Source organism: Pseudomonas sp. NBRC 111132 (assembly GCF_001320565.1).
Lineage (GTDB): Bacteria > Pseudomonadota > Gammaproteobacteria > Pseudomonadales > Pseudomonadaceae > Aquipseudomonas > Aquipseudomonas putida_P.
Genome location: NZ_BCBI01000010.1, coordinates 56,983 through 113,926, shown reverse-complemented (window position 1 = coordinate 113,926; position 56,944 = coordinate 56,983). Strand labels below are relative to the sequence as shown.

The 56,944-nt window shown below is 62.3% G+C and carries 51 protein-coding genes (2 of these 51 running past the window's edge); 35 read left to right on the top strand and 16 right to left on the bottom strand.

Annotation, left to right across the window (positions count from 1 at the left end; translation table 11 throughout):
- From APH35_RS07305 to APH35_RS07295, 3 genes are all read left to right on the top strand, one after another.
- Nucleotides 1-103 carry the 3' portion of a response regulator gene (locus tag APH35_RS07305; protein ID WP_012273381.1) on the top strand. 581 nt of this gene lie to the left of the window's left edge, so the window shows 103 of its 684 coding nt (coding positions 582-684); its start codon lies off the left edge, out of view; its stop codon occupies nucleotides 101-103.
- Nucleotides 100-1,422 (top strand): ATP-binding protein, encoded by a 1,323-nt coding sequence (locus APH35_RS07300; RefSeq protein WP_060514488.1) that lies wholly within the window; start codon nucleotides 100-102, stop codon nucleotides 1,420-1,422. Before APH35_RS07305 ends, APH35_RS07300 begins: the two co-directional genes overlap by 4 nt.
- A 214-nt stretch (nucleotides 1,423-1,636) precedes the next feature.
- Nucleotides 1,637-3,028, top strand: coding sequence for an aspartate aminotransferase family protein (locus APH35_RS07295; protein ID WP_012273379.1), 1,392 nt, complete (start codon nucleotides 1,637-1,639; stop codon nucleotides 3,026-3,028).
- Between the two features lie 40 nt (nucleotides 3,029-3,068).
- On the opposite strand, the gene APH35_RS07290 is transcribed toward APH35_RS07295, so the two are convergent.
- Both APH35_RS07290 and APH35_RS07285 read right to left on the bottom strand, forming a co-directional pair.
- Nucleotides 3,069-4,037, bottom strand: coding sequence for a siderophore-interacting protein (locus APH35_RS07290; protein ID WP_060514487.1), 969 nt, complete (start codon nucleotides 4,035-4,037; stop codon nucleotides 3,069-3,071).
- Between the two features lie 73 nt (nucleotides 4,038-4,110).
- Nucleotides 4,111-5,232 (bottom strand): cupin-like domain-containing protein, encoded by a 1,122-nt coding sequence (locus APH35_RS07285; protein WP_012273377.1) that lies wholly within the window; start codon nucleotides 5,230-5,232, stop codon nucleotides 4,111-4,113.
- 141 nt (nucleotides 5,233-5,373) lie between these two features.
- Here APH35_RS07285 and APH35_RS07280 point away from each other — a divergent pair, with 141 nt between their 5' ends.
- Nucleotides 5,374-6,342 carry an alpha/beta hydrolase gene (locus APH35_RS07280; protein ID WP_060514486.1) on the top strand — a complete coding sequence of 323 codons (969 nt, stop codon included), beginning with the start codon at nucleotides 5,374-5,376 and terminating at the stop codon, nucleotides 6,340-6,342.
- Nucleotides 6,343-6,381: 39 nt separating this feature from the next.
- Here the strand turns inward: APH35_RS07280 and pvdN are convergent, their stop codons facing one another.
- Both pvdN and pvdM read right to left on the bottom strand, forming a co-directional pair.
- The gene (gene pvdN / locus APH35_RS07275; protein WP_012273375.1) at nucleotides 6,382-7,674 is read right to left on the bottom strand and encodes a pyoverdine-tailoring periplasmic protein PvdN; all 1,293 of its coding nucleotides are present in this window, start codon (nucleotides 7,672-7,674) and stop codon (nucleotides 6,382-6,384) included.
- Nucleotides 7,675-7,691: 17 nt separating this feature from the next.
- A complete protein-coding gene (gene pvdM / locus APH35_RS07270; protein WP_060514485.1) occupies nucleotides 7,692-9,038 on the bottom strand; it encodes a pyoverdine-tailoring dipeptidase-like protein PvdM in 1,347 nt (448 codons plus the stop codon).
- A gap of 187 nt (nucleotides 9,039-9,225) precedes the next feature.
- Between pvdM and pvdP the strand changes: the two genes are divergently transcribed.
- Nucleotides 9,226-10,848: a pyoverdine maturation tyrosinase PvdP gene (pvdP, locus tag APH35_RS07265; protein ID WP_060514484.1), complete on the top strand. Its 1,623-nt coding sequence runs from the start codon at nucleotides 9,226-9,228 to the stop codon at nucleotides 10,846-10,848.
- Between the two features lie 83 nt (nucleotides 10,849-10,931).
- Here the strand turns inward: pvdP and APH35_RS07260 are convergent, their stop codons facing one another.
- The 3 genes from APH35_RS07260 to APH35_RS07250 are packed head-to-tail and all read right to left on the bottom strand — an operon-like array spanning nucleotide 10,932 to nucleotide 15,488.
- Entirely contained in the window at nucleotides 10,932-12,347 is a 1,416-nt protein-coding gene (locus APH35_RS07260) for an efflux transporter outer membrane subunit (RefSeq protein ID WP_060514483.1), read from the bottom strand.
- A 3-nt stretch (nucleotides 12,348-12,350) separates the two neighbouring features.
- Nucleotides 12,351-14,315, bottom strand: coding sequence for a MacB family efflux pump subunit (locus tag APH35_RS07255; protein WP_060514482.1), 1,965 nt, complete (start codon nucleotides 14,313-14,315; stop codon nucleotides 12,351-12,353).
- Nucleotides 14,316-15,488, bottom strand: coding sequence for an efflux RND transporter periplasmic adaptor subunit (locus tag APH35_RS07250; protein ID WP_041166759.1), 1,173 nt, complete (start codon nucleotides 15,486-15,488; stop codon nucleotides 14,316-14,318).
- 237 nt (nucleotides 15,489-15,725) lie between these two features.
- Between APH35_RS07250 and APH35_RS07245 the strand changes: the two genes are divergently transcribed.
- The 5 genes from APH35_RS07245 (at nucleotide 15,726) to APH35_RS07225 (ending at nucleotide 19,044) form a co-directional block, all read left to right on the top strand.
- Complete coding sequence (locus APH35_RS07245; RefSeq protein WP_012273369.1) at nucleotides 15,726-16,202, top strand: sigma-70 family RNA polymerase sigma factor; 477 nt, start codon at nucleotides 15,726-15,728, stop codon at nucleotides 16,200-16,202.
- A 169-nt stretch (nucleotides 16,203-16,371) separates the two neighbouring features.
- Nucleotides 16,372-16,851, top strand: a complete 480-nt coding sequence (locus APH35_RS07240; RefSeq protein ID WP_012273368.1) for a response regulator — start codon at nucleotides 16,372-16,374, stop codon at nucleotides 16,849-16,851.
- A 72-nt stretch (nucleotides 16,852-16,923) separates the two neighbouring features.
- Nucleotides 16,924-18,249 carry an MFS transporter gene (locus APH35_RS07235; protein WP_060514481.1) on the top strand — a complete coding sequence of 442 codons (1,326 nt, stop codon included), beginning with the start codon at nucleotides 16,924-16,926 and terminating at the stop codon, nucleotides 18,247-18,249.
- Between the two features lie 94 nt (nucleotides 18,250-18,343).
- Nucleotides 18,344-18,640, top strand: coding sequence for a type II toxin-antitoxin system MqsR family toxin (locus APH35_RS07230; RefSeq protein ID WP_012273366.1), 297 nt, complete (start codon nucleotides 18,344-18,346; stop codon nucleotides 18,638-18,640).
- A gap of 2 nt (nucleotides 18,641-18,642) precedes the next feature.
- Nucleotides 18,643-19,044: a type II TA system antitoxin MqsA family protein gene (locus APH35_RS07225; RefSeq protein WP_060514480.1), complete on the top strand. Its 402-nt coding sequence runs from the start codon at nucleotides 18,643-18,645 to the stop codon at nucleotides 19,042-19,044.
- Between the two features lie 70 nt (nucleotides 19,045-19,114).
- Here APH35_RS07225 and APH35_RS07220 read toward each other — a convergent pair whose 3' ends face one another.
- Nucleotides 19,115-20,797, bottom strand: coding sequence for an electron transfer flavoprotein-ubiquinone oxidoreductase (locus tag APH35_RS07220; protein ID WP_071984592.1), 1,683 nt, complete (start codon nucleotides 20,795-20,797; stop codon nucleotides 19,115-19,117).
- Between the two features lie 532 nt (nucleotides 20,798-21,329).
- Between APH35_RS07220 and APH35_RS07215 the strand changes: the two genes are divergently transcribed.
- From APH35_RS07215 to APH35_RS07175, 9 genes are all read left to right on the top strand, one after another.
- A complete protein-coding gene (locus tag APH35_RS07215; RefSeq protein WP_012273363.1) occupies nucleotides 21,330-22,079 on the top strand; it encodes an electron transfer flavoprotein subunit beta/FixA family protein in 750 nt (249 codons plus the stop codon).
- A complete protein-coding gene (locus APH35_RS07210; protein WP_060493838.1) occupies nucleotides 22,080-23,009 on the top strand; it encodes an electron transfer flavoprotein subunit alpha/FixB family protein in 930 nt (309 codons plus the stop codon).
- 76 nt (nucleotides 23,010-23,085) lie between these two features.
- Nucleotides 23,086-23,907 (top strand): substrate-binding periplasmic protein, encoded by an 822-nt coding sequence (locus APH35_RS07205; protein ID WP_060514479.1) that lies wholly within the window; start codon nucleotides 23,086-23,088, stop codon nucleotides 23,905-23,907.
- A 9-nt stretch (nucleotides 23,908-23,916) separates the two neighbouring features.
- Entirely contained in the window at nucleotides 23,917-24,270 is a 354-nt protein-coding gene (locus tag APH35_RS07200; protein WP_012273360.1) for a DUF4398 domain-containing protein, read from the top strand.
- The gene (locus APH35_RS07195; protein WP_012273359.1) at nucleotides 24,267-25,079 is read left to right on the top strand and encodes an OmpA family protein; all 813 of its coding nucleotides are present in this window, start codon (nucleotides 24,267-24,269) and stop codon (nucleotides 25,077-25,079) included. Before APH35_RS07200 ends, APH35_RS07195 begins: the two co-directional genes overlap by 4 nt.
- A gap of 173 nt (nucleotides 25,080-25,252) precedes the next feature.
- The gene (locus APH35_RS07190; protein WP_012273358.1) at nucleotides 25,253-26,695 is read left to right on the top strand and encodes an aminotransferase-like domain-containing protein; all 1,443 of its coding nucleotides are present in this window, start codon (nucleotides 25,253-25,255) and stop codon (nucleotides 26,693-26,695) included.
- Between the two features lie 64 nt (nucleotides 26,696-26,759).
- A complete protein-coding gene (locus APH35_RS07185) occupies nucleotides 26,760-27,242 on the top strand; it encodes a hypothetical protein (RefSeq protein ID WP_012273357.1) in 483 nt (160 codons plus the stop codon).
- A 128-nt stretch (nucleotides 27,243-27,370) separates the two neighbouring features.
- Complete coding sequence (locus tag APH35_RS07180; RefSeq protein ID WP_012273356.1) at nucleotides 27,371-27,625, top strand: YkgJ family cysteine cluster protein; 255 nt, start codon at nucleotides 27,371-27,373, stop codon at nucleotides 27,623-27,625.
- 33 nt (nucleotides 27,626-27,658) lie between these two features.
- Nucleotides 27,659-28,264 carry an START domain-containing protein gene (locus APH35_RS07175; RefSeq protein ID WP_041166550.1) on the top strand — a complete coding sequence of 202 codons (606 nt, stop codon included), beginning with the start codon at nucleotides 27,659-27,661 and terminating at the stop codon, nucleotides 28,262-28,264.
- 75 nt (nucleotides 28,265-28,339) lie between these two features.
- Here the strand turns inward: APH35_RS07175 and gltA are convergent, their stop codons facing one another.
- Nucleotides 28,340-29,629, bottom strand: coding sequence for a citrate synthase (gene gltA, locus APH35_RS07170; protein WP_003254218.1), 1,290 nt, complete (start codon nucleotides 29,627-29,629; stop codon nucleotides 28,340-28,342).
- Nucleotides 29,630-29,981: 352 nt separating this feature from the next.
- On the opposite strand from gltA, the gene sdhC reads away from it, so the two are divergent.
- The 11 genes from sdhC (at nucleotide 29,982) to APH35_RS07115 (ending at nucleotide 43,968) form a co-directional block, all read left to right on the top strand.
- On the top strand, nucleotides 29,982-30,368 hold the full coding sequence (gene sdhC, locus APH35_RS07165) for a succinate dehydrogenase, cytochrome b556 subunit (RefSeq protein WP_008091902.1): 387 nt from the start codon (nucleotides 29,982-29,984) through the stop codon (nucleotides 30,366-30,368).
- A complete protein-coding gene (gene sdhD / locus APH35_RS07160; protein ID WP_003254214.1) occupies nucleotides 30,362-30,730 on the top strand; it encodes a succinate dehydrogenase, hydrophobic membrane anchor protein in 369 nt (122 codons plus the stop codon). The genes sdhC and sdhD overlap by 7 nt, the downstream gene beginning before the upstream one ends.
- A gap of 3 nt (nucleotides 30,731-30,733) precedes the next feature.
- Nucleotides 30,734-32,506, top strand: a complete 1,773-nt coding sequence (sdhA, locus tag APH35_RS07155) for a succinate dehydrogenase flavoprotein subunit (RefSeq protein ID WP_012273354.1) — start codon at nucleotides 30,734-30,736, stop codon at nucleotides 32,504-32,506.
- A gap of 11 nt (nucleotides 32,507-32,517) precedes the next feature.
- Nucleotides 32,518-33,222: a succinate dehydrogenase iron-sulfur subunit gene (locus APH35_RS07150; RefSeq protein WP_003254212.1), complete on the top strand. Its 705-nt coding sequence runs from the start codon at nucleotides 32,518-32,520 to the stop codon at nucleotides 33,220-33,222.
- 246 nt (nucleotides 33,223-33,468) lie between these two features.
- Nucleotides 33,469-36,300, top strand: a complete 2,832-nt coding sequence (locus tag APH35_RS07145) for a 2-oxoglutarate dehydrogenase E1 component (protein ID WP_012273353.1) — start codon at nucleotides 33,469-33,471, stop codon at nucleotides 36,298-36,300.
- 42 nt (nucleotides 36,301-36,342) lie between these two features.
- Complete coding sequence (odhB, locus tag APH35_RS07140; protein WP_012273352.1) at nucleotides 36,343-37,563, top strand: 2-oxoglutarate dehydrogenase complex dihydrolipoyllysine-residue succinyltransferase; 1,221 nt, start codon at nucleotides 36,343-36,345, stop codon at nucleotides 37,561-37,563.
- Between the two features lie 93 nt (nucleotides 37,564-37,656).
- Nucleotides 37,657-39,093, top strand: a complete 1,437-nt coding sequence (gene lpdA, locus APH35_RS07135; protein ID WP_012273351.1) for a dihydrolipoyl dehydrogenase — start codon at nucleotides 37,657-37,659, stop codon at nucleotides 39,091-39,093.
- A 172-nt stretch (nucleotides 39,094-39,265) separates the two neighbouring features.
- Nucleotides 39,266-40,432 carry an ADP-forming succinate--CoA ligase subunit beta gene (gene sucC, locus APH35_RS07130; protein WP_008091914.1) on the top strand — a complete coding sequence of 389 codons (1,167 nt, stop codon included), beginning with the start codon at nucleotides 39,266-39,268 and terminating at the stop codon, nucleotides 40,430-40,432.
- Entirely contained in the window at nucleotides 40,432-41,316 is an 885-nt protein-coding gene (sucD, locus tag APH35_RS07125; RefSeq protein ID WP_003254203.1) for a succinate--CoA ligase subunit alpha, read from the top strand. Before sucC ends, sucD begins: the two co-directional genes overlap by 1 nt.
- Before the next feature lie 372 nt (nucleotides 41,317-41,688).
- Complete coding sequence (gene brnQ, locus APH35_RS07120; protein ID WP_012273350.1) at nucleotides 41,689-43,002, top strand: branched-chain amino acid transport system II carrier protein; 1,314 nt, start codon at nucleotides 41,689-41,691, stop codon at nucleotides 43,000-43,002.
- A gap of 216 nt (nucleotides 43,003-43,218) precedes the next feature.
- Nucleotides 43,219-43,968, top strand: coding sequence for a DUF599 domain-containing protein (locus APH35_RS07115; protein ID WP_012273349.1), 750 nt, complete (start codon nucleotides 43,219-43,221; stop codon nucleotides 43,966-43,968).
- Between the two features lie 67 nt (nucleotides 43,969-44,035).
- Here the strand turns inward: APH35_RS07115 and APH35_RS07110 are convergent, their stop codons facing one another.
- On the bottom strand, nucleotides 44,036-44,338 hold the full coding sequence (locus tag APH35_RS07110; RefSeq protein WP_012273348.1) for a hypothetical protein: 303 nt from the start codon (nucleotides 44,336-44,338) through the stop codon (nucleotides 44,036-44,038).
- Between the two features lie 154 nt (nucleotides 44,339-44,492).
- On the opposite strand from APH35_RS07110, the gene APH35_RS07105 reads away from it, so the two are divergent.
- The 4 genes from APH35_RS07105 to APH35_RS07090 all read left to right on the top strand — a co-directional run bounded on the left by APH35_RS07105 (nucleotide 44,493) and on the right by APH35_RS07090 (nucleotide 48,210).
- Nucleotides 44,493-44,969, top strand: a complete 477-nt coding sequence (locus tag APH35_RS07105) for a PaaI family thioesterase (RefSeq protein ID WP_012273347.1) — start codon at nucleotides 44,493-44,495, stop codon at nucleotides 44,967-44,969.
- Nucleotides 44,966-45,448, top strand: a complete 483-nt coding sequence (locus APH35_RS07100) for a PaaI family thioesterase (RefSeq protein WP_060514478.1) — start codon at nucleotides 44,966-44,968, stop codon at nucleotides 45,446-45,448. Before APH35_RS07105 ends, APH35_RS07100 begins: the two co-directional genes overlap by 4 nt.
- Nucleotides 45,449-45,518: 70 nt before the next feature.
- A complete protein-coding gene (htpG, locus tag APH35_RS07095; protein ID WP_012273345.1) occupies nucleotides 45,519-47,423 on the top strand; it encodes a molecular chaperone HtpG in 1,905 nt (634 codons plus the stop codon).
- Between the two features lie 61 nt (nucleotides 47,424-47,484).
- Nucleotides 47,485-48,210 (top strand): dienelactone hydrolase family protein, encoded by a 726-nt coding sequence (locus tag APH35_RS07090; protein WP_012273344.1) that lies wholly within the window; start codon nucleotides 47,485-47,487, stop codon nucleotides 48,208-48,210.
- A gap of 32 nt (nucleotides 48,211-48,242) precedes the next feature.
- Here APH35_RS07090 and APH35_RS07085 read toward each other — a convergent pair whose 3' ends face one another.
- On the bottom strand, nucleotides 48,243-49,106 hold the full coding sequence (locus APH35_RS07085) for a pirin family protein (RefSeq protein WP_060493835.1): 864 nt from the start codon (nucleotides 49,104-49,106) through the stop codon (nucleotides 48,243-48,245).
- 117 nt (nucleotides 49,107-49,223) lie between these two features.
- Here APH35_RS07085 and APH35_RS07080 point away from each other — a divergent pair, with 117 nt between their 5' ends.
- Nucleotides 49,224-50,228, top strand: coding sequence for an amidohydrolase family protein (locus APH35_RS07080; protein ID WP_060514477.1), 1,005 nt, complete (start codon nucleotides 49,224-49,226; stop codon nucleotides 50,226-50,228).
- Between the two features lie 67 nt (nucleotides 50,229-50,295).
- On the opposite strand, the gene fabB is transcribed toward APH35_RS07080, so the two are convergent.
- The 5 genes from fabB to APH35_RS07055 all read right to left on the bottom strand — a co-directional run.
- Nucleotides 50,296-51,516, bottom strand: coding sequence for a beta-ketoacyl-ACP synthase I (fabB, locus tag APH35_RS07075; RefSeq protein WP_060514476.1), 1,221 nt, complete (start codon nucleotides 51,514-51,516; stop codon nucleotides 50,296-50,298).
- 11 nt (nucleotides 51,517-51,527) lie between these two features.
- The gene (fabA, locus tag APH35_RS07070) at nucleotides 51,528-52,043 is read right to left on the bottom strand and encodes a 3-hydroxyacyl-[acyl-carrier-protein] dehydratase FabA (RefSeq protein WP_012273340.1); all 516 of its coding nucleotides are present in this window, start codon (nucleotides 52,041-52,043) and stop codon (nucleotides 51,528-51,530) included.
- Between the two features lie 207 nt (nucleotides 52,044-52,250).
- On the bottom strand, nucleotides 52,251-54,182 hold the full coding sequence (locus APH35_RS07065; protein ID WP_060514475.1) for an ATP-binding protein: 1,932 nt from the start codon (nucleotides 54,180-54,182) through the stop codon (nucleotides 52,251-52,253).
- Nucleotides 54,179-55,069, bottom strand: coding sequence for a hypothetical protein (locus APH35_RS07060; RefSeq protein WP_060514474.1), 891 nt, complete (start codon nucleotides 55,067-55,069; stop codon nucleotides 54,179-54,181). Before APH35_RS07060 ends, APH35_RS07065 begins: the two co-directional genes overlap by 4 nt.
- Nucleotides 55,069-56,944, bottom strand: the 3' portion of a protein-coding gene (locus APH35_RS07055) for a TonB-dependent receptor plug domain-containing protein (protein WP_012273337.1). 272 nt of this gene lie beyond the right edge of the window; only the last 1,876 of its 2,148 coding nucleotides appear in the window; its start codon lies beyond the right edge, outside the window; the stop codon is at nucleotides 55,069-55,071. The genes APH35_RS07060 and APH35_RS07055 overlap by 1 nt, the downstream gene beginning before the upstream one ends.

Below are 56,944 nucleotides of genomic sequence, written 5' to 3'. Positions count from 1 at the left end.
CCACCACCTGCGACGCAAGCTGGGTAACGGCATCGTCGAGACCGTGCGCGGCCTGGGCTACCGCCTGGGCCCGGCGCAGGCACCGCACGAGGCTGCATCATGAGCCTGCGGGTACGCCTGAGCCTGATCCTCGGCAGTGCCTTCGTGATCATCTGGGTGCTGGCCGCCGCGTGGATGCTGCGGGACTTGCGCCAGCAAATGATGTTTTCCCTCGACCAGCGCCTGGTGGCCTCGGCGCGCATGGTCGCCGGGCTGATCGACCAGCTGCCGCAGCCGCTGACCGCCAAGGGCGGGGAGGCGCACTTTTCCGCCGACCAGTTCAGCGTACCGGACGGCATGGCTTGCCAGGTCAGCTCGCTGCGCGGCGAGATCCTCGCCAGCAATCACAAGCACGATGGCGCCATGGACGACGAGCGCAGTGGTTTCCGTGACCAGACCATCGACGATGCGCTGTGGCGCACCTTCACCTACAACCATGGCGATGTGCGCATCACTACCGCCGACCGGCACATGGAGCGCGAAGCGCTGAACCAGTCGATTCTGCTGGCCGCTTCGGCGCCGGTGCTGATGGCCCTGCTCGGCAGCCTGGGGCTGCTGTGGATTGGCCTGGGCAAGGGCCTGGAGCCGCTCAACCGCATGCGCGATGCGTTGCGCCGAAGGCGCGCGGACAGTGTCGAGCCGCTGCAGGTGGCGGGCATGCCCAGCGAGTTGCAGCCATTGTTGGAAACCCAGAACCAGTTGTTCCTGCGTATTGCCCAGACCATCGAGCGCGAGCGGCGCCTGACCGACGATGCCGCGCATGAGCTGCGCAGCCCGCTGACCGCGATCAAGACCCATCTGCAGGTGGCCCGCATGACCGACGGTGCCGTACGCGAACAGGCGCTGGAGCATGCCGAGCAGGGCACCGACCGCATGCATCGCACGCTGGAGCAGTTGCTGATGCTGGCGCGCGTGGAAGGCAGCCTGTCGTTCGAGGATGGCGTGCAGTGCAGCGCCGAACAGGTGGCGCGGCAGGCGGTGCAGGATGCCGGTGGCGGCGACAACCGACGCATCGTGCTGCACTTGCCGGAAGAAGCGACGCAAATCTACCTGGGCATGCCGGCACCCTTGGCCGTGGCAGCGCTGCGCAACCTGCTGGACAACGCCCTGCGCCATGGCGGCGAAGCGGCGGTGGAGCTGGACGTTCAGATGGCTGACGGCCAGGTGGGCTTCATGGTACGCGACCATGGGCCGGGGATTGCCGAGGCGGATCTGGAGCACCTGACCGAGCGCTTCTGGCGCAATGGGCAGAGTGGTGGCTGTGGGTTGGGGCTGGCGATCGTGCAGGCGATCGTGCAGCGTTGTGCCGGTAGCCTGCGGTTCGACAGCCGTAGCGATGGGTTGCGGGTACTGTTGCAAGTACCGGCGCGTTCGGTGCATTGATCTCCAGTGCCTGTACCGGCCCTTTCGCGGGGTAAACCCGCTCCCACAGGTGTTGCACAGGTTCAAGGGGAGTGGGATCCCTGTGGGAGCGGGTTTACCCGCGAAAGGGCCGGCACAGGCAGAGTAAAATTCAGTAACAACCGCTAAATCCTCCCAGCACTCAAGCGTTTCCCAAGCGATAACCGCTCATTCGCTTGCTTGCGAGGATTCACCTATGTCCACCGCTTCCAGCCTTGCCCAGGTTCCGCCGGCCAGCGTGCCGCAGTCCTTGTACGAATTCACCGATTCGCCCTTGCTGCAACGCCAGCAGCAACAGGAATCCAATGCCCGCAGCTATCCGCGGCGCATTCCGCTGGCGCTCAAGCGTGCCCGCGGTATTTATGTGGAAGATGTCGAAGGCCGCCAGTTCATCGACTGCCTGGCCGGCGCCGGCACGCTGGCGCTGGGCCATAACCACCCGGTGGTGGTCGAGGCGATCCAGCGGGTACTGGCCGATGAGCTACCCCTGCACACCCTGGACCTGACCACGCCGGTCAAGGACCGTTTTGTCCAGGACCTGTTCGCCATCCTGCCCGAGGCGCTGCGCCGAGAGGCCAAGGTGCAATTCTGCGGCCCGACCGGCACCGATGCGGTGGAGGCGGCGCTCAAGCTGGTGCGCACGGCCACTGGCCGCAGCACGGTGCTGGCGTTCCATGGCGCCTACCATGGCATGAGCCAAGGGGCGCTGGCGCTGATGGGCAGCCACGGGCCGAAACAGCCGCTGGGCGCCTTGCTCGGTAACGGCGTGCAGTTCATGCCTTACCCCTACGACTACCGCTGCCCGTTCGGCCTGGGAGGCGAAGCCGGGGTCAAGGCCAACCTGCATTACCTGGAAAACCTGCTGCTCGACCCGGAAAGCGGCGTGCCTCTGCCGGCGGCGGTGATCCTTGAGGTGGTACAGGGCGAGGGCGGGGTTATTCCAGCGGATATCGAGTGGCTAAAGGGGGTGCGCCGGATTACCGAGCAGGCCGGCGTAGCGTTGATCATTGATGAAATCCAGAGCGGCTTCGCCCGTACCGGGCGTATGTTCGCCTTCGAGCATGCCGGCATCGTGCCGGACGTGGTCACCTTGTCCAAGGCCATTGGCGGCAGCCTGCCGCTGGCGGTGGTGGTGTACCGCGACTGGCTGGACACCTGGAAGCCAGGTGCGCATGCCGGCACCTTCCGTGGCAACCAGATGGCCATGGCAGCGGGTTCTGCGGTGATCAACTACCTGGTCGAGCACCGCTTGGCCGAGCATGCCGAGGCCATGGGGCTGCGCTTGCGTCAGCACCTGTTGCAGCTGCAGCGGGAGTATCCGCAGTTGGGTGATGTGCGCGGGCGCGGGTTGATGCTCGGGGTAGAGCTGGTGGACCCGCAGGGCAAGCTGGATGCCTTGGGTTACCCAGTGGCCAACCGCGAGCTGGCGGCGAAGGTACAGCGTGAGTGCCTGAAGCGAGGGTTGATCCTGGAGCTGGGTGGGCGCCATGGCGCGGTGGTGCGCTTCCTGCCGCCGTTGATCATCAGCGACGAGCAGGTCGACGACGTGGCGCAGCGCTTTGCCCAGGCGCTGATCGCATCGGTGTGACCAGGCGCCGGGGCTGCGCAGCGGCCCCGGCATTTTCACTTCAATCGAAGGTCCGCCCGGCCCGCCAATACCCCATCAAGGTCAGGCACTCCCGCTGCAGCCCGCGCGTTTTGATCAGGTACCGGCGAATATCCATCACCGTCGCCGATTCACCCGCTACCCAGGCATGGAACACACTGCGGGTGCTGCTTGCCTGTTCCCACAGAATGCGCGTATCGATATCCACTTCTTCCAGCTTCGCTCGCGGTGCAGCATGCCCCTGCGGCAGGCTGGCCAGCTCACGCACGGCATGCTGCATGGCCTGGCCGTGTTCGCACTGCAACACCTCACGCGGCAGCCAGTGCAGCTCGGTGGCGTTGCCATGGCGCAGGTCCAGGCAATCCGCCTCCAGCGGTACCTCGATGAACGCCTGCACCGCCAGGTCGGGCTGGTTGTCGGCCAACTGCTCAAGAATGCCGGCAATCGCTGGCAACGCCGTTTCATCACCAACCAACAGCACATTGCGTACACCTTGCGGCGGATTCCATTCGTAGCCACCGGGGTCGCCTGCGTAGGCCAGGTTGGGCGCCACCATCTGCAAGCCGTCACCCACTTGCGCGTGGGTGGCCCAGGCCGAGGCGGGGCCGTTGACGCCATGCAGAACGAAGTCGACATCCACCTCCAGTGCCTCGCAACGCAGGGCGCGGATGGTATAGGTGCGCATCGGTGGACGTTGGGCGGGTGGCAAGGCGCTGTGCGCGGCCTTCCAGTGCAGCTCGTTGCTCAGGTTGGGCAATGAGCCGTCGGGGGCGGGAAACAGCAGCTTTACGCGCTGGTCCGGCGCCAGGGTGAGCATCTGGGCGACATCCGGGCCGGTGAACACCAGGCGGGTCAGCGACGGGCTGAGGTGGATGCGCCGGGCAAGCACCAGGTCGAAGATACGGTAGGCGCCGGTGGCCGGTGCGCGGCCTTTGATCAGGCGGCGCAGGCCTTGTTGCAGCGCTTGGGTGATGCTGGCGGAGCTGGACATGCGGGGGTCCTTTTGCAAGCGGTTTCCTCTAGGGACGAGCCGCTGGCGCCGCAAATTAACCCCGACGCTGCAGTTACCAGCCGCGCCCGGAGTTCACCCAGAAGTTCACCGACAGCGAGGTAGAAACCGACTCCACCTGGTGGAACCAGCCCTCGGGCAGGAACAGCAGGTCGCCAGCCTGCAGCACCACGCGTAGGAACGGCACGTCGCGCGCCGCCGGGAAGCGCTGGTAATCCGGTGCGTCGGGGTTGAAATCACAGCCATCGAGACCGCCCTTGGGGCTGGTCGACCAGGTGCCCAGGGCAGGGCGGTGATGCGGCGCGGCAAGGATGAACGACTTCTGCCCCCAGACCTGGGCGAACAGGTTGTCGGCATCGTCACGGTGCAGGGGCGTCAGGGTGCCCTTGGGGCCGATCCAGATGCGCGGTGCGATGAATTTGTCGCGGCTGAAGTACTGCGGGTGGCGGATCAGCGTCAGCAGCTTCTCCGGCACGATGTTGTTGCCCATGTAGGCTGGGGTTTCACCGGGTTTGGCCGGGGTGTCCAGCGAGGCGATGAATTCGGCCATGGACGTAGAGCGGAAGTCACGGTCGGTGGAGAAGGTTTTCTTCACGTAGTCGCCGTGCCGGGTGATGCCCTGCAGTTCGGCGAAATGCTCCAGCGATGCCTGGCGGCCCATGGTGAACAGTGGCCAGTCCTGCAGGGCATCGCTGATGACCACCGGTGTACCATGCACCAGGTACTCGCTCTGGAAACGTGACAGTGGCATGTCGTTGCGCGCAATGCGTGCCACCTCGCGCTGTACTGGCTGCGCGGCCGACACCCGCTCGCTGAGGCGGGCCGGGGTCGGGTAACGCTGGTTCATCGACACTTTGGCCGCTGTGGCGCCACGGCGGGCGTTACTGATGATCTGCGGCAGCAGGGTGGCCAGGCCCATGTTGCCGGTGATCTTCAGGCGTGCGCTGGCGAACAGTTCCTCGACGTTGGCGGTGCCGCCCATGATGCCCAGGAAGTCGCGCTCGGCCACCTCGATGGTGACATCCGGGGCGTTGTGCCGGCCGGCGCCTGTGCGGCTGCTGTCGCGCACCTCCGACCAGAAGGCCTGGTCCTGGCCAAAAACGAACTGGAATACGCCTTCTATGCCGACGGCATGGGCGTTGGCGAACAGTTTGCTGAGGATGCTCTGAAGGTCCACGGTGTGCCTCTGGCGGTCTTTCGTTGTGCAGGAGTAACGAGCGCCTGCACCAACGATTTAGCCGTGTGGCGGGTAATTTTTCGGTGCGCTGCTACGTCCCGTAGGGATGTTCGAGTCACATTGTTCACCCAAGGAACCCTCATGGCACTGCACCCTGATCTGGCGGCATTTCTGGAATTGGTCGAGTTTGGCCGGCTGACGGGCAGGAGCCTGCCCATGCACGCGATGGACGTGGCCCAGGCCCGCGCCGAGTTCGCCGGCAGCTCGCAGGTGCTCGACCCGAGCCCGCCGGGCAATGTCACGGTCAGCGAACTGCAGGTTACCGCGCGCGATGGCGCCCGCCTGGGCGCGCGCTTGTATCGCCAAGGCGAGGCCAGCGCTGCCTTGCAGCCGGTGATTTTCTACCTGCACGGGGGCGGCTATGTGGTTGGCAGCCTCGACTCGCACGATTCGGTTTGCCGCCGCCTGGCGGCCTTGGGCGAATTTGCGGTGCTGGCGGCGGATTACCGGCTGGCACCGGAACAGCAGTTTCCGGTGGCCTTGCACGACGTGCTGGATGTCGCCAACTGGCTGGCCGAACAGGCAGCGACGCTGGGCCTGGATAACCGCCGGGTGGTGTTGGCGGGGGACAGCGTGGGCGCCAGCCTGGCGGCAGTGCTGGCCATCACGGCGGTCGAGCAACCCGAAGCACTGGCGTTCAAGCCGCTAGGGCAGCTGCTGTTCTACCCGGTGACCGATATTTCCTGCCAACGGGCTTCGCACCGCGAGCATGCCGAGGGCTATCTGCTGGAGACGCCCACGCTGGAGTGGTTCTACCAGCACTATGCGCCGCAGCCTGAGCAGCGGCTGGACTGGCGGGTATCGCCGTTGCTGTCGACGCTGCGTACACCGCTGGCACCGGCTTACCTGTTCGTGGCCGAGTACGACCCGTTGCATGATGAAGGCATCGCGTATCGTGACTGGTTGCTGGCAGGGGGCACGGCGGTGACCTTTGCGCGGGTTGAGGGGTTGACCCATGACTTTTTGCGCATGTCGGGGATTGTGGGGCAGGTGGATGGGATTTACCGGGATGTCGGCGAGTGGTTGCAGCAGGTTGGCGGCCAGTTCTGACTTGAGATTACCGGGGGCCGCAAAGCGGCCCCCAGGGCCTCACCCGCGAACGCGCTTCTTCAATGCCTCCACCAACCGTTCGATCTCGCCCTCGGTGTTCAGCAAGCCAGGCGCCGTGCGCACCACTGGTCCCGCATCCCGCGATACCGCATCCACCACAATGCGCTGGCTGTTAAGGTGCTTGGCCACCTCGTCGGCATCCTGCCCCTTGACCCGGAAAAAGCTGAACCCCGCCGAGTAGAGGGCGCTGCGCGGTGTCACCAGCTCGATCCCCGGCAGTGCCTCCAGGCGCTGCTTGAGGAAATCATTGAGCCCATGGATACGCGCCTGCACAGCCGCCTTGCCCAGCTGCAGGTGCAGCTCGAACGCCTTGCCCAGTGCCCAGCGGTGCTCGAACGCGTGGTAGCCGCCTGGAGTCATTATCGTGGCGAAATCTTCATTTTCCGAGAAACTGGCGATGGTCGGCGTCAGCTGTTTCAGTTCGGTGGATGCCGCGCAGATAATCCCGGTCCCTCGCGGCCCGAACATCCATTTGTGAGTGCCGGCAATGAAGTAGTCGCAGTTGAAGTCGGCAAAGCGCACGTCTTCGACACCAAAACCGTGCACGCCATCGATCACATAAATAATCTGGTCGTTCTCGTCGCGCTGGCGATTGACCTCGCGCACCAGCTTGCCGATCTCGCCCACAGGCAGCTTCACGCCGCTGCCCGAATGCACCCAGGTCATGCCCAATACCCGGGTTTTCGGCCCGATCGCGGCTGAGATCGTGGTCAGTACCTGGTCGGTACTGACCTTGGCGGGGTCTTCGAACAGGCGCAGGCGTCGCACTGGGGTGCCGTCGCGCGTGGTGCGAAAACCCATGGTATGGCGCGCCGCCGAATGCTCGTGCACGGTGGTGAGAATTTCCTGCCCTGGCGCAATCTTCAGCCCGCCATAGATCAGCCCCAGGCCCTCGGTGGTGCTGCCGGTCAGGGCGATTTGCCTTGGGGTGACTTCAAGATAGCGCGCTGCCCATTCACGCACGGCGGCTTCGTGCTTCCATTCCGACTGACTGTCCCAGTCCACCATGCGTGCCGGCTGGCGGTCGAACTGGGCGCGCAGGGCCTCGATCGCTTCGCGCACGGGCCTTGGGTGCGAGGTGATCAGGAAGTTGGCGAAGTGGGCGTAGGCCGGGTCCAGCTCGAAAAGCCCGCGAAACGCGGACCAGTCATCGGTCGAAACGGGTTTGGCAGGTGTCGCGTGGGCGGCGGGCAGCAACGGGCCGGGGCCGGTCAGTGGCAGTGCGGCTGCCAGCAGGCCAGCCTGCTTGAGGAAGGTTCGACGGTCGTTCATCACGGTGCTCGAAAATGTCAGGGAGACGAAGTGGCAACAGGCTGCGCGGCGCGCTGTACCTGCTCCCACACGCGCAGGAAGTTGCCGCCCCAGAGCTTGGCAATATCGGCTTCGGAGTAGCCGCGGCTGATCAGCTCGGCGGTGACGTTGCGTGCTTCACTCGCGTTCTGCCAGCCATCGATGCCGCCACCTTCGTTGAAGTCCGAACTGAGGCCGACATGGTCGATGCCAACCTTGCGCACGGTGTAGTCGATGGCATCGCCATAGTCCTTGAGCGTGGCGGGTGGTTCTTCGTCGAGAATGCCGTACAGTTCGTTGGCGTACTGCCCGACTTTCTGCTCGGGCCAACCGGCGATCACCGGGTCACCGGGCATCAACGCGTAGTTGAGGTTGGCCAGCGGCGGAAGGTCGTAGCGGGCGCGCAGGGCGTTGAGTTTGTCCTGGGTCTTGCTGCTCAGCGGCTTGAGGTAGGTGGAGAAGGCCACCAACTGGATCACCCCGCCGCTGTCCTTGATCAACTGCAGCTCTTTGTCGGAGAGGTTGCGGTTAATGTCGACCATGGCCCGTGGCGCCGAGTGCGAGGCTACCAGCGGCGCGCGGCTGAGGGCGGCCACCTGGGCCAGCGCCTTGCTCGACATCTGTGACACGTCGATGATCACGCCCAGGTCATTCAGCCGTTGCACGGCGCGCTTGCCGGTCTGTGACAAGCCTTCCAGCGCATCGACGGTGTCATTGAAGAACGGCAGCGGGCGCGAAGAGTCGGCCCAGCTGTTGTTGCCCACGTAGCTGAAGCCGAACATGCGCACCCCGCGCGCGGCCCAGCGGTCGAGCTGGTCGATGTCGTCACCCAGTGCATAGGCGTTGAGCATGCTGAGAAACACCGCAAACTTGCCTTCGCCGTGCAGGCGCCGCATGTCTTGCGGGGTATAGGCAATGCCAACCTGCTGCGGGAAATCGCGGACCATCGCGGCAATGGCGTTGTAGCGCACTTCCTGGGTGTGCCGGGCGGCCTCGACGAAGCCTGGAGTAGGGCGGTGCGGGCCATCATTGCCGGTCCAGGATTCAGGCCAGGCAAAGATGGTCAGGGCAGCGCCAGACAAGCGCCCGCGTGCGGCCTTGGTCAGGTCGAAGCGGCCATCGCCATCCTGGTCGGCCTCGCTGCCTTCGGTGCCGAAGGTCAGCGGCAGGGTGATATGGCTGTCGAACGAGAGGATGCGTTCCTGCAGGTCGTTGGCCTGGCGGGTCACCTCGCGAGAATAGCCGGCTGGGGTGGCGAAATAGTGCCAGGCGGCAAGCCCGGCGCCGGCGGCAACCGCCGCGGCCAGGCTGATAAACAGGGCTTTCTTCCAGCGTGGAGTCGTCATCTTGGTCTCAGTTGGTTCACCGTCGAGGGATGGGCACAGAGGCCGCCGCTACCTGCAGTGAACGAGCTCGCCAGGCAAAAATTTAGCCAGTGCCAGCAGCCGCGCGCCGCTAAATTTCGCCGACCGTGCAACGTTCTAGCCTTGGACGGGCCGTGCTCCATGGCCGCAATGAATGCACAGGTATGCAATGACGATTTCCCGACGCGGTTTCATCGCCGGCGTGGCATTGACGGGTGTGGTGGTGCCGGGTGCGCTGGGGGCACTGTATGTGCAGCGCCAGCGGGAGGAAGCCGAGGCGTTCCCGGAAACCCCTGGCGAGGCCGTGGTCGAGCTGGCCGATACCCCTTTGCAGCAGTTGGGCGACAGCTTGCGCGGTATCTGGCGCTGGACCCTGCAGGGCAAGGATGCGGGGCTGGATGGCCTGCCGGCAGGCGAACTGGAGTTGTTTCTGGATGTAGCCGCTAGTGGTCGTGCGCTGCGCGGTTACCTGGACACCCCCGAACGCCTGCGCGGGGCCGAGGAGCCGCGCTACCGGGTGGTCGGCGACCTGCTGGCGGACAAACCGGGCACCTTGCGCTGGCGGCTGTTTTCAACCCAGGCGCACTATGAGTGCGATATCGTGCTTGATGAAGTCTGGGGCCGCTTCGGCAATGCCGGGCCGGCCACCCTCAACGGGCGCATCGCGCGCATGGACCGTGCGCTGACCTTGCCGGTTGAGGACAACCACTTCCTGGCCCTTAAGCGCACTTTCCCCGAAGCGCGCGAACGTACCCCGTTGAACCCGCAACTGCTGGCTTGGCTGATCGCCCCGGAGCATCGCCTGTTTCATCAGTTGTGGCACTCCTCGCGGGACAAATGGCACAAGCTGGACAAGAGCAAGCAAGGTGCCTTGCGTGGCCTGGGCTGGCAGCCGGGGCCGCGTGACCGCGAGCGTGATGCACGCGGCCGGCACAAGGACCGCAACGGCTCGGGCGAGGACTTCTTCTTCATGCACCGGCACATGCTTGGCAGCGCCCGTGCCCTGCAAGACCTGCCTTCCTGGCCGCGCTTCCCATTGCCGCAACCGGAGCTGGAGCGTGACCGCGCAGGGTTTGCCCGGTACTTCGACAACCACGACGGCAACGCCCTGCCACCCACCTGGCTGGCCAGTGGCGACGAGGAGTACACCCAGTGGGTGCGCGACATCAAGACCCCGGACACCTTTCACGGTAACTTCCAGGTCTGGGAATCGCGCTACACCGACCCCCAGTACCTGAGCACCCTGACCTTGGGCCAGTTCGGCTCGGAGGTTGAGCTGGGCCTGCACGACTGGTTGCACATGCGCTGGGCGTCGGTGCCGCGCGACCCTTCCAACGGCATGCCGGTGCCGACGGCGCGCACGCCGGACGATTTTGCCGAACGCTGGTTCACGGCGGACAACGACTTCCTCGGGGACCCGTTTTCTTCCCATGTGAACCCGGTGTTCTGGCATTTTCACGGCTGGATCGATGACCGCATCGAGGACTGGTTCCGTGCCCATGAGCGGTTGCACCCGGGTGAGGTGCGGCGCCTTGAAGTCAACGGCGTGCCGTGGTTTGCGCCGGGGCGCTGGGTCGAGGTGGCGGACCCTTGGCTGGGGCCGGACACCCATGGCTGCTCGACGGTGCCGGGGCTGCGGCCTGGGCGTAGCGTGGAGATGGACCCGGAGACCATGAAGCTGGCGCTGCGCATCATCTACAGCGATGAAGACCTGTTCGACAAGCTGCGGCCCAAGGTGCCGCAGCGGCCGTGGTATGCGCGTAACCTCAAGGTGGCAAAGCGTTCGGGCTGACTGGGGGCGCGTTGCGCCCCAATCGCGACGCAAGGCCGCTCCCACAGATTGGACTGCGCAGCAGCCCCAGAAGGCGACCCGGCCTAACGTTCGAGTTGCCAGCCTCCCCCTAACGCTTTGTACAACGCCACACTGCCCTGCAGCCGGGCCAAACGCAATCGCGCCTGCTGGTCCTGGGCCACATACAACGTGCGTTGGGTCTCCAGTACGCTCAACAAGGTTTCGGCACCCGCGCCATAGCGCTGCTGTGCCAGGTCGAACGCCAACCGCGCCTGCTGCACTTCCTCGTCCTGCCATTGCCGCTGACGGTCCACGCCCTGGATTGCATTGAGCGCTTTTTCGACATCGGCAAAACCCGCCAGGATGCTGCTGCGATAGGTCTCCAGCAACTCAGCCTGTTCAGCCTCGGCCAGTTCACGCGCTGCGCGTAGCCGGCCGTTGTTGAAGATTGGCGCGACCAGGCCACTGGTGAGGGTGTAGTAGGAGCTGTCCAACAAGTGGGCAAAGGTATTGGAGCCAGCACCCAGGTTGGCCCCCAAGGTCAGCTTGGGCAGCATGGCGGCGCGGGCGACCTGCACATTGGCACTGGCGGCCGCCAACCGCGCTTCTGCGGCGGCAATGTCTGGGCGTCGGGTGAGCAGTTCGCTGGGTACACCACTACCAATGGCTGGCCATTGCAGGGCATCGATCGCTTCCTGGCTGTTGGGCAGTGACTGCACCGGGTCGCCAAGCAGGGTTGCCAGGGTGACGCGGCTGTCTAGCCACTGCTGTTCCAGCAACGGCAGCTGGCGTTGCTGGGTGGCCACCAGGCTGCGCTGCTGGGCCAGTTCCAGGCGCGTGGCGGAGCCGCTGCGCTGGCGTGCCTCGACCAGGCCCAGCACGTCCTGGGCGTTGCGCAGGTTGAGGCGGGCGATACGCAACTGCTCCTGCAGGGCCAGGCCCTGCAGGTAGCTGTCGGCGACCGCGCTGACCAGCGTCAGCTCCACGGTCTGGCGGTCGAAGCGGCTGGCGTCGAGGCTACGCAGGGCATTGTCGCGGGTTGCGCGTAGGCCGCCCCAGAAGTCGATTTCGTAGCTGGCGCTGAGCTGGGCGTCGAACGAAGTGCTGGTGCGCTCGCTGCGGCTGACATCAAGCTGGTCATTGCCGTCGCCATGCAACAGGCGCTGGCGGCTGCCGTTCAGGCCCAACTGCACTTCTGGCAGCAAGGGGGCGCCGGCCATGACCGCGCGGGCCTGGGCCTGGCGCACCCGTGCGGTGGCGCCGGCCAGGTCGTGGGCGTTGTCCAGGGCATGCTGTACCAGGCGGTCCAGTTCACGGCTGGCAAAGGCGTGCCACCACTGTACCGTCGGTAGATGTGCCGACGGCGCTGGGGCGTCACCTTGCCAGGCGAGTGGTGCGACGATGCCGCTGGAGGGGGTGGGTGGCGTGCTGCAGGCGGCGAGGGTTGCACACAAGGGCAGGCACAACGTCAACAGGCTGATGCGGCTAGGCAATGTCATGGGTTATTCGCTGGTAAGGGCTTTGACCGGGTCGAGGCGGGCGGCCTTGCGTGCTGGCATGAAGCCGAACACGATGCCGGTGACAACGGCGCAGGCGAACGCGCCAAGCATGGCGGGCAGGGCAAAGGCGATTGCTACGTCGGCCAGCATCAGGCCTCCGCCGATGGCCAGGGCCAGAACGATGCCGGCCAGGCCGCCGACCATCGACAGCATCACCGCCTCGCTGAGGAACTGGCGCAGGATGTCGCGCTGGCGCGCGCCGGTGGCCATGCGGATGCCGATTTCGCGTGTACGCTCGCGTACGGTCATCAGCATGATGTTCATCACACCGATGCCGCCTACCAGCAGCGAGATGGCGGCGATCGCGCCCAGCATCAGCGACAGGCTGTTCTGCGTGCGCGCTTCGGCCTGGATCAATGCGGCGTCGTTGGTCAGCTCGAAGTCCTGGCGGCCGTTGTGGCGTTGGCGCAGCAGTTGGTCGATGGCGGCTTCGGCCTGGTTGACCCGGGTGGAGTCGAGGGCGGCGACGGCGATGTAGTCCGGGTCGCGCTGGCCGAACAGGCGGATCGCGGCCGCCGAGTAGGGCACGGCGATGCGCCCGTCGCTGTCCTGGTCGCCGGAGCTTGCGCCTTTGCCTGCGAGGATACCGATTACCTGGAACGGCACATTGCCGATCAGAATGTACTGCCCCAGCGGATCGCGGCCAGGGTCGAGCATTTTTTCTCGGACTTTTTGGCCGATCACCGCCACGGCAGCCGCATTGGCCTCGTCGGCTTCGCTGTAGAAGCTGCCTTGTACCGCCGGCCAGTTGAAGATTTCCGGGAAATAGGTGTTGTTGCCGCCCACATAGAATTTCTGGCTGTTGTTGCCATGGCGCACCATCAGTTTGTCGCCGATCACCGGCATTACATGCTTGACCTGCGGCAGTTGGCCGATGGCCGCCACATCGTCGAGCGTGATGGTGCCGGCGGGCTCGCCCAGCGTTGCTGGCTTGCCATTGAGGTAGAGGATGTTCGAGCCGAAGGCGGCCATCTGCGCCATGACCTGGCGCTTGCTGCCTTCGCCCACGGCCAGCATTACCACCACCGAGGCCACGCCGATGACGATACCCAGCAGGGTCAGGGCAGTGCGGAAGCGGTTGACCCACATCACCCGCCAGGCAGCCTGCAGGGCTTCGAGCAATTCGCCTTTCCACGCCCCGCGCAAGGTGGCGCCGCGGTCCAGGCGCTGGCGCAACTGCTCGGCTTGCAGGCCTTGGCCGCTGTCGATCGCAGGCTGTTCGCTGGCCGAGTCACTGATGATCAAACCGTCGCGAATCTCGATCACCCGCTGCGCCCGCGCTGCCACTTCACGGTCATGGGTAATCAGGATGATCACATGGCCCTGGCTGGCCAGCTCGTCGAGCAAGGCCATCACCTCGGTGCCGCTGTGGCTGTCCAGCGCGCCGGTGGGTTCGTCGGCGAGGATGATATGGCCGCCGTTCATCAGCGCACGGGCAATCGACACCCGTTGCTGCTGGCCGCCGGACAATTGGTGCGGGCGGTTGCCGGTGCGGCTGGCCAGGCCCAGGCGGCCGAGCAGGGCGCTGGCGCGGGCGTGGCGCTCGCGGGCGTCAATGCCGGCATAGATGGCAGGCATTTCGACGTTTTCCTGGGCCGAGCCCGACGGGATCAAGTGATAACCCTGGAACACGAAGCCAAACGCTTCGCGGCGTAACCAGGCCAGTTCGTCGCTGTCCAGGTCGGCCACGTCCTTGCCGGCGAAACGGTAGCTGCCGGCGCTGGGGCGGTCGAGGCAGCCGAGAATGTTCATCAAGGTCGACTTGCCCGAGCCGGAGGCGCCGACAATTGCGACGAACTCGCCGGGGTGGATGCTGAGGCTGATGCCATGCAGGATGTCGACCTTGGGGGTATCGACACCGCCGTAGGACTTGCGGATGTCGATCAGCTCGATCAGAGGCGTGCTCATTCAGCCTCCACTCACGGCGGGGGCGCCGATGACCAGGCGCTCGCCTTCGCTCAGGCCGTCCAGCACCTGTACCCGCAAACGGTCGCTGAGCCCGGTGCGCACCTGGCGCTGTTCCACCTTGCCGTCGCCGGTCAGCACACGCGCCAGGCGCAGGCCGTCGCCGTCATCCAGCGCGGCCAGCGGCACGGTCAGCACCTGGCTGGCGGTGCCTGCAACGAAGAACACTTGCGTGGTCATCTCGGCCATCAGCGCGCCGTCCGGGTTATCGACATCCAGCAGCACACTGTACTGCACCACCTGGCTGCCGGCGCTGCCATTGCTGACGCTGGCCGGGCTGCCGCCGCCCTGGCTGGCCTGCTCCAGGGGCTTGGGCGGGATTGGCAGCACTTGCCGCACGGTGCTGGTCCAGCGGCGTTTGCCGCCGGCCAGGGTGGTGAAATAGGCGGTCATGCCCGGTTTGACCTTGCCGATGTCGGCCTCTGACACCTGGGCCCACACGGTCATTGGCGAAAGCTTGGCGATGCGCAGGATCAATGGGGTTTGCTGCTGGGCGTTGAGGGTTTGCCCCTCGCGGGCATCCACTGCCACCACCGTGCCGTCCATGGGCGCGTAGATGCGCGTGTAGCCTAACTCGGCTTCGTCGCTGCGCAGGCTGGCCTGGGCCTGGCGGATCTGCGCCAGGAACATGTCGATGCGCGCCTGGGTGACTTTCAACTGCGCGGCGGCGGTTTGCACGTCTTCGTCTCGGGTGGCGCCGGCGGCGGCCAGGTCGCGCTGGCGCTTGAGCTGCTGCTGGGCCAACAGGTACTGCGCGCGTTGTTCGGCCAGCTGGGCCTTGAGGTTGTCGATCGAGAAGCGCCCGGCATCCAGCCGCGCCTGCTGGGTGGAAGGGTCGATCTCGACCAGCAACTGGCCTTTGCGCACACTGTCGCCGACTTCAACGTGCAGCTTGTGGATCTGCCCGGAGGCCTGGGCGCCAACGTCCACGTAACGTCGCGGTTGCAAGGTGCCCAGCGCGGTCACGCTGCTTTCGATGTCGGCGCGGGTTACGGCGACGGTGCTCAGCGGCTGCGCGCCATAGGGCAGCGCCTTCCAGGCCAGCAGGCTGCCGAGGCCGAGCAGGCCCAGGCCAGTGAGCAGCACACGGCGACGGGTGTTGGTTAAAGGTCTCATGCAGACATCCAGCCAAGGGGTGTGGGTATGCGTAGCCAGGGTCAGGCGCATACCGGGTGCCAGATAGACGAAAGCGCTAGAGGGGGATTTAGCGAGGGTGAGTGAACGTGCGTCTTGCAGCCCTTGTTGCTGAGAATAATTATAATTTGTAAGATCGCACGTTGACATCACTCGGTCCCGCGTTGCTGCCTGAAAGGGCTTTCTGGCAAAAGCTGGCAGGACCTCTCAGGTAACGTCGTGGAACATTACTATCGCGAACTGGTGGGTTTCCTCTCCGCGCGCCTGGGCAGTCGCCAGGCCGCCGAGGACGTGGCACACGATGCTTACCTGCGGGTGCTGGAGCGCACTGACGCCGAGCGCATCGAGCACCCACGCGCCTTTCTCTACCGCACCGCGCTCAACCTGGTGGTCGACCGCCACCGGCGCCACCTGGTGCGCCAGGCCGAGCCGCTGGAGGTGCTGGACAGCGACGAACGTTGGCACAGCCCGGCGCCGGCCCACGACATGCAGCTGGACCAGCGCCTGGCGCTGATGCAGCGCGCGCTGGATGAACTGAGCAAGATCTGCCGCGACTGCTTTCTGCTGCGCAAGCTCGAAGGCCTGTCGCACCAGCAGATTGCCGAGCACCTGGGCATATCCCGTAGCCTGGTGGAAAAGCACATCGTCAATGCCATGAAGCACTGCCGGCTGCGCATGCGAGAGTGGGAATCGTGATTGCCGGGTTAAAGGAAAATGAAAATTCCGTCAGTCAATCACTTGATTTATGCGGCTTTCCCGACTTCTATTCAGTTAAGACCGCTGCCGGGCGTGGCCCTGTCAGTAGCCGTAATTGGCGCAGTTTGGTCATGGAATGCACCCATTACCCCACTGCCCAGGTCCGATCATGGCAAACAAGACCCTGCGCATTCTCATCGCCGACGCGCACCCCTGTCAGCGCTTGCAGCTGGAGCGGCTGCTCAATGGCCTGGGCTACTACCGAATCGCCCCCGTGGACAGCTTCGAGGAGCTGCAGCGGCTGGTGCAGTGCGCCTTGCAGCCCTTTCACCTGCTGCTGGGCAACATCGAGTTGGCCAGCCATGCCGGGGTTGACCTGGCACGTTTCTGCCGCGTCAGCACTCAGATCCAGCACGCCCTGCTTTACCACTCCAGCCAGTTGAAAGTGCCTGCGGTGCCGCAGACCGAGCGCCAGGCTGTGAGCCTGAGCCTGCCACAGGTGCCCGATAACGAGGCGCTGGAGTCGTTCATGGCGATCATCGACGCACCGCTGCTGGTCGGCAAGTTGCCGCTACCGGGCACCCTGCAGGCAAACACCCTGCGGCCACGGCCGAGGGCCAACTTCGCGCAGACGGTGTTCAACCGCTAGCGGCATCGCGGTCGGGGCAACAGGGCGGCTATTTGTTATGCTCTTGCCCTTTGCCGATTTGCGGAACCTGCCATGACTGCCATCGATACCGCTCGCCCGCCCCGGTTCAGCCGCGGCGACCATCGGACCCTGGGCCTGGCGGCGCTGGGCGGCGCGCTGGAAATCTACGACTTCATCATTTTCGTGTTCTTCGCGCTGACCCTCAGCCAGCTGTTTTTCCCGCCCGAGATGCCCGAATGGCTGCGGCTGTTGCAAAGCTTTGGCATCTTCGTCACCGGCTACCTGGCGCGGCCGCTGGGCGGCATCCTGATGGCACACTTCGCCGATCATCTGGGGCGCAAGCGGGTCTTCAGCCTGAGTATCCTGATGATGGCCCTGCCGTGCCTGCTGATCGGGGTGATGCCCACCTACGCCGACATCGGTTATGCCGCGCCGCTGATCCTGCTGGCCCTGCGTATTCTGCAGGGCGCGGCGGTGGGGGGCGAGGTGCCGAGTGCCTGGACCTTCGTCGCCGAGCATGCACCCGCCGGGCGGCGCGGCTATGCCCTTGGCTTCCTGCAGGCCGGGCTGACCTTCGGCTACCTGTTGGGGGCACTGACCGCGACCCTGCTGGCGCAGCTGTTCACCCCGCAGGAAATCCTCGATTACGCCTGGCGTTACCCGTTCCTGCTGGGTGGGGTATTTGGCGTGATCGGCGTATGGCTGCGCCGCTGGCTCAGCGAAACGCCGGTGTTCCTTGCCCTGCGCGCGCGTCAGGAGCAGCCGGTGAAGTTCCCGCTGCGGCGGGTGCTGAGCGAGCACCGCCAGGCGTTGATCCCGGCCGCGCTGCTGACCTGTGTGCTGACCTCGGCGGTTGTGGTGCTGGTAGTGATCACGCCGACGGTGATGCAGCAGCGTTTCGGCATGAGTGCCGGGCACACCTTTGGCTTGAGCAGTGTGGGCATCGTCTTCCTCAACATCGGCTGCGTGCTGGCTGGGCTGCTGGTCGACCGTGTGGGCGCCTGGCGTGCGCTGATGCTCTACAGCCTGCTGTTGCCGCTGGGTATCGGCGCGCTGTACGCCAGCCTGGTGGGGCAGTGGGGCATGACCTGGCTGGCCTATGCGCTGGCGGGGTTGAGTTGCGGGGTGGTAGGGGTGGTGCCATCGGTGATGGTCGGACTGTTCCCGGCTGAGATCCGCGTGTCGGGCATTTCCTTCACCTACAACGTGGCCTATGCACTGTGGGCCAGCACCACGCCGCTGGCACTGATTGCGCTGATGCCGTGGAGCCCGTGGGTGTGTGTCGGGTTTTGTCTGGTCATGGGCGCGGTGGGGCTGCTGACGGCCTTGTATTTCGGGCGCCGTGAGCCCTTGGCGTTTGCGGCGGAGCCGATGCCAATCATGTGTGGTGACAAATGAGCCGATAGCGGCCATGGGGCATTGAGGCATCCTTCTGGGCGGGGGTTATTGGAATAACCTATTAGCCAAATTTAACCTGGAAGGTTAATTTTTCATGGAAAAGAGAACGCCTCATTGTCCGCTGGAGCGGATCAGGGCATTGCTGAGCGCTGGCCGCGTCAACCCTACAACGGCCTCATTACGAGGCGCTCAGGCGTTAGGGATGGAGTTTGCGGACATGCTTCAGGTTATCGCGGGCCTGGAGCGCAGGGACTTCTACAAAAGCATGTCTTGTTATGTCAATCATCGCGTTTGGCAGGATGTCTACAGGCCGTTTACGGCGAAAGGCTACGTGTACCTGAAGCTGTCTGTGGTTGATGACGTTCTCATCGTGTCTTTCAAGGAGTTGTAAACATGAGATGCCCAATTTGCGACGGTGCGGAGCTCGCGCCAGACACTCAGGACATGCCCTACCGCTACAAGGGGGTATCGACAGTGATCCCTGGTGTCGCGGGCGATTACTGCTCTGCCTGTGGTGAGGCAGTACTTGGCTACGATGAGGCTATGCGCGTCAGCGATCTGATGTCTGCTTTCAGCCGCCAAGTCAATGCTAAGGATGTCGACCCTGATTTTATTGTTTCCGTGCGCAAGAAGTTTGATCTGGACCAGCGTGAAGCGGGGGAAATCTTCGGTGGAGGGGTCAATGCGTTCTCTCGATATGAAAACGGCAAGACCACGCCACCCGTGGCGCTGGTGAAACTGCTGAAACTGCTGGATCGCCACCCAGAGCTTTTCGAGGAAGTACGTACAGCCTGATGTTGGCGGGCAACAAAAAGCCCCCGGTTCGAGAGAGCGGGGGCTTTTTGTCAGCGCAAGGGCAGGGCCCTTACATATTCGGGTAGTTCGGCCCGCCAGCGCCTTCAGGGGTGACCCAAGTGATGTTCTGGGCCGGGTCCTTGATGTCGCAGGTCTTGCAGTGCACGCAGTTCTGCGCGTTGATCTGGAAGCGCTTGTTGCCGTCTTCCTGGGTGACCACTTCGTACACGCCAGCCGGGCAGTAGCGTTGGGCCGGCTCGTCGTACAGCGGCAGGTTGCTGGCGATCGGAATGCTTGGGTCGGTCAGCTTCAGGTGGCAGGGTTGTTCCTCTTCGTGGTTGGTGCTGGAAAGGAATACCGAGCTGAGTTTGTCGAAGCTGAGCTTGCCGTCCGGTTTCGGGTAGTCGATCTTTTTCGAGTCGGCGGCCAGCTTGAGGCAGGCGTAGTCCGGCTTGGTGTCGTGCAGGGTGAACGGCAGCTTGCCGCCGAACCAGTTCTGGTCGACATAGTTGAACGCGGCCCCCAGAAGCGGGCCGAACTTGTGCATAGCCGGGCCGAAGTTGCGACTGGCGAACAGTTCTTCGTACAGCCAGCTGGCCTTGAAAGCACTGACGTAGCTGTTCAACTGGTCACCGCCTTCGCTGCCGGCAATCAGGGCGTCTGCTACCGCTTCGGCGGCAAGCATGCCGGACTTCATCGCGGTGTGGCTGCCTTTGATCTTGGCCACGTTCATGGTGCCTAGGTCGCAACCGATAAGTGCGCCACCGTTGAAGACCATTTTCGGCAGCGAGTTGATGCCGCCCTTGGCCAGGGCGCGAGCACCGTAGCTGATGCGCTTGCCACCTTCGAGGTACTGGCTGATCACCGGGTGGTGCTTCAGGCGCTGGAATTCGTCGAATGGCGACAGGTACGGGTTGGCGTAGGACAGGTCGACGATCAAACCGACTACCACCTGGTTGTTCTCCAGGTGATAGAGGAACGAGCCACCGGTGTTGTCCTTGGCCACCACATCCAGCGGCCAGCCGGCGGTGTGCACCACCAGGCCCTGTTCGTGCTTGGCCGGGTCGATTTCCCAGATTTCCTTCAGGCCGATGCCGTAGTGCTGCACATCGGACTCGTTGTCCAGGTTGAAGCGCTTGATCAGTTGCTTGCCGATATGGCCACGGCAACCTTCGGCAAACAGGGTGTATTTGCCACGCAGCTCCATTCCCGGGGTATACATACCGTCTTTCGGGTGGCCTTCACGGTCCACACCCATGTCACCGGTGACTATACCGCGCACCACGCCGTTTTCATCGAACAGTGCTTCCTGGGCGGCGAAGCCTGGGTAGACTTCAACGCCCAGGTTCTCGGCCTGCTGGGCCAGCCAGCGGCACAGGTTACCCAGCGAGATGATGTAGTTGCCATGGTTGTGCATGGTCTTGGGCACGAACAGGTCGGGCACTTTGGTCGCGCTGCCGGCATCCTTGAGCACATAGATGTCGTCGCGCTTGACCTCGGTGTTCAGTGGCGCGCCGAGTTCCTTCCAGTCGGGGAACAGTTCGTTCAGGGCGCGCGGTTCGAACACCGCGCCGGAGAGGATGTGGGCGCCGACTTCAGAGCCTTTTTCCACCACGCAGACGCTGATCTCGCTACCGGCTTCGGCGGCCTTCTGCTTCAGGCGGCAGGCGGCGGACAGGCCTGCCGGGCCGGCGCCGACGATGACCACGTCGAATTCCATGTATTCGCGTTCCACTGGTTCTCTCCTACTCATCAAGGCTCGTGCTGTTGCTTGGTCTTATGGGTGCTTGCGCGCAGTGGCTCATCACGGGAGCGAAACTGTAGCTGCGCAAATGACGGACTACACCGTTTTGTCTTGGCCGCGCATTATATCTACACCACTTGGCGGGTCCAATACAAACGTTTGTTTGAATTTGCCGCAGGCCAGTAAAATCACAGGTACGCGGCTGGAGGGTGACCGATTTGCCGTATTGACCGGATTGGGTGTTGCGGTCAAGATACGAGCGGTTTTACGTTCGCCGTAGGCTTGCAGCCGGGCGCAGGTACACCTCTAAAGACCAGGTGTGGAGCAGGGTTTTGCGGGCTTAGGCCGGTTTGTAGTGGAGTTTACACGCCACGACAGAAAATGACCCGTGAGTATTTGTCGCAATGGTCCGAACAAGACTGTTCGGTCACGGTGAAGTTACTGCCTCCCGACACGTCTTTAGAGGTGCCCTTGTACCCACGCGCATCGCCGGGCTCAGCCCCAGGCGACTATCTATTCACCGGAGAGTAACGAGGAATCCATGAAGGTTCTTGTAGCTGTCAAACGAGTGGTCGACTACAACGTCAAGGTTCGCGTCAAAGCGGACAACTCCGGCGTCGACCTTGCTAACGTCAAGATGTCCATGAACCCCTTCTGCGAAATCGCCGTGGAAGAAGCCGTGCGCCTGAAGGAAAAAGGCGTTGCGACCGAGATCGTCGTCGTTTCCGTCGGCCCGACCACTGCCCAGGAGCAACTGCGTACCGCCCTGGCACTGGGTGCCGACCGTGCCATCCTGGTCGAGGCCGCTGATGAGCTGAACTCCCTGGCCGTGGCCAAGGCCCTGAAAGCCGTTGTCGACAAAGAGCAGCCGCAGCTGGTGATCCTTGGCAAACAGGCCATCGACAGCGACAACAACCAGACCGGCCAGATGCTGGCCGCGCTGACCGGCTACGCTCAGGGCACCTTCGCCTCCAAGGTCGAACTGGCTGGCGACAAGCTGAACGTCACCCGTGAAATCGATGGCGGCCTGCAGACCGTTGCGCTGAACCTGCCAGCGATCGTCACCACCGACTTGCGCCTGAACGAGCCACGCTACGCGTCGCTGCCGAACATCATGAAGGCCAAGAAGAAGCCGCTGGAAACCGTTACTCCAGACGCGCTGGGCGTATCCCTCGCCTCCACCAACAAAACCGTGAAGGTTGAAGCCCCGGCTGCTCGCAGCGCTGGCATCAAGGTTAAATCGGTGGCCGAACTGGTCGAGAAGCTGAAGAACGAAGCGAAGGTAATCTAAATGACTATCCTGGTTGTCGCTGAATACGAGAACGGTGCCGTAGCCCCGTCCACCCTGAACACTGTTGCCGCAGCCGCCAAGATCGGTGGTGATGTGCACGTGCTGGTCGCTGGCACAAACGTCGGTGGTGTTGCCGAATCCGCTGCCAAGATCGCGGGTGTGGCCAAGGTGCTGGTTGCAGACAATGCCGCCTACGCCCACGTGCTGCCGGAAAACGTCGCGCCGCTGATCGTCGAGCTGGCCAAGGGTTACAGCCACGTGCTGGCTCCGGCCACCACCAATGGCAAGAACATCCTGCCACGCGTTGCCGCGCTGCTGGACGTGGACCAGATCTCCGAGATCATCTCGGTCGAGTCCGCCGACACCTTCAAGCGCCCGATCTATGCCGGTAACGCCATTGCCACCGTGCAGTCGAGCGCGGCCATCAAGGTCATCACCGTACGTACCACCGGCTTCGACCCCGTGGCCGCCGAAGGTGGTTCGGCTGCCGTCGAGGCTGTTGGCGCTGCGCACAACGCTGGCATTTCGGCCTTCGTGGGTGAAGAGCTGGCCAAGTCCGACCGCCCAGAGCTGACCGCTGCTAAAATCGTCGTTTCCGGCGGCCGTGGCATGGGCAACGGTGACAACTTCAAGCACCTGTACAGCCTGGCCGACAAGCTCGGCGCTGCTGTCGGTGCCTCGCGCGCCGCGGTCGACGCAGGCTTCGTACCGAACGACATGCAGGTCGGCCAGACCGGCAAGATCGTTGCGCCTCAGTTGTACATCGCTGTCGGTATCTCGGGTGCGATCCAGCACCTGGCCGGCATGAAGGACTCCAAAGTGATCGTTGCGATCAACAAGGACGAAGAAGCGCCGATCTTCCAGGTGGCTGACTACGGCCTGGTTGCCGACCTGTTCGAAGCGGTTCCAGAGCTGGAAAAGCTGGTCTGATCCGCCTGCTTCACTTATAAAGAACCCGGCCCTCGCTTTGAGGGTCGGGTTTTTTTATGGGTTGAAGGAGTGAGGGATGACGTTGCGCGGAACGGGCAGGGTGCTGGCATGCTTGGCGGTGTTGGTGTCGCCACTGGCCATGGCTGCAGGCAAGTGCGAGCGCCTGGTGGCAACCGGCAGCCCCGATGCGCCACCCTATTCGTGGCAAGACCCGAAAGACCCGAAACACTTGATAGGTGCCAACGTCGACCTGCTACGCCAGGTGGCTGGCGAACTCGGCGTGAAGGTCGAGGTGTTGAATGCCGGTCGCCGTGAGCAGGCGCTGGAAGAGGTGCGCAGCGGGCGCATGGACCTGCTGCTCGACACCCCCATGCAGGTGGAGCAACTGACTGCGCTGGACTACATCCATCCACCATTGCAGCTCAATGAGTACCTGGTGTGGACCCGTCATGACGCGCAGCTGACCTTCGATGGCCCCGCCGACCTGGCCAGGTATCAGGGCAGTTTGTCCGAGCGTGCGCGCTTGACCCCCGCCTTCACGGCATTCGCCAAGGCCCAACTCAAGCTGGTGCCGGCACAGAACCTGACCCAGGCGTTCCAGAAACTGGTACTCGGCCAGGTGGATTATGTGCTGGCTGGCCGTTATTCGGGCATGGCCATGGTCCAGAGCCTGGGTATGAACAATGACCTGATCGCCCGCGGCCTGCCGGTGGATCGGCCCGGGCTTTACCTGGCGATCTCGCACAACTCGGCGTGCAATGACAGCTGGTTGCGTGGGCAATTGGCAAAAAAACTGACAGAATTGCCGATCTCCGGTGCGTCCGAGGCTGTGCTGCAACGTAATGTCGAGCGCTGGAAAGCGCAGTTGCAGGTGCCGGCGGACGCCCCCAAACACTAGGAAGATTGCGTGAGAACCCAACCACTAATCCTTGCCCTGGCCGTGCTCGGCCTGGCTGGCTGCGCCAATGATCCGGCCCCTGACGAGCAGATGCGCATTTCCGAACAGGCACTGGAACAGGCCAAAGCCGTTGGCGCCACCGAGCAGGTCGAAACGCTGAAACTGGCTGAAGACAAGCTGGCCCGTGCCAAGGCCAACATGCTTACAGAAGACTACCGCGATGCGCGCATGCGCGCCGAGCAGGCCGAGCTGGATGCGCGCCTGGCCGAAGCCCAGGTGCTGAACCAGAAGAGCGAAGAGCAACTGCAACTGCTGCAGTCGCGGGTCAAGCGCCTGCGCAAGCAACTGGAGGTGCAGCCATGATGCGTCGTACGCCTTTGGCTGCGCTGGCGATGCTGGTGCTGGCGGCAGGTTTGCAGGGTTGCGCCAGTCAGCGCAGTAGTGCCGCGCTGGATGAGGCCGGCGCTGCCTTCCAGAAGGTCAAGGATGATTCCGATGTGCTGCGCAGTGCGCCGCGCGACGTGATCCGTGCCGGCGAGTCGCTGGCGCGCGCCGAGCGCTTGTCCAGCTACATCGGCACCGGTTCCGATGTGCGCCATTACGCTTATCTCAGCCAGCGCTACAGCGAAATTGCCAGCGAGCACGCCAAGCTGGCGTTGAACCAGGAGCGCCAGGCCAAGCTCGACCTGGAGCGCCAGCGCCTGCAGCTGGCTTTGCGCGAGGCCAAGCTGGCCAGCGTGCAGCAGCAGGGCAAGTGGGTCGAGTCGCAGATTGCCGCGTTGGCGTCGGAGCAGACCGACCGTGGCTTGGTGATGACCCTGGGTGACGTGCTGTTCGATACCGGCAGTGCCGACCTGAAGAACTCAGCCAGCCGAACTGTGCTCAAGCTGGTGCAGTTCCTGCAACTCAACCCGCGCCGCGTGGTGCGTATCGAGGGCTATACCGACAGCACTGGCCTTGCCGAGGACAACCTGAAGCTGTCGCGCGACCGGGCGCAATCGGTGGCCGACATGCTGGTGGACCTGGGCATCGACGAGAAGCGCCTGCAGGTGGAGGGCTATGGCGACCAGTACCCGATCGAGGCCAATGCTTCGGAGCGGGGCAGGGCGCAGAACCGCCGAGTCGAGATCGTGTTTTCTGACGACAAGGGCAAGCTCGCGCCAGCGCGCTGAGTCTTGCCAAAAAGGGGTCGCATTGCGGCCCCGCTTTTTGTCGGCCTGATCGTTTCGCTAGCTATCACGCTGTTGTATTGTCGACTATGTTGCAATCTGTCCCAGTACACTTTGCAACTGTTACGGTATCCTCTACCGTCAGTGCCCTGTACAAGAACAACGAGCCTGTCGCCATGACCAACCTGCTGCTGTACCAGCGTATCGCCCAGCAACTGGCCGATGACATCCGTCGCGGTGTCTACCAGCCAGGCGAGCGGGTGCCCTCCGTGCGCAAGATGAGCGCCCAGCTCAATGTCAGCCATGCCACGGTGCTGCAGGCCTATGCCAACCTCGAGGATCAGGGGCTTATCCGCGCGCGACCGCAGTCTGGCTACTATGTGCATCAGACCCCGGCCTTGACCGCGCAAACCCCGGACATTGCCCGGGTGGAGCGCCCCGGCCTGGTCACGCGCGCCAGCATCATTCAGCAGGTGCTGACCGAGGCGCGCCGCGATGGTGTGTTCCCGTTCGGCGCCGCCGTACCGCATGTCGACTACTTGCCCGTGCGCGCCCTGCATCAGCAAATTGCCAAGGTGACGCGCTTCCATAGCCCTCGCGCCTTCAGCTACATGTTCAGCCCTGGTTTCGAGCCGCTGCGCCGGCAGATCGCCATTCGCATGCGCGATGCCGGCGTGCTGGTCGACCCGCGTGAAGTGATCGTGACCCATGGGTGTGTCGATGCCCTGCAGATGTCGCTGCGGGTGCTGACCCGCCCGGGAGACCTGATCGCCGCCGAATCGCCTACCTATTACGGCTTGCTGCAGTTGGCTGACCTGCTGGGCCTGAAAGTGATCGAAATCCCCAGCGATCCGTCCACTGGCATCAGCCTCGAGGCCTTGCAACTGGCGGCCAATCAGTGGTCGATCAAGGCCCTGGTACTGACGGCGCGCCTGAGTAATCCGCTGGGCGGCACGGTCCCGGAAGAACGGCAAAAGCAATTGCTGCGCCTGGCCTCGGACTTCGATATCCAGATCATCGAAGACGATATCTATGGCGAGCTGATGTTCGAGCAGGGCAAGACCAAGGCGCTGAAGGCGTTCGACCGGCTGGACCGCGTGATCTACTGTTCGAGCTTCTCCAAAACCTTGTCCCCCGGTGTGCGCGTGGGCTGGATGATCGCTGGGCGTTATCAGGACGAGATTCAGCGCCTGCAGACCTTCACCACGCACTCGGCGTGCAGCGTGACGCAGATGGGGGTGGCAGCCTACCTGGAAAATGGCGGCTACGACCGGCACCTGCGCTACATACGCCAGGAGTATCGCAAGAACCTCAGTGCCTATCAGTTGGCGGTGCAACAGCACTTCCCTGAGGGCACCCAGATGACCCGGCCGACGGGTGGCTTCATTCTCTGGGTGAGCCTGCCGGGGCGGGTCAATACCCAGGAGCTGCATGTGCGCGCGCTGGAGCAAGGTATCAGCATTGCGCCGGGGTTAATATTCAGTAACACAGAGCAGTTCAACCACTGTATCCGCCTCAATTGCGGCATTCCGTGGAACAAAGAGGCCGAGCGCGCTGTGATTACGCTTGGTTTGCTGGCACAGCAGTTGTGCAGGGAGCCTGCGCTCACACTTTTGTAAGGCTTGCCAGTCGTCTTTGGAACAGGGAGCATACGCACCTTTCCTGCCAGCCTGTCCATTTGCCATGAATGCTTTACGCCATTTTGCTCTGATCTTGTGCCTTGCACCGCTCTGCTACCTGGGCAGCCCAGCCTTGGCTGCGCAGCCGGCAAGTCAGGCGCAGGCGGCCCAAGGCAAGCAGGTGCCAAAAAAAGCGGCAGCCAAGCCTGCGCAGAAGCAGGCGGCAAAACGCGCCGATACCAAAAAGGCCAAGCCTGCACACAAGCCGGTCAGCAAAGCGGTTGGCAAGCCACTGCCCAAGGCAAAGCTAGACCTCAGCCTGCCGGTCGATATGGTCAACAGCCTTGAGCCGAATGTGGGTACACCTTCGCCCATCCAGCGACGCAAACCTTTGCTGCCGCCCATGTTCACTGAAAAGCCCGAGACCAGCGACAGCCCGTTCCAGCTTAATGGCCGGCTGATCAACAACGAAATGCAACTGCAACTGCGCAATGACAGCCGCCATGATGTAGAAGGTGCGGCCATCGATTTCGAGTATCGCCAATAGGTGGAACTGACTGCTGGGTCACGGCAGATTTCATCGTGCCAGCAATTTCAAACGCCTGTTTGAGCGGTTACTATCCAGGGACGTTCGTCCCGTTTTGTCCCAGGGAGTCCTGATTTTGGTGAATAGCCATGAATTGCCGTGAGGGCTGTGGTGCCTGCTGTATCGCCCCGTCCATCACTTCTGCGATGCCGCGCATGCCCAATGGCAAGCCGGCCGGTGAGCGCTGCCTGCACCTGACTGAGGCTAACCTCTGCGACCTGTTTGGCATGCCTGAGCGGCCGGCGGTGTGTGGTGGTTTCAAGGCGGATGTCGAGGTGTGTGGTAGCGATCGCGACGAGGCAATCAGGATTCTTGGTTGGTGGGAGCAGATGACGGCGGCGTGACAGGCTGGATCTTCGACAACAAGGATAAACATGATGAGATCGTTCAAGCGTATTGCACTGCTGTGTGGTGTGGGTGTTCTGCTGTCACCTGCGGCCTGGGCCGAGAATTGGCAAGTGGCCAAGGACGAGGAGGGGATCAAGGTTTCCCTCAGTGAAGTGGCCGGCTCCAAGTACAAGGCTTATCAGGGGGTTACCCTGATCAAGGCGCCTTTGGCCAAGGTGCAGGCGTTGCAGGAAGACGTGGTCGGTGCCTGCGCGTGGATTCATGAGTGCAAGTCGCAGAAACTGCTCAAGCATGAAGGCGATCAAAGCTGGACCTACACCCAGTTCAATACGCCGTGGCCAGTGACGCCGCGCGATTCCGTGCTGCATGTCACCACGGTCAAGGGCGCTGATGGCAGCCTGACCCGTAACCTGGTCGAAGAGCCGACCTATGTCCCGGAAGAGAAGGGCTTCGTGCGGGTGGCGAAGGTCGAGGGCTTCTGGAAGCTGGTGCCCAAGGGTGACAGTACGGAAGTGACCTACCAGGTGCACACCGAGCCCGGTGGTAGTGTGCCGGCGATGGTGGCCAATAAGTTCGTGGTCGACGCGCCATTCAATACCCTGAAAGGGTTGCGTGAGCGGGCTGAGAAGAACTGAGGCCTAACGCGGCGCTCCCACAATGCAACAAAAAAGGCTGCCCGAGGGCAGCCTTTTTGCGTTCAGCCATTAAGCTTACTTGCGGTCCTTCAGTGCAACGATGTCGCGTTTCTGCTCGCCGGTGTACAGCTGGCGCGGGCGGCCGATCTTGTACGGGCTGGAGAGCATTTCTTTCCAGTGCGAGATCCAGCCCACGGTACGTGCCAGGGCGAAGATCACGGTGAACATGCTGGTCGGAATGCCGATTGCCTTGAGGATGATCCCCGAGTAGAAGTCGACGTTCGGGTACAGCGAGCGCTCGATGAAGTAAGGATCGGTCAGGGCGATCTCTTCCAGGCGCATGGCCAGTTCCAGCTGCGGGTCGTTCTTGATGCCCAGCTCGCGCAGGACTTCGTCGCAGGTCTGCTTCATCACGGTGGCGCGCGGGTCGCGGTTTTTGTACACGCGGTGACCGAAGCCCATCAGCTTGAATGGGTCGTTCTTGTCCTTGGCCTTGGCGATGAACTTGTCGATGTTCGAGACATCGCCGATTTCATCGAGCATGGTCAGTACGGCTTCGTTCGCACCGCCGTGGGCCGGGCCCCACAGTGCGGCAATGCCGGCGGCGATACAGGCGAACGGGTTGGCGCCCGACGAGCCGGCCAGGCGGACGGTGGAGGTAGAGGCGTTCTGCTCGTGGTCGGCGTGGAGGATGAAGATCCGGTCCATTGCCTTGGCCAGCACCGGGCTGATCGGTTTGATCTCGCACGGGGTGTTGAACATCATGTGCAGGAAGTTTTCCGCGTACGACAGGTCGTTGCGCGGGTACATCATCGGCTGGCCCATGGAGTACTTGTAAACCATCGCGGCCAGGGTCGGCATCTTGGCGACCAGGCGCACTGCGGAGATTTCGCGGTGCTGCGGGTTATTGATGTCCAGGGAGTCGTGATAGAACGCCGACAGGGCGCCGACCACGCCGCACATCACCGCCATCGGGTGAGCGTCGCGGCGGAAGCCGTTGAAGAAGGACTTCAGCTGCTCGTGAACCATGGTGTGGTTCTTGACGGTGCTGACGAACTGGGCCTTCTGCTCGGCATTCGGCAGTTCGCCGTTGAGCAGCAGGTAGCAGGTTTCGAGGTAGTCGGACTGTTCGGCGAGTTGCTCGATCGGGTAGCCGCGGTGCAGCAGGATCCCTTTGTCGCCGTCAATGTAGGTGATCTTCGACTCGCACGAGGCGGTCGCCATGAAACCAGGGTCGAAGGTGAAGTGACCAGTGGCCCCTAACCCGCGGACGTCGATTACATCAGGACCAACGGTGCCGGTTAAAATGGGCAGCTCGACGGGGGCAGCGCCCTCGATGACCAACTGCGCTTTTTTGTCAGCCATGTGGCCTCCTATTAATGCTTGAAATCATCAGACAGACCCCCCACGCAGGGCCCGCACCACTATAGAGGGATAAATTCAGATGTCAATTTGCCTAAAGGCTTGTTGAATCAGGCATTCAAGCCTGATTTTTCCCGAAATTCTCGCCCATTTACGCCTTTTGTTGGCTAAAGGCAATGCGCTATTTGGGCTACCCCGTCACGTTGTCATAAGCAGCCTAACTGTCTATACTCGGCACCCGACCGCCAGGGGCTTGCAAGCCCGAACTGCTGGGGGTCGCCGTTCCCTGGGTGGTGGGTACCTGACCAGTACACTTACCAACAACTTTGCCCTGATTCGCTAGGGGCTCTTCAGTGTGAAAAAAGCCGTGAAAAGCCAACGACCTGTAAACCTAGACCTAAGGACCATCAAGCTCCCCGTCACTGCGTACACGTCCATCCTGCACCGTATCTCCGGCGTCATCCTGTTCATCGGCCTTGCCATCATGCTTTATGCACTGGGCAAGTCGCTGGGTTCCGAGGAAGGCTTCGGCGAGGTGAAGGCGTGTCTGACCAGCCCGCTGGCCAAGTTCGTGACCTGGGGCCTGCTGTCCGCCCTGCTTTATCACCTCGTGGCAGGTGTTCGTCACCTGATCATGGACATGGGCATCGGTGAGACGCTGGAAGGCGGCAAGCTGGGCTCGAAAATCGTGATCGTCATCTCCGTGGTGCTGATCGTTCTGGTGGGAGTTTGGGTATGGTAACCAATGTCACGAACCTGTCGCGTTCGGGCCTCTATGACTGGATGGCGCAGCGCGTTTCTGCGGTCGTTCTCGCGGCTTACTTCCTCTTCCTGATCGGCTACGTGGTCGCCCACCCAGGCATCGACTACACCCAGTGGCATGGTCTGTTCTCCAACAACGCGATGCGGATCTTCAGTCTGCTGGCCCTCGTTGCCCTGGGCGCTCACGCCTGGGTCGGCATGTGGACCATTGCAACCGACTACCTGACGCCTATGTCGTTCGGCAAGTCGGCAACTGCGATTCGTTTCCTGTTCCAGGCGGTATGCGGCGTTGCGATGTTCGCTTACTTCGTCTGGGGTGTGCAGATTCTCTGGGGTATCTGATCCATGGCTAGCATTCCAACCATTTCCTTCGACGCCATCATCATCGGTGGCGGCGGCGCCGGCATGCGCGCAGCGCTGCAACTGGCTCAAGGCGGCCACAAGACTGCCGTAGTCACCAAGGTCTTCCCGACCCGTTCGCACACTGTATCCGCCCAGGGCGGCATCACCTGCGCCATCGCTTCGGCCGACCCGAACGACGACTGGCGCTGGCACATGTACGATACCGTCAAGGGTTCCGACTACATCGGTGACCAGGACGCTATCGAATACATGTGTCAAGAAGGCCCGGCCGCGGTCTTCGAGCTGGACCACATGGGCTTGCCGTTCTCGCGTACCGAAACCGGCCGTATCTACCAGCGTCCGTTCGGTGGCCAGTCCAAGGATTACGGTAAGGGTGGCCAGGCTGCTCGTACCTGTGCCGCTTCCGACCGTACCGGTCACGCGCTGCTGCACACCCTGTACCAGGGCAACCTGAAAGCCGGTACCACGTTCCTCAATGAGTACTATGCCGTTGACCTGGTGAAAAACCAGGAAGGCGCCTTCGTCGGTGTGATCGCGATCTGCATCGAAACCGGCGAAACCATGTACATCAAGTCCAAGGCCACCGTTCTGGCCACTGGCGGTGCGGGCCGTATCTACGCCTCCACCACCAACGCCCTGATCAACACCGGTGACGGTATCGGCATGGCCCTGCGTGCAGGCGTACCGGTGCAGGACATCGAAATGTGGCAGTTCCACCCAACCGGCATCGCCGGCGCCGGTGTTCTGGTCACCGAGGGTTGCCGCGGTGAAGGTGGCTACCTGATCAACGCCCACGGCGAGCGCTTCATGGAGCGTTACGCGCCGAACGCGAAAGACCTGGCCGGCCGCGACGTGGTTGCCCGTTCCATGGTCAAGGAAATCATCGCCGGCAACGGCGTGGGCCCGAACAAGGACCACGTACTGCTGAAGCTGGACCACCTGGGCGAGGAAGTGCTGCACAGCCGCCTGCCAGGTATCTGCGAACTGTCCAAAACCTTCGCTCACGTCGACCCTGTCGTCGCGCCGGTTCCGGTCGTTCCAACCTGCCACTACATGATGGGCGGCGTTGCCACCAACATTCATGGCCAGGCCATCACCATGGACGAAGAAGGCAAGGATCACATCATCCCTGGCCTGTTCGCTGTTGGTGAAGTGGCGTGCGTATCGGTTCACGGTGCCAACCGTCTGGGCGGCAACTCGCTGCTCGACCTGGTGGTGTTCGGCCGTGCTGCCGGCCTGCACCTGGAGAAGGCGCTGAGCGACGGCATCGAGCATCTGGACGCCAGCGACACCGACATCGATGTTGCCCTCAACCGCCTGAACAAGCTCAACGAGCGCACCACTGGCGAAGACGTTGCCAGCCTGAAGCGCGAGCTGCAAAGCTGCATGCAGAACTACTTCGGTGTATTCCGTACTGGCGAATACATGCAGAAGGGTATCGAGCAGCTGGCGGGTCTGCGTGACCGTATCGCCAACGTCAAGATCAATGACAAGTCCCAGGCCTTCAACACCGCGCGTATCGAAGCGCTGGAGCTGCAGAACCTGCTGGAAGTTGCCGAAGCTACCGCCATCGCGGCCGAAGCCCGTAAAGAGTCCCGCGGCGCTCACGCCCGTGAAGACTTCGAAGACCGTGACGACGAAAACTGGCTGTGCCACACCCTGTACTACCCGGGTGAGAAGCGCGTTGCCAAGCGCGGCGTCAACTTTGCGCCGAAGACTGTTCCAGCCTTCGAACCAAAAGTCCGGACTTACTAAGGGTGGCTGCTATGTTGAAAGTCGAAGTTTATCGTTACAACCCGGACACCGACTCGGCACCAAAAATGGAGTCGTTCGACGTCGATACCGGCGGCAAGGACCTGATGGTGCTGGACGTATTGGCACTGATCAAGGAAAAGGACGAAGGTTTCTCGTACCGTCGCTCCTGCCGTGAAGGCGTTTGCGGTTCCGATGGCATGAACATGAACGGCAAGAACGGCCTGGCCTGCATCACCCCGCTGTCGGCGGTGGTGAAGGGCGGCAAGCTGGTTCTGCGCCCGCTGCCAGGCCTGCCGGTCATTCGTGACCTGGTGGTCGATATGAGCATCTTCTACAAGCAGTACGAGAAGGTGAAGCCATTCCTGCAGAACGATACCCCGGCACCGGCCATCGAGCGCCTGCAGTCGCCGGAAGATCGTGACAAGCTGGACGGCCTGTACGAGTGCATCCTGTGCGCGTGCTGCTCGACTTCCTGCCCGTCGTTCTGGTGGAACCCGGACAAGTTCCTGGGCCCGGCTGCACTGCTGCAGGCCTACCGTTTCCTGGCCGACAGCCGCGATACCAAGACTCAGGAGCGCCTGGCGTCCCTGGATGACCCGTTCAGCGTATTCCGCTGCCGCGGGATCATGAACTGCGTAAACGTTTGCCCGAAAGGTCTGAACCCGACCAAGGCAATCGGTCACGTACGTAACATGCTGCTGCAAAGCGGCACCTGATACAAAGTGTTGTACCTGCAGTAAGCCGAGGTGCGGGTGGTGAGCCCGCACTGAGGTAAAACCCGAACAAGGGCCCACAAAGCCCGCGTTCATTACCTATGAAGATATGAGACCAGCAGGGGCTTTCCGGGCTGGTACCCGGAAAATCAGCAGGATCCAAGTGGCGTGGTTCAGTCGCTGTTTTCGGACTTTTCCAGGTTTGCTGTGGCTCTCGCCGATCAGTCCCCTAATCGAGGGTGACCAAGCATGCAAGAAAGCGTGATGCAGCGCATGTGGGATAGCGCCCACCTTTCAGGTGGTAACGCTGCATATGTGGAAGAGCTCTACGAACTCTACCTGCACGACCCTAACGCTGTGCCAGAAGAGTGGCGCACTTACTTCCAGAAGTTGCCAGCCGACGGCAGCACCGCTACCGATGTATCGCACTCGACAATCCGCGACCATTTCGTACTGCTGGCAAAGAACCAGCGCCGCGCCCAACCGGTTTCCGCCGGGAGCGTGAGCAGTGAACACGAGAAGAAGCAGGTTGAAGTTCTGCGACTGATCCAGGCCTATCGTATGCGCGGCCATCAGGCTGCCAAGCTCGACCCGTTGGGGTTGTGGCAGCGCCCTGCGCCCGTAGACCTGTCGATCAATCACTACGGCTTGACCAATGCCGATCTTGATACGACCTTCCGTGCCGGCGACCTGTTCATCGGCAAAGAGGAGGCGAGCCTACGCGACATCTTCGATGCACTCCAGAAGACATATTGTCGCACCATTGGCGCCGAATTCACCCACATCGTCGATTCCGAGCAGCGCAGCTGGTTCCAGCAGCGCCTGGAAAGCGTGCGCGGCCGTCCGGAGTTTTCCGCTGACGTGCAGGCCCACCTGCTCGAGCGCGTGACCGCCGGTGAGGGCCTGGAAAAATACCTGGGCACCAAGTACCCGGGCACCAAGCGCTTCGGCCTTGAAGGTGGCGAGAGCCTGATCCCGATGCTGGATGAAATGATCCAGCGTTCCGGCTCCTACGGGACCAAGGAAGTCGTGATCGGCATGGCTCACCGTGGCCGCCTGAACGTCCTGGTGAACACCTTCGGCAAGAACCCGCGCGAGCTGTTCGACGAGTTCGAAGGCAAGAAGATGAACGAGCTGGGCTCCGGTGACGTGAAGTATCACCAGGGCTTCTCCTCGAACGTGATGACCACCGGTGGCGAAGTTCACCTGGCCATGGCGTTCAACCCGTCCCACCTGGAAATCGTTTCGCCTGTGGTCGAAGGTTCGGTGCGCGCCCGTCAGGATCGCCGCAACGACACCGTTGGCGACAAGGTGCTGCCGATCTCGATCCACGGCGACGCAGCATTCGCCGGCCAGGGCGTGGTCATGGAAACCTTCCAGATGTCGCAGACCCGCGGTTTCAAGACCGGCGGTACCGTGCACATCGTGATCAACAACCAGGTTGGCTTCACCATCAGCAACCCGCTGGACGCGCGCTCCACCGAGTACGCCACCGACGTTGCCAAGATGATCCAGGCGCCGATCCTGCACGTGAACGGCGATGACCCGGAAGCGGTGCTGTTCGTCACCCAGCTGGCCATCGACTACCGCATGCAGTTCAAGCGTGACGTGGTCATCGACCTGGTCTGCTACCGTCGTCGCGGCCACAACGAGGCTGACGAGCCGAACGGCACCCAGCCGCTGATGTACCAGCAGATCAGCAAGCAGCGCACCACTCGCGAGCTGTATGCAGAAGCGCTGATCCAGGCCGGTCGCATCGATGCCGAGCGTGCTCAGGCCAAGATCGACGAGTACCGCAACGCCCTGGACAATGGCCTGCATGTAGTGAAGAGCCTGGTCAAGGAACCGAACCGCGAGCTGTTCGTCGACTGGCGTCCTTACCTGGGCCATGCCTGGACCGCGCGTCACGACACCCGCTTCGACCTCAAGACCCTCCAGGACCTGTCGGCCAAGCTGCTCGAGCTGCCAGAAGGTTTCGTGGTCCAGCGTCAGGTATCGAAGATCTACGAAGACCGTCAGAAGATGCAGGCCGGTGGCTTGCCGATCAACTGGGGTTATGCAGAGACCATGGCCTACGCCACCCTGCAGTTCGAAGGTCACCCGATCCGCATGACCGGCCAGGACATCGGCCGTGGCACCTTCTCGCACCGTCACGCGGTGCTGCACAACCAGAAGGACGCCAGCACCTACATTCCGCTGCAGAACCTGTTCCCAGGCCAGCCACGTTTCGACCTGTACGATTCGTTCCTGTCCGAGGAAGCGGTACTGGCGTTCGAATACGGCTATTCCACCACCACGCCGAACGCGTTGGTGATCTGGGAAGCCCAGTTCGGCGACTTCGCCAACGGTGCACAAGTGGTGATCGACCAGTTCATCACCAGCGGTGAGCACAAGTGGGGCCGCCTGTGCGGTCTGACCATGCTGCTGCCACACGGTTATGAAGGGCAGGGCCCGGAGCACTCCTCCGCGCGTCTGGAGCGTTACCTGCAGCTGTGCGCCGAGCACAACATCCAGGTCTGCGTACCGACCACCCCAGCACAGATCTACCACCTGCTGCGTCGCCAGGTCATCCGTCCGCTGCGCAAGCCGCTGGTGGTCCTGACGCCGAAGTCGCTGCTGCGCCACAAACTGGCCATCTCGACGCTGGAAGACCTGGCAGAAGGCTCGTTCCAGACCGTGATCCCGGAAATCGACGCAATCGATCCGGCCAAGGTCGAGCGCCTGGTGCTGTGCAGCGGCAAGGTCTACTACGACCTGCTGGAAAAACGCCGTGCCGAAGGCCGTGAAGACATCGCCATCCTGCGTCTCGAGCAGCTGTACCCGTTCCCGGAGGACGACCTGGTCGAAATCCTGGCGCAATACAGCAACCTCAAGCACGCCGTATGGTGCCAGGAAGAGCCGATGAACCAGGGCGCCTGGTACAGCAGTCAGCATCACATGCGCCGTATCCTGGGCCGCCACAACAAGGCATTGGTCCTGGAGTACGCCGGTCGCGACGCTTCTGCCGCGCCAGCCTGTGGTTACGCTTCGAAGCACGCCGAACAGCAGGAAAAACTGCTGCAAGACGCCTTCACTGTCTAACGCCTTCGCGCACCTGAAACCGAATTTAAGGAAACACTGATAATGGCTATCGAGATCAAAGCCCCAACCTTCCCGGAATCGGTTGCCGATGGCACCGTTGCCACCTGGCACAAGAAGCCGGGCGAAGCCGTCAAGCGTGACGAGCTGATCGTCGACATCGAGACCGACAAGGTTGTCCTGGAAGTTCTGGCTACCGCCGATGGCGTGCTGGGCGACATCGTCAAGGGCGAGGGCGACACCGTCCTGTCCGACGAAGTGCTGGGTTCGATCGTTGAAGGCGGTGCTGCCGCCGCTCCAGCCGCAGCTGCCGCGCCTGCTGCTGCTCCGGCCGCTGCTGCCGCTGATGCTGGCGAAGATGACCCGGTTGCTGCCCCGGCCGCGCGCAAGCTGGCTGAAGAAAACGGCATCGACCTGGCTACCGTTGCCGGTACTGGCAAAGGCGGTCGCGTCACCAAGGAAGACGTGGTGGCTGCTGTTGCCAACAAGAAGTCGGCCCCTGCCGCTGCACCGGCTGCCAAGCCTGCTGCCGCTGCTGCACCGGTTGTCGTCGCCGCTGGCGACCGCACCGAGAAGCGCGTGCCGATGACTCGCCTGCGTGCCAAGATCGCCGAGCGTCTGGTCGAAGCCCAGTCGAACATGGCCATGCTGACCACCTTCAACGAAGTCGACATGACCGAAGTCATGGCCCTGCGTTCGAAGTACAAGGACCTGTTCGAGAAGACCCATAACGGCGTACGCCTGGGCTTCATGTCGTTCTTCGTCAAGGCCGCCACCGAAGCCCTGAAGCGCTTCCCGGCTGTCAACGCCTCGATCGACGGTAACGACATTGTCTACCACGGCTTCGCTGACGTGGGTGTTGCGGTTTCCAGCGACCGTGGCCTGGTGGTCCCGGTACTGCGCAACGCCGAGTCGATGAGCCTGGCTGAAATCGAAAACGGCATTGCCACCTTCGGCAAGAAAGCCCGTGACGGCAAACTGTCGATCGAAGAAATGACCGGCGGTACCTTCACCATCACCAACGGCGGTACCTTCGGTTCGATGATGTCGACCCCGATCGTCAACCCGCCGCAGGCCGCGATCCTCGGCATGCACAACATCATCCAGCGCCCGATGGCCGTCAATGGTCAGGTCGTGATTCGCCCGATGATGTACCTGGCACTGTCCTACGATCACCGCCTGATCGATGGTAAGGAAGCGGTAACCTTCCTGGTCACCATCAAGAACCTGCTGGAAGATCCGTCTCGCCTGCTGCTGGACATCTAACCCTCTGGCTGCGTACCGTGCCGGCCTTGGCTTCGCAAGAAGCCATGCCGCGCGGTTCGCGGCTTGTAGCTTGTAGCTGATAAGGAATCTTTTATGACCCAGAAATTCGACGTAGTGGTGATTGGTGCAGGTCCTGGCGGCTATGTGGCTGCCATCAAGGCTGCCCAACTTGGTCTGAAGACTGCCTGTATCGAGAAGTACACCGACGCCGAGGGCAAGCTGGCCCTGGGCGGCACCTGCCTGAACGTAGGTTGCATTCCTTCCAAGGCGCTGCTGGACAGCTCCTGGAAATACAAGGAAGCCAAAGAGAGCTTCAACGTCCACGGTATCTCCACTGGCGAAGTGAAGATGGACGTCGCCGCGATGGTTGGCCGCAAGGCTGGCATCGTCAAGAACCTGACCGGTGGCGTTGCCACCCTGTTCAAGGCCAACGGCGTTACTTCGATCCAGGGCCACGGCAAGCTGCTGGCTGGCAAAAAAGTCGAAGTCACCAAGGCTGACGGCACCACCGAAGTCATCGAAGCCGAGAACGTGATCCTGGCTTCCGGCTCGCGCCCGATCGACATTCCACCGGCCCCGGTCGACCAGAACGTCATCGTCGACTCCACCGGCGCCCTGGAATTCCAGACCGTACCGAAGCGCCTGGGCGTTATCGGTGCTGGCGTGATCGGCCTGGAGCTGGGTTCGGTATGGGCTCGTCTGGGTGCTGAAGTCACTGTCCTGGAAGCCCTGGACACCTTCCTGATGGCTGCCGACACCGCTGTGTCGAAAGAAGCCCAGAAGACCCTGACCAAGCAAGGCCTGGACATCAAGCTGGGCGCTCGCGTCACCGGCTCGAAAGTCAACGGCAACGAAGTCGAAGTCACCTACACCAACGCCGAAGGCGAGCAGAAGATCACCTTCGACAAGCTGATCGTCGCGGTCGGCCGTCGCCCGGTGACCACCGATCTGCTGGCTGCCGACAGCGGCGTGACCATCGACGAGCGTGGCTACATCTTCGTCGACGATCACTGTGCCACCAGCGTTCCGGGCGTGTTCGCCATCGGTGACGTGGTACGCGGCATGATGCTGGCCCACAAGGCGTCGGAAGAGGGCATCATGGTGGTCGAGCGCATCAAAGGCCACAAGGCCCAGATGAACTACGACCTGATCCCGTCGGTTATCTACACCCACCCGGAAATCGCATGGGTCGGCAAGACCGAACAGGCCTTGAAGGCCGAGGGCGTTGAGGTTAACGTGGGCACCTTCCCGTTCGCGGCCAGCGGCCGTGCGATGGCTGCCAACGACACCGGTGGTTTCGTCAAGGTCATCGCCGATGCCAAGACCGACCGCGTCCTGGGTGTACACGTGATTGGCCCATCGGCTGCCGAACTGGTGCAGCAGGGCGCAATCGCAATGGAATTCGGCACCAGTGCCGAGGATCTGGGCATGATGGTCTTCAGCCATCCGACCCTGTCCGAAGCGTTGCATGAAGCAGCGCTGGCAGTGAATGGCGGCGCCATTCACGTGGCCAACCGTAAGAAGCGTTAATTATAAGAAACCACGGCGGGCAGCCCGTCGTGAGTCTTGCGTGCATGACTCACCGCGGAACGTCCGCCGGACCGGATCACATGGGAAAACCCGGGGTCAACGGTCACAGGTGGTGCGGCGCCAGTGATGGCGCAGCGCCGAAGCGCAGTACCTAACGAAGACGGTAAAAAGCATGAATCTTCACGAGTATCAGGGTAAGCAGCTGTTCGCTGAATACGGCCTGCCAGTTTCCAAGGGTTTCGCAGTCGATACCCCTGAAGCTGCAGCAGAAGCTTGCGACAAGATCGGCGGTTCCGAGTGGGTTGTAAAAGCTCAGGTTCACGCGGGTGGTCGCGGCAAAGCGGGCGGCGTCAAGCTGGTTCGCAGCAAGGAAGACGCCAAGGCGTTCGCTGCGCAATGGTTGGGCAAGCGCCTGGTAACCTACCAGACCGATGCCAACGGTCAGCCAGTGACCAAGATCCTGGTCGAATCCTGCACTGACATCGCCAAAGAGCTGTACCTGGGCGCTGTAGTCGATCGCTCGAGCCGCCGTATCGTGTTCATGGCCTCCACCGAAGGTGGCGTGGACATCGAGAAAGTCGCTCACGAAACTCCTGAGAAGATCATCAAGGCTACTATCGATCCGCTGGTCGGCGCTCAGCCGTTCCAGGGTCGTGAACTGGCATTCCAGCTGGGTCTGGAAGGCAAGCAAGTTGCACAGTTCGCCAAGATTTTCGTAGGCCTGGCCAAGCTGTTCAAAGAACATGACCTGGCCCTGCTGGAAGTCAACCCGCTGGTCATCAAGGCCGACGGCGACCTGCACTGCCTGGATGCGAAGATCAACATCGACGCAAACGCCATGTACCGTCAGCCTAAGCTGAAAACCTTCCACGACCCGTCTCAGGACGACCCTCGTGAAGCCCACGCTGCCAGCTTCGAGCTGAACTACGTGGCCCTGGAAGGCAACATCGGCTGCATGGTCAACGGTGCTGGCCTGGCCATGGGTACCATGGACATCGTCAACCTGCACGGCGGCAAGCCGGCCAACTTCCTCGACGTTGGCGGTGGTGCTACCAAAGAGCGCGTTACCGAAGCGTTCAAGATCATTCTGTCCGACAGCAATGTCGCGGCCGTTCTGGTCAACATCTTCGGCGGCATCGTTCGCTGCGACATGATTGCCGAAGGCATCATCGGTGCAGTGAAAGAAGTCGGCGTTAAAGTTCCGGTTGTGGTTCGCCTCGAAGGCAACAACGCCGAACTGGGCGCTAAAGTACTGGCAGAAAGCGGTTTGAACATCATTGCGGCAACCAGCCTGACCGACGCTGCTCAACAAGTTGTCAAAGCTGCGGAGGGCAAGTAATGAGCGTCCTGATCAATAAAGACACCAAAGTCATCTGCCAGGGCTTCACCGGCTCGCAAGGTACTTTCCACTCCGAACAGGCCATCGCCTACGGCACCAAGATGGTCGGCGGCGTAACCCCAGGCAAGGGTGGCACCACCCACCTGGGCCTGCCGGTGTTCAACACCGTCAAGGAAGCCGTGGAAGCTACCGGCGCTGACGCTTCGGTCATCTACGTACCGGCTCCGTTCTGCAAAGACTCGATCCTGGAAGCTGCCTTCGGCGGCATCAAGCTGATCGTCTGCATCACCGAAGGCATTCCTACCCTGGACATGCTGGATGCCAAGGTCAAGTGCGACGAGCTGGGCGTGACCCTGATCGGCCCTAACTGCCCAGGTGTCATCACCCCGGGCGAGTGCAAGATCGGCATCATGCCAGGCCACATCCACCTGCCAGGCAAGGTCGGTATCGTTTCGCGTTCCGGCACCCTGACCTACGAAGCTGTGAAGCAGACCACCGACGCCGGCTTCGGCCAGTCGACCTGCGTCGGCATCGGCGGTGACCCGATCCCGGGCTCCAACTTCATCGACATCCTGAAGCTGTTCCAGGAAGACCCGAAGACCGAAGCGATCGTCATGATCGGTGAGATCGGCGGTTCGGCTGAAGAAGAAGCTGCGGCCTACATCAAGGCCCACGTGACCAAGCCAGTCGTTTCCTACATCGCTGGTGTTACCGCACCTGCGGGCAAGCGCATGGGCCACGCTGGCGCCATCATCTCCGGCGGCAAGGGCACTGCGGACGAGAAGTTCGCCGCCCTGCAGGACGCTGGTGTGAAGACCGTGCGTTCCCTGGCTGACATCGGCAAGGCCCTGGCCGAGCTGACTGGCTGGGAAGCCAAGAAGTAATACTGCTACACCCCCCACGCGCACAGAGGCCACCTTCGGGTGGCCTTTGTCGTTTCTGGGGGCATCACAGGCGGCGAGGAAACTTGATGAGTTTGATAGGAATTTTCGTACAGACGAAGTTTTCAAGTGGAGGATAATTCTTACTGTCTTCGGTCGCACAGACGACAAACATGTACGCACATCGGACAAGCAGCACTGTGCCAGTGCGTTTAACTGACAAAACAGTTACATTACGCGTTCACTCTGTGCCCGTACCCCAAAAGGGAACGACACGCTAAACGGGTCTGGCCTATCAAGCCGGGCAGCATTTCCCCTCATCCAAAGGGAAATCCCCTCTCGAATCCCGATTTCAGCAGTGTGGTACTACCTTAAATGAAAGTTCTCAAAGGCCAGGATATCCTGGCGCTTGGCTTTATGACGTTTGCGCTTTTCGTTGGCGCAGGCAATATCATCTTCCCGCCTATCGTCGGTCTGCAGTCTGGTCCGCACGTGTGGATGGCAGCCCTGGGCTTCCTGGTCACTGCCGTGGGCCTGCCAGTCATCACCGTGGTCGCGCTGGCCAAGGTCGGTGGCGGCATGGATGCCCTGAGCAGCCCGATCGGCAAGTTCTTCGGCGGCCTGCTGGCAGCCGTGTGCTACCTGTCGGTCGGTCCGCTGTTCGCCACCCCGCGCACCGCGACCGTGTCGTTCGAAGTGGGTGTTGCACCGCTGACCGGTGAAAGCCCGCTGGCGCTGTTCATCTACAGCCTGGTGTACTTCGCCGTGGTACTGGCCGTGTCCATGTACCCTGGCAAGTTGCTCGACACCGTGGGCCGCTTCCTGGCGCCGTTGAAGATCATCGCTCTGGCCGTGCTGGGCATCGCTGCTTTCGCGCTGCCGGCCGGGACCATTGGTGAGGCACAGCCTGCCTATGCTGCGGCTGCGTTCTCCAAGGGCTTCTCCGATGGCTACCTGACCATGGACACCCTGGGTGCCTTGGTGTTCGGTATCGTCATCGTCAACGCCATCCGCTCGCGCGGTGTCGAGTCGCCGAAGTTGATCACCCGCTACGCCATCATCGCCGGCCTGATCGCAGGTGTTGGCCTGGCGCTGGTGTATGTCAGCTTGTTCCGTCTGGGTGCCGGCAGCCATGACATCGCGGCTGATGCCACCAACGGTGCTGCGGTTCTGCATGCTTACGTGCAGCACACCTTCGGCTCGCTGGGCAGCGGCTTCCTGGCCGTGTTGATCGCACTGGCCTGTCTGGTGACCGCGGTCGGCCTGACCTGTGCCTGCGCCGAGTATTTCAGCCAGATCCTGCCGCTGTCGTACCGTGCATTGGTGGTGATCCTGGCCGGCTTCTCGTTGCTGATCTCCAACCTCGGCCTGACCAAGCTGATCATGTTCTCGATCCCGGTGCTTACCGCCATTTACCCGCCTTGCATCGTGGTGGTTGGCCTGAGCTTCGTGAAGGACCTGTGGAACTCGCCGACCCGCATCCTGGCGCCGGTGATGCTGGTGTCGCTGGTGTTCGGCATGGTTGACGCAATCAAGGGCAGCAGCATTGCCCATGTGCTGCCGGACTTCATGGCGCATCTGCCGTTGAGCGACCAGGGCCTGGCCTGGCTTGTGCCTTCCGTGGTGACCCTGGTTGGCGCCGTGGCTTGCGACCGCATGCTCGGCAAGCCGCGCGAGGCGCTGGCCTGACCTGTTAAGTCGAAGCCTGAGGGCGGCACCGGCCACAAGCCGAAAGGTGCTCGCCAAGGGCCTAGGCAGAAAAGCCCCGTATCCGCAAGGATGCGGGGCTTTTTGTTTGCCGGCATGATCAGAGGAAAATTCAGGACGGTGTGTGCCTTTTGCCGCTTGCCAGCGTCGAAACCCGGTCCCTATTCTCTAGGCACCTGGCCCTCTCGGGAACCCTGCATGAACTTCATCCAAAGCAACCTCAACAACCTGCTGGCCGTGGCTTGGTTCGCCCTATGCTGGGGAGGTTATACCCGCTATGCCATCTGGAAGGGCCGTGACACCGCATGCCTGGCCAGCGTGCTGCACCTGTACCGCGAAGACTGGATGCGCCGCATGCTGCTGCGCGACAATCGCATCGCCGATGCCAGCGTAATCGGTAACCTCGAGCGCAACGCGTCGTTCTTTGCGTCCAGTACCCTGATCATTCTCGCCGGTATCCTTACCGTGCTTGGAGCGTCCGACCGGGCGCTGTCGTTGCTGGCCGACTTGCCGCTGGTGCAGCAGACCTCTCAAGGCATGTCGGAGATCAAGTTGCTGTGCCTGGCCACGGTGTTTGTCTACGCCTTCTTCACCTTCAGCTGGTGTATGCGCCAATACAACTTCGCCGCCGTACTGGTGGGTTCGGCACCGATGATCGGCGAGCGGCTGGTCAATGAGCTGGAGCGCAAGGCATTCGCTTCACGGGCGGCTCGGGTATTGTCGTTGGCAGCTAACCAATTCAACCTGGGTTTGCGTTCGTATTACTTCGGCATGGCGATGTTGAGCTGGTTCATCAGCCCATGGCTGTTCATGGCCATGAGTGTCGGGGTAGTGCTTATTCTGTACCGGCGAGAGTTCCATTCGGATGTGCTGGATGTGATGGTGTTCACACCTACCGAAAGTGTCACCAACGAGCCGGTCAAAGAAAGTACTGCTGCCAGCAACTGAAACGATTAATCCAAATGTTGTAGATACAAAAAAACCCGACAAAGTCGGGTTTTTTTGTTTTAGCCAATTACTGCTTGGCAGGTTCGGCTGGAGTAGCTTCTGGTGCCGGGGTGGCTGGCGCGGCTTCTGGAGCCGGAGTAGCCGGAGCGGCTTCTTCGGCAGCCTTCTGCTCGGCTTCGGCCTGATCTTTGGCGGCTTCGGCGTTTTCCTTAGCGGCTTCGTTCATTTTATCCTGAGCTTCGCCCGCTTTTTCCTGGGCTTGCTCGGCGTGTTGCTGTGCGTCCTGGGCTTTGTCTTCGCTCGCTTTATCGCAAGCGGCCAGGCCCATGGCAGCAGCCAGCATCAGAGCAAAAGCAAAAGGTTTACGCATGGGGGTGTTTCTCCTTGGTGGAATAAGTGACTTGTTCCTTCGAGTGCAACTACGCGGAATAAGTTCCGCGAAGGTTACAGATATATAACGCCGTGTTCTATATAGACTTTTTAACGAATTTATGCCGCTGCAGCGCAGCCAGTGGGAAGCGCCAATGAGTGATTCAACCTTGATGGCCATGGCCGAGCGTTTTCTTTCGGCATTGAAACATTGTCAGCTGTTGCAGATGCGCGTGGCGCAAGCCGATGGCGATGGCATGACCCTGATCCTGCCCTGGTCACCGGCCATTGTCGGCAACCCGCAAACCGGCGCCGTGCATGGCGGTGCGCTGACCACACTGATGGACACCACCTGCGGTATGGCCACGCTGTGCGTGCTGCCGCGCTTCGAAGTGTGCCCGACGCTGGACCTGCGCATCGACTACATGCACCCGGCCGAGGCCGGCAAGGACATCTACGGCCACGCACAATGCTATCGGGTTACCCGAGACGTGATCTTCACCCGTGGCACCGCCTATCAGGATGACCCCGCACAGCCAATCTGCCAGGTGGTGGGTACGTTCATGCGCCTGGGCCAGGAGATCAAGGGTGGCATCCGTTTCGGCAACAGCCTGAAGGAGGGCGAGGCATGATTCCGCATGCGGTTCGTCAGCAACTGAACGCTGCCCATGCGGTGGGCGACTACAGGCCATTGCTGGCGCTGATTCCCTATGCCGGGCTGATCGGCATCGAATGTGAACGCCAGGGCGATGACTTGTTGTTCCGCCTGCCCGCCAATGCGGACAACATCGGCAACCCGTTATTGCCGGCCATCCATGGCGGCGTGATCGCCGGCTTCATGGAGTTGTCGGCAGCGCTGTACCTGCTGATCTACAGCGAGAGCGCCAGCATTCCAAAGATCATCGACTTTTCCATCGACTACCTGCGCGCCGGGCATTTTCGTGACACTTACGCCCAGTGCCAACTGTGGCGCCAGGGCCGCCGAGTGACCAACGTGGCCATTACCGCCTGGCAAGGCGACAAGCAGACGCCGATTGCCACAGCCCGTGCGCATTTCAAGATCGAACCGGAAAAGCCCTTGAAATCATCTGGGCAGCCCCCATCTGAATGACATCCGCCGTTAACGCTGGCCGAACTGGCCGCCAGGCGCCAACTGTCATCAGATCGGAGTTTCGAAGACCATGACTGTGGAAACACAAAAGGAAACGTTGGGCTTCCAGACTGAGGTGAAGCAGCTGCTGCACCTCATGATTCACTCGTTGTACTCCAACAAGGAAATCTTCCTGCGGGAGCTGATTTCCAACGCCTCCGACGCCGCTGACAAGCTGCGTTTCGAAGCCCTGGCCAAGCCAGAGCTGCTCGAAGGCGACGCCGACCTGAAAATTCGCCTGAGCTTCGACAAGGACGCCGGTACCGTGACCCTCGAGGACAACGGCATCGGCATGAGCCGCGAAGACGTCATCGCCCACCTGGGTACCATCGCCAAGTCCGGCACCGCCGACTTCATGAAGAACCTCACCGGTGACCAGAAGAAGGACTCGCACCTGATCGGTCAGTTCGGCGTGGGCTTCTACTCCGCGTTCATCGTTGCCGACAAGGTTGACGTGTACAGCCGCCGTGCTGGCCAGCCAGCGGCCGAGGGTGTGCACTGGTCGTCGAAAGGCGAGGGCGAGTTCGAAGTCGCCACCATCGACAAGCCACAGCGCGGCACCCGCATCGTCCTGCACCTGAAGAAGGACGAACTGGAATTCGCTGATGGCTGGCGCCTGCGCAACGTGGTCAAGAAATACTCCGACCACATCGCTCTGCCGATCCAGTTGCCCAAAGAGCAGGCTGGCGCTGAAGGTGAAGAACAGCCGGCCGAAGAGTGGGAAACCGTCAACCGCGCCAGCGCCCTGTGGACCCGTTCGCGCACCGAGGTGAAGGACGAGGAGTACCAGGAGTTCTACAAGCACATCGGCCATGACTTCGAAAACCCGCTGGCCTGGAGCCACAACAAGGTCGAAGGCAAGCTCGAATACAACTCGCTGCTGTACGTGCCGGCCCGTGCGCCGTTCGACCTGTACCAGCGCGAAGCACCGCGCGGCCTGAAGCTGTACGTGCAGCGTGTGTTCATCATGGACCAGGCCGAGTCGTTCCTGCCGCTGTACCTGCGCTTCATCAAGGGTGTGGTCGATTCCAACGACCTGTCGCTGAACGTGTCGCGTGAAATCCTGCAGAAAGACCCGATCATCGATTCGATGAAGACCGCGCTCACCAAGCGCGTGCTGGACATGCTGGAGAAACTGGCGAAGAACGAACCCGAGCAGTACAAGGGCTTCTGGAAGAACTTCGGCCAAGTGTTGAAAGAAGGCCCGGCCGAAGACTTCGCCAACAAGGAGAAAATCGCCGGCCTGCTGCGCTTCGCTTCCACCCAGGACGACAGCGGCGAGCAGAGCGTCGCCCTGGCCGACTACCTGGCCCGTGCGAAGGAAGGCCAGGACAAGATCTACTACCTCACCGGCGAGTCGTACGCTCAGGTCAAGAACAGCCCGCACCTGGAAGTCTTCCGCAAGAAAGGCATCGAAGTGCTGCTGCTGACCGACCGTATCGACGAGTGGCTGATGAGCTACCTCAACGAATTCGACGGCAAGGCCTTCGTTGACATCGCCCGTGGCGATCTGGACCTGGGCAAGCTGGATTCGGAAGAAGACAAGAAAGCCCAGGAAGAAGTCGCCAAGGACAAGGAAGGCCTGGTCGAGCGCCTGAAAGGCGCGCTGGGTGACAGCGTGGCCGAAGTGCGCGTGTCGCACCGCCTGACCGACTCGCCGGCAATCCTGGCCATTGGCGAGCAGGACCTGGGCCTGCAGATGCGTCAGATTCTGGAAGCCAGCGGGCAGAAGGTGCCGGAGTCCAAGCCGATCTTCGAGTTCAACCCGAGCCACCCGCTGATCGAGAAGTTGGACAACGAGCAGAGCGAAGACCGCTTCGCCGAGCTGTCGCACATCCTGTTCGATCAGGCGGCCCTGGCGGCCGGTGACAGCCTGAAGGACCCGGCGGCGTACGTTCGTCGCCTGAACAAGCTGCTGGTCGAGCTGTCTGCTTGAGTTGATGCACAGGAAAGCCCGCTTCGGCGGGCTTTTTTCATGGTGAGCTAAGGAGTGCTTGATGAGCAAGGTAATCGTCGAATCGTTGGTTTATCACCTGTCCGGCAAAACCTATGAAAGCCGCCTGGTCTATGAGCCAGGTGCGCTGCCGAAGCCCGGCCTGGTGATGGCGCCGAACTGGATGGGCATTGGCGAAGGCGCCGAGCGTATCGCCAAGGAAGTGGCCGAGAAGGGCTACGTGGTGTTGATTGCCGACCTGTACGGTCAATCGGTGCGCCCGTCCAACGCCGACGAGGCGGGTGCGGCGATGATGCCGTTGAAGAATGATCGCAGCGAGCTGCGCAAGCGTATGCAGGAAGCCCTGGCGCAGTTGCTGGGGCAGTCGAAGGCGCTACTGGAGCCGGGCAAGGTTGCAACCTTCGGCTTTTGCTTCGGTGGCTGCTGTGCGCTGGAGCTGGCGCGTACCGGCGCCGACCTGCGTGCGGCGGTGTCGTTCCACGGCACCCTGGACACGCCGAACCCGGAGGATGCCAAGCGCATCAAGGGCTCGGTGCTGGTGCTGCATGGCGCTGCCGACCCATTGGTGCCGAAAGAGCAGCTGCCGGCGTTCGAGGACGAGATGAACGCCGCCAAGGTGGACTGGCAGTTGCTGAGCTATGGCGGGGCAGTGCACTCGTTCACCGACCCGAATGCCAATGTGCCGGGTAAGATGCAGTACGACCGCCGTACCTCGGAGCGGGCGTTCCGGTCGATGCATAACCTGCTGACGGAAGTGTTCCAGCGTTGAGATCGCAGGGGGCCGTAACGCGGCCCCCAACATTACCGTGGCAGCTCGATCCTGGAGGTTTCCCCGGGCACCACTGGCCAATCCCTCGCCGCCCAGCGTGCCCTGGCCTGCTCGATCAGCTCCGGGTCACTGGCCACGAAGTTCCAGTTCATCCGCCGTGGACCATCCAGCGGCTCCCCGCCAATCAGCACCAGCTGGCACTCACCCTCCGCGTACAGTGTCACGTCTTCGCCCTCTGGCAGTACCACCAGGCTGCACGGCTCCACGTCCGCGTCGTTCATCTGCAACTCGCCATCCAGCAGGTACAGTGCTCGCTGCGCATGCTCGGTGGGTATCGGCAAGGTGGTTGCCGGCTGCATCCGTACATGGGCATAAAGGGTAGGGGAGAGCACCGGTACCGGTGACTCCAGGCAGAACCCGCTGCCTGCAATCATGCAGATGCGCACCCCCAGGCTGTCACTGACGGGCAGGCTCGCGGCCGGGTGATGGCTGTAGCTTGCCGGGCCTTGCTCATGCTCGCGCGGCGATGCCAGCCATACCTGCAGCCCATGCAGGCGCGAGCCATGGGCCAGGGCATCTTCTGGGGTGCGCTCGACGTGGGCCACGCCGCTGCCTGCGGTCATCCAGCTGACATCACCCGGCAGCACACGCTGTGCCGAGCCGAGGCTGTCCTTGTGCAGGATCGCCCCTTCAAACAGGTAGGTCAGGGTCGACAAGCCGATATGCGGGTGTTGGCGGATGTCCATGCCATGCCCGGCGGCATAGTCGGTTTCGAGCATATGGTCGAAGAACACGAACGGGCCGACGCTGCGGCACTGGGCCGAAGGCAGCGGGCGCAGGATCGGCTGGCCCTCGACCGATTCGGCGCGCGGGCGGATGATCAGGGGGCTGCTCATGGGGTGTGTTCCAGGCGAGGTGGGTGTGCACCCAGCATAGCGGTTTGCCCGCTTCGGCTGAACCGTCTCGTTTGCCGGCCGGTCTACTGTTTTCGTATTTGTAGAAGGAAGCAGCCCATGATTGCCAGAGCGCTGGCCTGCGTAATGTTGTCTGCCTCGCTTTGCCAGGCGGCACACGCGCGCGACTACCGCTACAGCGACGCCCACCTGCACTACGTCGACTTCTTTCAGGAAAGCGAAGGCATGCCGGCGTTGCTCAAGGCCATGGACGCCGCAGGCATCGAGCAGTCGATGATTTCCGGCATTCCAGTGGCCAAGAAATGGCACGAAGACGAACCCAAGCGCCCACGCTATTACGCCGGTGACGACGCCGATGCCTATTGGTACAGCGCCACCGACACCTATGTGGCAGCGGCCCTGGAGCAGTTGCCGATTGAGCAACGAAAACGCTTTCATCCGTTTTTGACCGGCTTCAACCCGGTGGACAAGAACGCTGTCAGCCACATCGAGCGCATGCTCGAAATGAACCCGGGGTTATGGCAGGGCATTGGCGAGGTGTTCACCCGCCACGATGACCTGACCGCGCTGACCAGTGGCGACACACCGCGCGCCAACAACGAGGCCATGACGCGTATCTACCATCTGGCGGCCGAGCGTGACCTGCCGGTGCTCCTGCATTCCAACATCACCTCCAAGCGCGAGCGCAACCCGCTGTACCTGGCGGAGATTGAAGAGCCACTGCGCAATCACCCGCATACACGGTTCATCTGGGCGCATGCGGGCAGCAGCATGGAGATACACCGGCACCAGACGCAGATGGGTTTTCTGTTGCCGGTGCTCACGCGATTGCTGGAGGACTACCCGAACTTGTATGTCGACCTGTCGTGGAGTGTGCTGCAGCCTTATCTGCTGGATGACAAAGGCGTGCCGCGCAAGGAATGGCTGGCGCTGGTCGAGCGCTATCCAGAGCGGTTCATGCTGGGGTCGGATGTGGTGGGGCGGTTTGGCAGCCTGGGTGAGCAGATGCACGGGTTCAAGCCGTTTCTGGATGCCTTGCCGATAGAGGTGGCCAACAAAGTGGCCCGCGATAACTTTCTGGCTGTACTGCCCAGGCAGAAATAAGTGCGACAGGTTAAAAATAAAAACGCCCCGAACCAGTCGGGGCGTTTTCATTTACCGCAGTAGCGTCTTACTTGCCTTCCCAGCGCTTGAGCACCAGGGTGGCGTTTGTGCCGCCGAAGCCGAAGCTGTTGCTCATGACCGTGTCGATCTTGGCGTTTTCTTCGGTGTTACGCAGGATTGGCAGGTCGGCGACCTCTGGGTCCAGCTCATCGATGTTGGCGGAGCCGGCGATGAAGTTGTTTTCCATCATCAGCAGGCAGTAGATCGCCTCGTGCACGCCGGCGGCGCCCAGCGAGTGGCCCGACAGGCTCTTGGTCGAGCTGATCTTCGGTGCCTTCTCGCCGAACACGGCGCGAACACCTTTGATCTCGGCCACGTCACCGACCGGAGTCGAAGTACCGTGGGTGTTCAGGTAGTCGATCGGGGTGTCGACGGTAGCCAGCGCCTGCTGCATGCAGCGGATGGCACCTTCGCCGCTCGGGGCAACCATGTCATAGCCGTCGGAAGTTGCACCGTAGCCAACGATTTCGGCGTAGATCTTGGCGCCACGGGCCAGGGCGTGTTCCAGCTCCTCGACCACCACCATGCCGCCGCCACCTGCGATGACGAAGCCATCACGGTCGGCGTCATAGGCGCGCGAAGCCAGTTCCGGGGTTTCGTTGCGTTTGGTCGACAGGGCGCCCATGGCATCGAACAGGAACGACTGGCTCCAGTGCTCTTCTTCACCACCACCGGCGAAGACGATGTCTTGCTTGCCCCACTGGATCTGCTCCAGGGCGGTGCCGATGCAGTGTGCCGAAGTGGCGCAGGCCGACGAGATCGAGTAGTTCAGGCCCTTGATCTTGAACGGAGTGGCCAGGCACGCCGAAACGGTGCTGCCCATGGTGCGGGTAACGCGGTACGGGCCGACGCGCTTGACGCCTTTCTCGCGCAGGGTGTCCAGCGCTTCCATCTGGTTCAGGGTCGAGGCGCCGCCGGAGCCAGCCACCAGGCCAGTGCGCGGGTTGGAAACCTGCTCTTCGGTCAGGCCAGCGTCCTTGATCGCGTCCTGCATCGCCAGATAGGCGTAGGCCGCGGCGTGGCCGACGAAGCGGTAGACCTTGCGGTCGATCAGTTCTTCGAGGTTGAGGTCGATGGACCCGGAAACCTGGCTGCGCAGCCCCATTTCCTTGTATTCCGGGTTGAAACGGATACCCGGACGGCTGTTACGCAGGTTTTCGGTGACGGTCTCTTTGTCATTGCCCAGGCACGATACGATGCCCAGACCAGTGATAACGACGCGGCGCATGCGAATAACCCTTAGAAATTGTCAGTGGAGGTGAACACGCCGACCCGCAGGCCTTCGGCAGTGTAGATCTCGCGGCCGTCGACGCTGACCGAGCCATCGGCGATGGCCATGTTCAGCTTGCCCTTCAGGACGCGCTTGATGTGAATGTTGTAGGTGACTTTCTTGGCGCTAGGCAATACCTGGCCAAAGAACTTCACTTCGCCCGAACCCAGCGCGCGGCCACGGCCTGGCAGACCCTGCCAGCCCAGGAAGAAGCCGACCAGCTGCCACATGGCGTCAAGGCCCAGGCAGCCCGGCATGACCGGATCGCCTTCGAAATGGCAGGCGAAGAACCACAGGTCCGGGGTGATATCCAGCTCGGCGACCAATTCACCTTTGCCGTACTTGCCGCCTTCTTCGCTGATATGGGTGATGCGATCGACCATCAGCATGTTCGGCGCGGGCAGTTGCGCATTACCTGGGCCGAACAGCTCACCGCGACTGCAGCGCAGCAGGTCTTCCCGAGTAAAGGCGTGTTGTTTGGTCATGCGAGCTCCTCAATAACCCCCTGTGGCAGGGGATGAATCTTCCCGGCCGGCCCGAAAACCAATGGCTTCGAGACGGCAGCCTACAGGTAGACTATTGCGTTGTGGTGAAAGTCACAGCGCACCTGCCGAAAGAAGTACAGGTGTGCACTGAAACGTCTATTTTCAGGTCCGATGAAGGTCCTGTCCAGTGTTTAAGACTGCCGCACTTTAGCATTTATCGCCAGTCGCGGTTGTCCGACCGGGTAACCAGCGCTGCAGCACCCGCTGCAGTTCGGTGCGGCGCAAGGGTTTGCTCAGGTAGTCGTCCATGCCAGCGGCCATGCAACGCTCGCGGTCGCCCTGCAAGGCGTTGGCGGTCAGGGCGATGATCGGTAGCCCGGCGCCGTTGGGCAACTGACGGATGCGCCGGGTGGCTTCATAGCCGTCCAGGTGCGGCAGGCGGCAATCCATCAGCACGGCGGCGAAGCGCTGCTGGCCAACCAGGTCGACCGCCTCAAGGCCATCCTCGGCCGTGCATACCGCAAGCCCCAGGCTGCGCAGCATGGCCTCGATGACGCTTTGGTTGACCGGGTTGTCCTCTACCAGCAGTACCTGATCATTGTCGGGCACTATCGTTGGCGCAGTGGTGAGCGGCTTCAGTGGGGCGGGGGCAGGGGTGGCGAGGGCCAGTGGCATTTCCAGGGTGAAAGTCGACCCCAGGCCCTCACGGCTTTCACCGCGCAGCTTGCCGCCCATGCGCTCGGCCAAGGTGCGGGCGATCGAAAGCCCCAGCCCGGTGCCGCCATAACGGCGGGAAATCGAGCTGTCGGCCTGCTGGAAAGCGATGAACATCATTTCCAGGCGGTCGCTGTCGATGCCGATGCCGGTGTCGCGCACGCTGCAGGTCAGCCAGATCAGTTGCCGATCGAGTACCTGCCAACGTGCTTCGACCTGTACCTGCCCGCGTTCTGTGAATTTCAGGGCGTTGCCTATCAGGTTCAGCAGGATCTGGCGGATGCGCGTGGGGTCGCCGTTCACCTGCAGTTGCTCGAAGCCGGCCGGCAGTTCCAGGTGCAGGCCCAGGCCGCGCTGCTGGGCGCTGTGCTGGAACGACTGGACACTGCTGGTGATCAACTCGCCGAGATTGAAGTCGATGTGCTCCAGTTGCAGCGCGGCGCGCTCGATACGCGAAAAGTCGAGGATGTCGTTGATGACCTTCAGCAAATGCCCGGTGGACTCGCTGGCCACTGCCGTGTAATCGGCCTGCTCGCTGCTCAGCGGTGTGGTTTCCAGCAACTGCAGCATGCCTAGCACGCCATTCATCGGTGTGCGCAGTTCATGGCTCATCATGGCCAGGAAGTCCGATTTCGCGCGGTTGGCCTGTTCAGCCTCCTCGCGAGCCTGGATCAATTCGGCAATGGCCTGCTTCTGTTCATCGCTGGCCTGTTCCAGGGCGCTGGCCAGGTTGTTGATGTGACGCGCCAGGTGGCCCAGTTCGCTGTCGTCCACCACCGGCAAGGGGGTGTTGTACTCGCCCTGCTGAATGGCCTTGACCGCATGCCCCATGTCGCTGATCGGCTTGGCCAGGCTCAGGGCCAGGCGGCGAGCCAGCAAAAAGGTGAACAGCAGGGCGAACAGTGCAAGGATCCCGGCCTTGATCACGATTTCCTGTTGCCGCTGGCTGAAGGCATCATCGGACATGCCGACTATCACCCGGCCCAGGTAGTCGTCACCAATGGCCGGGGTGGTGGCCTTGCCCTGTTGCAGGAAATCGTTGTCCAGGCGGATCTGTTGCAGGCGGATGGGCGCCTGGAACACTTCTACCTGTTGTGCGCGGTTGGCGCTTTCGTCGGACTGCTCCACGTACACGAGGATGTGGTTGCGGCTGTCCTGCACTTCCAGAAAACGCACATGCGGGATGCTGAGGGTGGCGCGCATCAGCCCTTCAAGTACTTCGTTGTTGCCCGAAATCACCCCGTACTCCGACGCCGGTGCCAACTGGTTGGCGATCAGTTGCCCGGTGTGGTTGAGTTCCTGGCGCAGGTCCTGGATACGCACGAAGGTAAAGAAGCTGATCAACAGCAAGGTCAGCAGCAGGGCAGGGCCGAGGCTGATGATCTGGGTGCGGGTATGAATGTCCCAGCTCAAGCGCTTGGTCATGGGGTGGGGTCTCCTGCGGCCAGGGCCTTGGCGGCGGCGTTCGGATCGATCGGTTCAAGGCCCAGGGCGCGGGCCACCTGCTGGTTGCCACTGACGCCATAGCGTGTCGGGTACAGGCTGCGCGGCCAGCGCGCAGGCGGCTGATCGAGCAACTGGTCGAGCTCCGCCAGCCAGTCGTCCTGATCGCTGTAGGTGCTGGCCAGGGCGCCGGCGCGAACAAAACCGGCGTTCGGCCCGATCAGGGCCATCTGTCGACCGTAGCTGCTCAGCAGCAGGTTCTTCGCGGTCTTGGAGTTGTACAGGTTGGGGTCGTCCAGGCCCAGCAGCACATCGCTGCTACCCAGCAGATGCTGCAGCGGCCGGCTGTCACGCGGGTCGGACCAGTCCTGGGCGATGATCTCCAGGCCCAAGGGGCGTGCGGCATGGCGCAATTCGTCGAGCAGGAAACTGCTGTGCTCACCGTACAACACCCCAATGCGCTGGGCCTGCGGCAGCAGGTAGCGCGCCAGGCGCAATTGCCGGCCCAGCGGCGCGTCACTCCACAGCAAGGTGAGAAACGCGGGGCGCGACTTTCCCAGGCGCTGTTCAGCCTGTACCCGGCTGACCCGCATGGCCAGGGCCGGTGGGCCGGCGGTTTCGCCCAGCCGCCACTCCAGTGCGGAGCTGTCGAGCAGGATCAAACGCTGGTCGGCTTTGAGCTTGCTCGGGCGCGGCAGGTCGGCGGTGGTCTGGAAACGAACATGGTCGTGGGGCCGGCGGCTTTCCAGCGCGGCGACGAAACTGCGGATACCGGGCTGGTCCTCAGCCCCCACCAGCAGGATTTCACTGGCCGACAGTGGCCCCAGCGGCCACAGGCACAGCAGCAACAGGCGCAGCAACAGGGCCATCAGAACTCCAGCTCCGCGCTGACGCTCAGGCGGTGGCGGCTGTCGAAGCGGTTCTGGACTGCCGTGGTTGGCTCATCGTCCAGGCGCTGCTGCCACAGCGCTGCCAGCTCCAGGTTGCTGCCATCCACTCGAAAGCGCTTGGCCAGGCGTAGGTCCAGGCGTTCATAGCGGTACTGGTTGAGAGCATCGTCGCCGTAGTAGAACAGTGCACTCGACCAGCCGGCACCCCATTCGCGCATCCACCCGGCCGAGCCGCTGTTGTGGGCGCTGAGGCGGCGGTCGTCGGGGTTGCTGGCCCAGGCATCGACGTAGGCGTAGGTCAGGCGCAGGCGGTCGCGCAGGGTCGGGCGCCAATCCAATTGTGCCTCGCTGCCGCTGAACCGGGCCTTGTTGGCGTTGCTGGCGATGTACTGGTTGTTCTTCAGCGGTTCACTGATCATGCCGGTGATCTCGTCGTAGAACAGCTTCACATCCATGTTCAAGCCAATGTCGCTGAAAAAGCCGTTGTAGCCCAGCTCGCGCGAGCGCATGCGTTCCTGGTCGAGGTCGCCGGGGCCACGGGTCTTGACGAAGTATTCACCGTGCTGCTGGCCGAACGCGTTGGTGCTGAGGTTCTTGACCGTGTAGCTCCAGTTGACGTTGTTCTCGAACATGTCGGGCGAGCGCACTGCCTCGGAATACACCGCACGCAGGCCATGGCGTGGGGTGATCAGGTAGTTGACCGCGACACGTGGCGTCAGCGAGCTGCCAGACAGGCGCGAGTCTTCGAACATGGCCCCGCCCTGAAGGATCCAGTGCTCGTCGGCGCGCCACTCCAGCTGGCCGAACAGGCGCCAGGTCTGGTCGTCGAGGCTGCCGTTGAAGTAGGTCTGCGAGTCGGCACGGTCATAGCGGTAGTTCATGCCACTGAGCAGGCGAAGGCTGTCGGTCAGGCTCAGGGTATCCTGGATCTCCAGGTCGTAGCGGGTTTCGCGGGTGCTCTGGTCGACATCGCCGCAGACCGGCTGGTTGCCGCCGGCCTTCCATTGCTCCTGCACTTTGTTCGAGAGGGCACTCAACACCGGGTCGCTGGTCGTTGGCAGGTCGCCCAGGGCGACACCGCGCGCTACTTTTTCGGCAAAGTCGGGGTTCATTTGCCAGAGCTGGGTCAGTTCGGCGCTGAACGATTCCAAGGCATCACAGGCGCGCCATACCTGCTGGCGATCGAAATGCTGCGCCGAACCCTGAATATAGAGGCTGTGCTCGGAGCTGAAATCCTTGGTCCAGCGCAACGAGCCGGCATAGTCCTTGGCATTGACGTCTGCGTTGTTGCCTGCCTCGTACTTGGCGAACACCGGCTGATAGGTATAAGGCCGCTGGTTGCTACCTTCCTTTGCCGCCAGTTGCCATTCCAGGGTCTGGTCAACCGCCAGGTTGTGGCTGGCACTGAGGTTGAAGCGGGTCAGGCGGCGGCTGTCGCGGTAGTCCTGGCCGAACTGGTTTTCATCGAAGCCGTCGTCTTGCTGGCCCGACACCGACAGGCGCATGTCACCGCCGTCCCAGCCAAAGCCGTGGCTGGCGTAGAAATCGTTGATGCCATCCTGGCCGCGGGTCACCTTCAGCCGCGTGCCATGGCTGTCGGCGGGGTTGCGGGTGAGGATGTTCACCACCGCCATCAGGGCGTTGGCGCCGTAGCTGACGGTGTTTGGGCCGCGGAACACCTCGATGCGCTCGATATCCTCCATGGCCAGGGGAATGTCGCTCCAGTCAACCGTGGCCAGGCCTGCGCGGTACACCGAGCGGCCATCGATCAAAACCTGCATGCGGCGTGCGTCGTTGACGTTGCTGCCGTGGTAGTTGACCGTGGGCTGGTTGCCGGCACCGTAGCCGATCATC

Coding starts and splice junctions, on each gene's coding strand:
- APH35_RS07145 (WP_012273353.1), top strand. CDS start 33,469: ATGCAAGAAAGCGTGATGCAGCGCATGTGGGATAGCGCCCACCTTTCA.
- APH35_RS07185 (WP_012273357.1), top strand. CDS start 26,760: ATGAATGCTTTACGCCATTTTGCTCTGATCTTGTGCCTTGCACCGCTC.
- APH35_RS07065 (WP_060514475.1), bottom strand. CDS start 54,182: ATGACCAAGCGCTTGAGCTGGGACATTCATACCCGCACCCAGATCATC.
- htpG (WP_012273345.1), top strand. CDS start 45,519: ATGACTGTGGAAACACAAAAGGAAACGTTGGGCTTCCAGACTGAGGTG.
- APH35_RS07060 (WP_060514474.1), bottom strand. CDS start 55,069: ATGGCCCTGTTGCTGCGCCTGTTGCTGCTGTGCCTGTGGCCGCTGGGG.
- APH35_RS07195 (WP_012273359.1), top strand. CDS start 24,267: ATGATGCGTCGTACGCCTTTGGCTGCGCTGGCGATGCTGGTGCTGGCG.
- pvdN (WP_012273375.1), bottom strand. CDS start 7,674: ATGAACGACCGTCGAACCTTCCTCAAGCAGGCTGGCCTGCTGGCAGCC.
- APH35_RS07215 (WP_012273363.1), top strand. CDS start 21,330: ATGAAGGTTCTTGTAGCTGTCAAACGAGTGGTCGACTACAACGTCAAG.
- pvdP (WP_060514484.1), top strand. CDS start 9,226: ATGACGATTTCCCGACGCGGTTTCATCGCCGGCGTGGCATTGACGGGT.
- APH35_RS07240 (WP_012273368.1), top strand. CDS start 16,372: ATGGCAAACAAGACCCTGCGCATTCTCATCGCCGACGCGCACCCCTGT.
- APH35_RS07080 (WP_060514477.1), top strand. CDS start 49,224: ATGATTGCCAGAGCGCTGGCCTGCGTAATGTTGTCTGCCTCGCTTTGC.
- APH35_RS07190 (WP_012273358.1), top strand. CDS start 25,253: ATGACCAACCTGCTGCTGTACCAGCGTATCGCCCAGCAACTGGCCGAT.
- APH35_RS07100 (WP_060514478.1), top strand. CDS start 44,966: ATGATTCCGCATGCGGTTCGTCAGCAACTGAACGCTGCCCATGCGGTG.
- APH35_RS07250 (WP_041166759.1), bottom strand. CDS start 15,488: ATGAGACCTTTAACCAACACCCGTCGCCGTGTGCTGCTCACTGGCCTG.
- APH35_RS07280 (WP_060514486.1), top strand. CDS start 5,374: ATGGCACTGCACCCTGATCTGGCGGCATTTCTGGAATTGGTCGAGTTT.
- sdhD (WP_003254214.1), top strand. CDS start 30,362: ATGGTAACCAATGTCACGAACCTGTCGCGTTCGGGCCTCTATGACTGG.
- sucD (WP_003254203.1), top strand. CDS start 40,432: ATGAGCGTCCTGATCAATAAAGACACCAAAGTCATCTGCCAGGGCTTC.
- lpdA (WP_012273351.1), top strand. CDS start 37,657: ATGACCCAGAAATTCGACGTAGTGGTGATTGGTGCAGGTCCTGGCGGC.
- APH35_RS07300 (WP_060514488.1), top strand. CDS start 100: ATGAGCCTGCGGGTACGCCTGAGCCTGATCCTCGGCAGTGCCTTCGTG.
- sucC (WP_008091914.1), top strand. CDS start 39,266: ATGAATCTTCACGAGTATCAGGGTAAGCAGCTGTTCGCTGAATACGGC.
- APH35_RS07105 (WP_012273347.1), top strand. CDS start 44,493: ATGAGTGATTCAACCTTGATGGCCATGGCCGAGCGTTTTCTTTCGGCA.
- gltA (WP_003254218.1), bottom strand. CDS start 29,629: ATGGCTGACAAAAAAGCGCAGTTGGTCATCGAGGGCGCTGCCCCCGTC.
- sdhA (WP_012273354.1), top strand. CDS start 30,734: ATGGCTAGCATTCCAACCATTTCCTTCGACGCCATCATCATCGGTGGC.
- APH35_RS07290 (WP_060514487.1), bottom strand. CDS start 4,037: ATGTCCAGCTCCGCCAGCATCACCCAAGCGCTGCAACAAGGCCTGCGC.
- APH35_RS07235 (WP_060514481.1), top strand. CDS start 16,924: ATGACTGCCATCGATACCGCTCGCCCGCCCCGGTTCAGCCGCGGCGAC.
- APH35_RS07175 (WP_041166550.1), top strand. CDS start 27,659: ATGAGATCGTTCAAGCGTATTGCACTGCTGTGTGGTGTGGGTGTTCTG.
- APH35_RS07220 (WP_071984592.1), bottom strand. CDS start 20,797: ATGAGTAGGAGAGAACCAGTGGAACGCGAATACATGGAATTCGACGTG.
- odhB (WP_012273352.1), top strand. CDS start 36,343: ATGGCTATCGAGATCAAAGCCCCAACCTTCCCGGAATCGGTTGCCGAT.
- APH35_RS07085 (WP_060493835.1), bottom strand. CDS start 49,106: ATGAGCAGCCCCCTGATCATCCGCCCGCGCGCCGAATCGGTCGAGGGC.
- APH35_RS07110 (WP_012273348.1), bottom strand. CDS start 44,338: ATGCGTAAACCTTTTGCTTTTGCTCTGATGCTGGCTGCTGCCATGGGC.
- APH35_RS07255 (WP_060514482.1), bottom strand. CDS start 14,315: ATGAGCACGCCTCTGATCGAGCTGATCGACATCCGCAAGTCCTACGGC.
- APH35_RS07260 (WP_060514483.1), bottom strand. CDS start 12,347: ATGACATTGCCTAGCCGCATCAGCCTGTTGACGTTGTGCCTGCCCTTG.
- brnQ (WP_012273350.1), top strand. CDS start 41,689: ATGAAAGTTCTCAAAGGCCAGGATATCCTGGCGCTTGGCTTTATGACG.
- APH35_RS07205 (WP_060514479.1), top strand. CDS start 23,086: ATGACGTTGCGCGGAACGGGCAGGGTGCTGGCATGCTTGGCGGTGTTG.
- APH35_RS07150 (WP_003254212.1), top strand. CDS start 32,518: ATGTTGAAAGTCGAAGTTTATCGTTACAACCCGGACACCGACTCGGCA.
- APH35_RS07210 (WP_060493838.1), top strand. CDS start 22,080: ATGACTATCCTGGTTGTCGCTGAATACGAGAACGGTGCCGTAGCCCCG.
- APH35_RS07295 (WP_012273379.1), top strand. CDS start 1,637: ATGTCCACCGCTTCCAGCCTTGCCCAGGTTCCGCCGGCCAGCGTGCCG.
- APH35_RS07090 (WP_012273344.1), top strand. CDS start 47,485: ATGAGCAAGGTAATCGTCGAATCGTTGGTTTATCACCTGTCCGGCAAA.
- fabA (WP_012273340.1), bottom strand. CDS start 52,043: ATGACCAAACAACACGCCTTTACTCGGGAAGACCTGCTGCGCTGCAGT.
- APH35_RS07115 (WP_012273349.1), top strand. CDS start 43,219: ATGAACTTCATCCAAAGCAACCTCAACAACCTGCTGGCCGTGGCTTGG.
- pvdM (WP_060514485.1), bottom strand. CDS start 9,038: ATGACGACTCCACGCTGGAAGAAAGCCCTGTTTATCAGCCTGGCCGCG.
- fabB (WP_060514476.1), bottom strand. CDS start 51,516: ATGCGCCGCGTCGTTATCACTGGTCTGGGCATCGTATCGTGCCTGGGC.
- APH35_RS07180 (WP_012273356.1), top strand. CDS start 27,371: ATGAATTGCCGTGAGGGCTGTGGTGCCTGCTGTATCGCCCCGTCCATC.
- APH35_RS07230 (WP_012273366.1), top strand. CDS start 18,344: ATGGAAAAGAGAACGCCTCATTGTCCGCTGGAGCGGATCAGGGCATTG.
- APH35_RS07225 (WP_060514480.1), top strand. CDS start 18,643: ATGAGATGCCCAATTTGCGACGGTGCGGAGCTCGCGCCAGACACTCAG.